51 protein-coding genes, 1 pseudogene and 1 riboswitch (2 of these 53 only partly in view) are annotated in these 55,570 nt (G+C 72.0%); of the genes and pseudogenes, 23 read left to right on the forward strand and 29 right to left on the reverse strand.

Translation table 11 applies throughout. The features are described from left to right. On the reverse strand, positions 1 to 152 hold the beginning of the coding sequence (locus ACIQ5Y_RS10885; RefSeq protein WP_403877916.1) for a DUF6716 putative glycosyltransferase. 1,537 nt of this gene lie to the left of the window's left edge; only the first 152 of its 1,689 coding nucleotides appear in the window; it begins with the start codon at positions 150 to 152; its stop codon lies beyond the left edge, outside the window. A gap of 176 nt (positions 153 to 328) precedes the next feature. On the opposite strand from ACIQ5Y_RS10885, the gene ACIQ5Y_RS10890 reads away from it, so the two are divergent. Beyond that, positions 329 to 1,309, forward strand: coding sequence for a glycosyltransferase family 2 protein (locus ACIQ5Y_RS10890; protein WP_403877919.1), 981 nt, complete (start codon positions 329 to 331; stop codon positions 1,307 to 1,309). Then, positions 1,309 to 2,664 carry a polysialyltransferase family glycosyltransferase gene (locus tag ACIQ5Y_RS10895; RefSeq protein ID WP_403877922.1) on the forward strand — a complete coding sequence of 452 codons (1,356 nt, stop codon included), beginning with the start codon at positions 1,309 to 1,311 and terminating at the stop codon, positions 2,662 to 2,664. Before ACIQ5Y_RS10890 ends, ACIQ5Y_RS10895 begins: the two co-directional genes overlap by 1 nt. Positions 2,665 to 2,670: 6 nt before the next feature. On the opposite strand, the gene leuE is transcribed toward ACIQ5Y_RS10895, so the two are convergent. The 4 genes and pseudogenes from leuE to ACIQ5Y_RS10915 all read right to left on the reverse strand — a co-directional run bounded on the left by leuE (position 2,671) and on the right by ACIQ5Y_RS10915 (position 6,318). Further along, the gene (gene leuE, locus ACIQ5Y_RS10900) at positions 2,671 to 3,321 is read right to left on the reverse strand and encodes a leucine efflux protein LeuE (protein WP_403877925.1); all 651 of its coding nucleotides are present in this window, start codon (positions 3,319 to 3,321) and stop codon (positions 2,671 to 2,673) included. Positions 3,322 to 3,366: 45 nt separating this feature from the next. Then, positions 3,367 to 4,950, reverse strand: a complete 1,584-nt coding sequence (locus tag ACIQ5Y_RS10905) for a methylmalonyl-CoA mutase (RefSeq protein WP_403877928.1) — start codon at positions 4,948 to 4,950, stop codon at positions 3,367 to 3,369. Positions 4,951 to 4,999: 49 nt separating this feature from the next. Beyond that, positions 5,000 to 5,795 (reverse strand): annotated as a pseudogene (locus ACIQ5Y_RS10910) (zinc ribbon domain-containing protein). 4 nt (positions 5,796 to 5,799) lie between these two features. Further along, entirely contained in the window at positions 5,800 to 6,318 is a 519-nt protein-coding gene (locus ACIQ5Y_RS10915; protein WP_403877931.1) for a hypothetical protein, read from the reverse strand. Here ACIQ5Y_RS10915 and ACIQ5Y_RS10920 point away from each other — a divergent pair. Further along, a complete protein-coding gene (locus ACIQ5Y_RS10920) occupies positions 6,317 to 6,937 on the forward strand; it encodes a peptidoglycan-binding protein (protein WP_403877934.1) in 621 nt (206 codons plus the stop codon). The genes ACIQ5Y_RS10915 and ACIQ5Y_RS10920 overlap by 2 nt on opposite strands. A gap of 284 nt (positions 6,938 to 7,221) precedes the next feature. Here the strand turns inward: ACIQ5Y_RS10920 and ACIQ5Y_RS10925 are convergent, their stop codons facing one another. After that, complete coding sequence (locus ACIQ5Y_RS10925) at positions 7,222 to 8,277, reverse strand: hypothetical protein (protein WP_403877936.1); 1,056 nt, start codon at positions 8,275 to 8,277, stop codon at positions 7,222 to 7,224. Then, on the reverse strand, positions 8,277 to 9,017 hold the full coding sequence (locus tag ACIQ5Y_RS10930) for an RNA polymerase sigma factor (protein ID WP_403878213.1): 741 nt from the start codon (positions 9,015 to 9,017) through the stop codon (positions 8,277 to 8,279). Before ACIQ5Y_RS10930 ends, ACIQ5Y_RS10925 begins: the two co-directional genes overlap by 1 nt. A 384-nt stretch (positions 9,018 to 9,401) precedes the next feature. Between ACIQ5Y_RS10930 and ACIQ5Y_RS10935 the strand changes: the two genes are divergently transcribed. The 9 genes from ACIQ5Y_RS10935 to ACIQ5Y_RS10975 all read left to right on the forward strand — a co-directional run bounded on the left by ACIQ5Y_RS10935 (position 9,402) and on the right by ACIQ5Y_RS10975 (position 16,634). Beyond that, a complete protein-coding gene (locus ACIQ5Y_RS10935; protein WP_403877939.1) occupies positions 9,402 to 10,007 on the forward strand; it encodes a 2-oxo-4-hydroxy-4-carboxy-5-ureidoimidazoline decarboxylase in 606 nt (201 codons plus the stop codon). 152 nt (positions 10,008 to 10,159) lie between these two features. Then, positions 10,160 to 10,540 carry a succinate dehydrogenase, cytochrome b556 subunit gene (sdhC, locus tag ACIQ5Y_RS10940; protein WP_376661267.1) on the forward strand — a complete coding sequence of 127 codons (381 nt, stop codon included), beginning with the start codon at positions 10,160 to 10,162 and terminating at the stop codon, positions 10,538 to 10,540. A gap of 5 nt (positions 10,541 to 10,545) precedes the next feature. Continuing rightward, positions 10,546 to 11,025: a succinate dehydrogenase hydrophobic membrane anchor subunit gene (locus tag ACIQ5Y_RS10945; protein WP_403877941.1), complete on the forward strand. Its 480-nt coding sequence runs from the start codon at positions 10,546 to 10,548 to the stop codon at positions 11,023 to 11,025. Between the two features lie 23 nt (positions 11,026 to 11,048). Beyond that, positions 11,049 to 12,803, forward strand: coding sequence for a succinate dehydrogenase flavoprotein subunit (gene sdhA / locus ACIQ5Y_RS10950; RefSeq protein ID WP_403877944.1), 1,755 nt, complete (start codon positions 11,049 to 11,051; stop codon positions 12,801 to 12,803). Next, positions 12,803 to 13,570 carry a succinate dehydrogenase iron-sulfur subunit gene (locus ACIQ5Y_RS10955; RefSeq protein WP_403877947.1) on the forward strand — a complete coding sequence of 256 codons (768 nt, stop codon included), beginning with the start codon at positions 12,803 to 12,805 and terminating at the stop codon, positions 13,568 to 13,570. Before sdhA ends, ACIQ5Y_RS10955 begins: the two co-directional genes overlap by 1 nt. Before the next feature lie 222 nt (positions 13,571 to 13,792). Further along, a complete protein-coding gene (locus tag ACIQ5Y_RS10960) occupies positions 13,793 to 14,914 on the forward strand; it encodes a serine hydrolase domain-containing protein (RefSeq protein ID WP_403877950.1) in 1,122 nt (373 codons plus the stop codon). 104 nt (positions 14,915 to 15,018) lie between these two features. Further along, positions 15,019 to 15,423: a hypothetical protein gene (locus tag ACIQ5Y_RS10965; protein ID WP_403877953.1), complete on the forward strand. Its 405-nt coding sequence runs from the start codon at positions 15,019 to 15,021 to the stop codon at positions 15,421 to 15,423. 3 nt (positions 15,424 to 15,426) lie between these two features. Further along, positions 15,427 to 15,864 (forward strand): thiol-disulfide oxidoreductase DCC family protein, encoded by a 438-nt coding sequence (locus ACIQ5Y_RS10970; RefSeq protein ID WP_403877956.1) that lies wholly within the window; start codon positions 15,427 to 15,429, stop codon positions 15,862 to 15,864. An 11-nt stretch (positions 15,865 to 15,875) separates the two neighbouring features. After that, complete coding sequence (locus ACIQ5Y_RS10975; protein ID WP_403877959.1) at positions 15,876 to 16,634, forward strand: TetR family transcriptional regulator; 759 nt, start codon at positions 15,876 to 15,878, stop codon at positions 16,632 to 16,634. 25 nt (positions 16,635 to 16,659) lie between these two features. Here the strand turns inward: ACIQ5Y_RS10975 and ACIQ5Y_RS10980 are convergent, their stop codons facing one another. The 3 genes from ACIQ5Y_RS10980 to ACIQ5Y_RS10990 all read right to left on the reverse strand — a co-directional run bounded on the left by ACIQ5Y_RS10980 (position 16,660) and on the right by ACIQ5Y_RS10990 (position 20,058). Next, entirely contained in the window at positions 16,660 to 18,216 is a 1,557-nt protein-coding gene (locus ACIQ5Y_RS10980) for an ABC transporter substrate-binding protein (RefSeq protein ID WP_403877962.1), read from the reverse strand. 139 nt (positions 18,217 to 18,355) lie between these two features. Beyond that, positions 18,356 to 19,789 (reverse strand): metallophosphoesterase, encoded by a 1,434-nt coding sequence (locus ACIQ5Y_RS10985; protein WP_403877965.1) that lies wholly within the window; start codon positions 19,787 to 19,789, stop codon positions 18,356 to 18,358. Then, positions 19,786 to 20,058 (reverse strand): SCO4848 family membrane protein, encoded by a 273-nt coding sequence (locus tag ACIQ5Y_RS10990; protein WP_403877968.1) that lies wholly within the window; start codon positions 20,056 to 20,058, stop codon positions 19,786 to 19,788. The genes ACIQ5Y_RS10985 and ACIQ5Y_RS10990 overlap by 4 nt, the downstream gene beginning before the upstream one ends. A gap of 121 nt (positions 20,059 to 20,179) precedes the next feature. On the opposite strand from ACIQ5Y_RS10990, the gene ACIQ5Y_RS10995 reads away from it, so the two are divergent. Beyond that, a complete protein-coding gene (locus ACIQ5Y_RS10995) occupies positions 20,180 to 21,421 on the forward strand; it encodes a D-alanyl-D-alanine carboxypeptidase family protein (RefSeq protein WP_403877971.1) in 1,242 nt (413 codons plus the stop codon). Here the strand turns inward: ACIQ5Y_RS10995 and ACIQ5Y_RS11000 are convergent. From ACIQ5Y_RS11000 to glyA, 4 genes are all read right to left on the reverse strand, one after another. Further along, positions 21,369 to 22,310, reverse strand: coding sequence for a YihY/virulence factor BrkB family protein (locus ACIQ5Y_RS11000; RefSeq protein WP_403877974.1), 942 nt, complete (start codon positions 22,308 to 22,310; stop codon positions 21,369 to 21,371). The two genes, ACIQ5Y_RS10995 and ACIQ5Y_RS11000, sit on opposite strands and share 53 nt — an antisense overlap. A gap of 181 nt (positions 22,311 to 22,491) precedes the next feature. After that, positions 22,492 to 23,085 (reverse strand): 2'-5' RNA ligase family protein, encoded by a 594-nt coding sequence (locus tag ACIQ5Y_RS11005; protein WP_403877977.1) that lies wholly within the window; start codon positions 23,083 to 23,085, stop codon positions 22,492 to 22,494. 94 nt (positions 23,086 to 23,179) lie between these two features. Further along, complete coding sequence (gene trpS, locus ACIQ5Y_RS11010; protein WP_403877980.1) at positions 23,180 to 24,193, reverse strand: tryptophan--tRNA ligase; 1,014 nt, start codon at positions 24,191 to 24,193, stop codon at positions 23,180 to 23,182. Positions 24,194 to 24,830: 637 nt separating this feature from the next. Next, positions 24,831 to 26,102 (reverse strand): serine hydroxymethyltransferase, encoded by a 1,272-nt coding sequence (glyA, locus tag ACIQ5Y_RS11015; protein ID WP_403877982.1) that lies wholly within the window; start codon positions 26,100 to 26,102, stop codon positions 24,831 to 24,833. Between the two features lie 35 nt (positions 26,103 to 26,137). After that, positions 26,138 to 26,228, reverse strand: a riboswitch (ZMP/ZTP riboswitch). Between the two features lie 109 nt (positions 26,229 to 26,337). Here glyA and rocD point away from each other — a divergent pair. Further along, a complete protein-coding gene (rocD, locus tag ACIQ5Y_RS11020; protein ID WP_403877985.1) occupies positions 26,338 to 27,543 on the forward strand; it encodes an ornithine--oxo-acid transaminase in 1,206 nt (401 codons plus the stop codon). A 6-nt stretch (positions 27,544 to 27,549) separates the two neighbouring features. Here the strand turns inward: rocD and ACIQ5Y_RS11025 are convergent, their stop codons facing one another. Both ACIQ5Y_RS11025 and ACIQ5Y_RS11030 read right to left on the reverse strand, forming a co-directional pair. Next, positions 27,550 to 28,740 carry a glutathionylspermidine synthase family protein gene (locus ACIQ5Y_RS11025; RefSeq protein WP_403877988.1) on the reverse strand — a complete coding sequence of 397 codons (1,191 nt, stop codon included), beginning with the start codon at positions 28,738 to 28,740 and terminating at the stop codon, positions 27,550 to 27,552. 31 nt (positions 28,741 to 28,771) lie between these two features. Further along, positions 28,772 to 29,086 (reverse strand): hypothetical protein, encoded by a 315-nt coding sequence (locus tag ACIQ5Y_RS11030; protein WP_403877991.1) that lies wholly within the window; start codon positions 29,084 to 29,086, stop codon positions 28,772 to 28,774. A 117-nt stretch (positions 29,087 to 29,203) separates the two neighbouring features. Here ACIQ5Y_RS11030 and ACIQ5Y_RS11035 point away from each other — a divergent pair, with 117 nt between their 5' ends. Then, the gene (locus tag ACIQ5Y_RS11035; protein ID WP_403878216.1) at positions 29,204 to 30,040 is read left to right on the forward strand and encodes a hypothetical protein; all 837 of its coding nucleotides are present in this window, start codon (positions 29,204 to 29,206) and stop codon (positions 30,038 to 30,040) included. A 379-nt stretch (positions 30,041 to 30,419) separates the two neighbouring features. Here ACIQ5Y_RS11035 and ACIQ5Y_RS11040 read toward each other — a convergent pair whose 3' ends face one another. Next, positions 30,420 to 31,829 carry a PLP-dependent aminotransferase family protein gene (locus ACIQ5Y_RS11040; protein WP_403877994.1) on the reverse strand — a complete coding sequence of 470 codons (1,410 nt, stop codon included), beginning with the start codon at positions 31,827 to 31,829 and terminating at the stop codon, positions 30,420 to 30,422. Positions 31,830 to 31,876: 47 nt separating this feature from the next. Between ACIQ5Y_RS11040 and ACIQ5Y_RS11045 the strand changes: the two genes are divergently transcribed. Next, positions 31,877 to 32,368 (forward strand): carboxymuconolactone decarboxylase family protein, encoded by a 492-nt coding sequence (locus ACIQ5Y_RS11045; protein WP_403877997.1) that lies wholly within the window; start codon positions 31,877 to 31,879, stop codon positions 32,366 to 32,368. A gap of 106 nt (positions 32,369 to 32,474) precedes the next feature. Here the strand turns inward: ACIQ5Y_RS11045 and ACIQ5Y_RS11050 are convergent, their stop codons facing one another. The 3 genes from ACIQ5Y_RS11050 to ACIQ5Y_RS11060 form a co-directional block, all read right to left on the reverse strand. Next, the gene (locus ACIQ5Y_RS11050) at positions 32,475 to 33,464 is read right to left on the reverse strand and encodes a malate dehydrogenase (RefSeq protein ID WP_403878000.1); all 990 of its coding nucleotides are present in this window, start codon (positions 33,462 to 33,464) and stop codon (positions 32,475 to 32,477) included. A 243-nt stretch (positions 33,465 to 33,707) separates the two neighbouring features. Next, the gene (locus tag ACIQ5Y_RS11055) at positions 33,708 to 34,139 is read right to left on the reverse strand and encodes a DUF3017 domain-containing protein (protein WP_403878002.1); all 432 of its coding nucleotides are present in this window, start codon (positions 34,137 to 34,139) and stop codon (positions 33,708 to 33,710) included. Further along, positions 34,129 to 34,989 (reverse strand): bifunctional methylenetetrahydrofolate dehydrogenase/methenyltetrahydrofolate cyclohydrolase, encoded by an 861-nt coding sequence (locus tag ACIQ5Y_RS11060; protein WP_403878004.1) that lies wholly within the window; start codon positions 34,987 to 34,989, stop codon positions 34,129 to 34,131. Before ACIQ5Y_RS11060 ends, ACIQ5Y_RS11055 begins: the two co-directional genes overlap by 11 nt. Before the next feature lie 256 nt (positions 34,990 to 35,245). Between ACIQ5Y_RS11060 and ACIQ5Y_RS11065 the strand changes: the two genes are divergently transcribed. After that, positions 35,246 to 35,881: a hypothetical protein gene (locus ACIQ5Y_RS11065; protein WP_403878007.1), complete on the forward strand. Its 636-nt coding sequence runs from the start codon at positions 35,246 to 35,248 to the stop codon at positions 35,879 to 35,881. 81 nt (positions 35,882 to 35,962) lie between these two features. On the opposite strand, the gene purH is transcribed toward ACIQ5Y_RS11065, so the two are convergent. Next, positions 35,963 to 37,558 (reverse strand): bifunctional phosphoribosylaminoimidazolecarboxamide formyltransferase/IMP cyclohydrolase, encoded by a 1,596-nt coding sequence (purH, locus tag ACIQ5Y_RS11070; protein ID WP_403878010.1) that lies wholly within the window; start codon positions 37,556 to 37,558, stop codon positions 35,963 to 35,965. Then, complete coding sequence (gene purN, locus ACIQ5Y_RS11075; RefSeq protein WP_403878013.1) at positions 37,555 to 38,178, reverse strand: phosphoribosylglycinamide formyltransferase; 624 nt, start codon at positions 38,176 to 38,178, stop codon at positions 37,555 to 37,557. The genes purH and purN overlap by 4 nt, the downstream gene beginning before the upstream one ends. Positions 38,179 to 38,400: 222 nt before the next feature. Between purN and ACIQ5Y_RS11080 the strand changes: the two genes are divergently transcribed. Beyond that, entirely contained in the window at positions 38,401 to 39,054 is a 654-nt protein-coding gene (locus ACIQ5Y_RS11080; protein WP_403878016.1) for a hypothetical protein, read from the forward strand. Between the two features lie 218 nt (positions 39,055 to 39,272). Here the strand turns inward: ACIQ5Y_RS11080 and ACIQ5Y_RS11085 are convergent, their stop codons facing one another. After that, complete coding sequence (locus tag ACIQ5Y_RS11085; protein WP_403878019.1) at positions 39,273 to 40,826, reverse strand: DUF6350 family protein; 1,554 nt, start codon at positions 40,824 to 40,826, stop codon at positions 39,273 to 39,275. A gap of 119 nt (positions 40,827 to 40,945) precedes the next feature. Here ACIQ5Y_RS11085 and ACIQ5Y_RS11090 point away from each other — a divergent pair, with 119 nt between their 5' ends. Next, a complete protein-coding gene (locus ACIQ5Y_RS11090; RefSeq protein ID WP_403878022.1) occupies positions 40,946 to 42,754 on the forward strand; it encodes a helix-turn-helix domain-containing protein in 1,809 nt (602 codons plus the stop codon). Between the two features lie 109 nt (positions 42,755 to 42,863). Here the strand turns inward: ACIQ5Y_RS11090 and sucD are convergent, their stop codons facing one another. The 5 genes from sucD to ACIQ5Y_RS11115 all read right to left on the reverse strand — a co-directional run bounded on the left by sucD (position 42,864) and on the right by ACIQ5Y_RS11115 (position 49,993). Next, positions 42,864 to 43,754, reverse strand: a complete 891-nt coding sequence (gene sucD / locus ACIQ5Y_RS11095) for a succinate--CoA ligase subunit alpha (protein ID WP_403878025.1) — start codon at positions 43,752 to 43,754, stop codon at positions 42,864 to 42,866. 23 nt (positions 43,755 to 43,777) lie between these two features. Beyond that, positions 43,778 to 44,959 carry an ADP-forming succinate--CoA ligase subunit beta gene (sucC, locus tag ACIQ5Y_RS11100; protein WP_403878028.1) on the reverse strand — a complete coding sequence of 394 codons (1,182 nt, stop codon included), beginning with the start codon at positions 44,957 to 44,959 and terminating at the stop codon, positions 43,778 to 43,780. Positions 44,960 to 45,238: 279 nt separating this feature from the next. Next, the gene (locus tag ACIQ5Y_RS11105; RefSeq protein WP_403878219.1) at positions 45,239 to 46,348 is read right to left on the reverse strand and encodes a VWA domain-containing protein; all 1,110 of its coding nucleotides are present in this window, start codon (positions 46,346 to 46,348) and stop codon (positions 45,239 to 45,241) included. A 256-nt stretch (positions 46,349 to 46,604) separates the two neighbouring features. Further along, positions 46,605 to 48,929, reverse strand: a complete 2,325-nt coding sequence (locus tag ACIQ5Y_RS11110) for a DUF5682 family protein (protein ID WP_403878222.1) — start codon at positions 48,927 to 48,929, stop codon at positions 46,605 to 46,607. After that, complete coding sequence (locus tag ACIQ5Y_RS11115; RefSeq protein WP_403878030.1) at positions 48,887 to 49,993, reverse strand: AAA family ATPase; 1,107 nt, start codon at positions 49,991 to 49,993, stop codon at positions 48,887 to 48,889. Before ACIQ5Y_RS11115 ends, ACIQ5Y_RS11110 begins: the two co-directional genes overlap by 43 nt. Before the next feature lie 134 nt (positions 49,994 to 50,127). Here ACIQ5Y_RS11115 and ACIQ5Y_RS11120 point away from each other — a divergent pair, with 134 nt between their 5' ends. Together ACIQ5Y_RS11120 and ACIQ5Y_RS11125 are read left to right on the forward strand one after the other, a co-directional pair. Then, positions 50,128 to 51,471: an SWIM zinc finger family protein gene (locus tag ACIQ5Y_RS11120; RefSeq protein ID WP_403878033.1), complete on the forward strand. Its 1,344-nt coding sequence runs from the start codon at positions 50,128 to 50,130 to the stop codon at positions 51,469 to 51,471. A 266-nt stretch (positions 51,472 to 51,737) separates the two neighbouring features. Then, complete coding sequence (locus tag ACIQ5Y_RS11125) at positions 51,738 to 53,324, forward strand: DUF5691 domain-containing protein (RefSeq protein WP_403878036.1); 1,587 nt, start codon at positions 51,738 to 51,740, stop codon at positions 53,322 to 53,324. A 222-nt stretch (positions 53,325 to 53,546) separates the two neighbouring features. On the opposite strand, the gene ACIQ5Y_RS11130 is transcribed toward ACIQ5Y_RS11125, so the two are convergent. Then, positions 53,547 to 53,948, reverse strand: a complete 402-nt coding sequence (locus ACIQ5Y_RS11130) for a cobalamin B12-binding domain-containing protein (RefSeq protein WP_403878039.1) — start codon at positions 53,946 to 53,948, stop codon at positions 53,547 to 53,549. 182 nt (positions 53,949 to 54,130) lie between these two features. Between ACIQ5Y_RS11130 and ACIQ5Y_RS11135 the strand changes: the two genes are divergently transcribed. Then, positions 54,131 to 54,913 carry an esterase/lipase family protein gene (locus ACIQ5Y_RS11135; RefSeq protein WP_403878042.1) on the forward strand — a complete coding sequence of 261 codons (783 nt, stop codon included), beginning with the start codon at positions 54,131 to 54,133 and terminating at the stop codon, positions 54,911 to 54,913. A gap of 221 nt (positions 54,914 to 55,134) precedes the next feature. Further along, a protein-coding gene (locus ACIQ5Y_RS11140) for a peptidoglycan DD-metalloendopeptidase family protein (RefSeq protein WP_403878045.1) crosses the window boundary here: on the forward strand, positions 55,135 to 55,570 show its start. The gene runs 1,103 nt beyond the window's last position; 436 of the gene's 1,539 nt are visible here — the first part of the coding sequence; it begins with the start codon at positions 55,135 to 55,137; its stop codon lies beyond the right edge, outside the window.

Here is a 55,570-nt window from a genome sequence, read left to right on the forward strand (position 1 = left end):
CCGAGCTGGCGCGCGGTGGGCGTGGCCCGGCCCCGCAGCAGGTATCCGGTGAGGTCGTGGTCGTCGGGTACGAGACGGCGGGCGGTGAGCGCACCCCATTTCCATCGCGTATCGGAATCGGCGAGTACGGCGACGCGTTTGCGGATCGACACGCCGCAGAAGCTATTCCGCGAATTGAGTGATCGGCCCAACGAACGCACAACAGCGGGTTAACAACGCGTCGACTGAATGCGAAACCGGACGGGTTAACACGCCTGCCGTGCGTCGTTCACATGGAATACGCATCCGGGCCATGATGAATGCCGGGCGCCGCCCTAATGTCTCGGAGGTGCCCAAGCTCTCTGTTGTCGTGCCGTTCTACAACGTGCAGACATACGCACCGGATGCCCTGAAAAGCCTCGCCTTGAACGCCCGGGACGATTTCGAGTTCGTCCTGGTCGACGACTGCTCCACGGACGGCACCCCCGATCTGCTGGAGCGGGCGGCGCGCGAGCTGCCGGGCGCGGTGCACCTCAGACACGAGCGGAACGGCGGCCTGGCCACCGCGCGCAACACCGGGCTGGACGCGGCCCGCGGCGAGTACCTCGCGTTCCTCGACGGGGACGACTGGCTGGCGCCCGGCCACCTGGCCCGGATGCTGACCGCCATCGAGGCTCTGAGCTGCGATTTCATCCGTACGGACCATGTGAAGTGCACCGGGAGGGCGCGCAGCGTGCAGCGGGTCCCCTACGGGCCGCAGGGGGTGGTCGCCGATCCGCGGACCGCGATCCTGCCCGTGGACCGCGCCACTTCGGTGGACTACCCGTACGCCTGGGCCGGCATGTACCACCGGCGGCTGCTGGACAGCGGCCTGCTGCGTTTCACCGACGGGCTGCGGACGGCGGAGGACCGGCCGTGGATCTGGCGGCTGCACCGGGAGGCGGAGTCGTTCGCCGCGGTGGGGCTGCCGGGGATCTTCTACCGGCGCGGAGTATCCACATCGCTGACGCAGATCGGCGACGAACGGCAGCTCGATTTCATCAAGGCATTCGACGAAGTCCTGTCGGACGTGCGGAAGGATCGGGAATCCGAGCTGTTGCTCCCGAAAGCCGTACGAACATATTGCGCGATTATCGCGCACCATTTCGGTTCCATCGGGAGGTTCGAACCGGCCGTGGCCAGAAAACTCCGCCTCATGAGCGCGGCCGCGCTCGGACGCATGCCCCAGGACGTACTGGACCGGGTCCTGGACTCGATGGACGTCGAACGCGCCACCGTCCTGCGCCGTGTCCGCGGCGGCCGCCGCACCCCGTCGGGGGCGACAGCCTGATGCCCACGCAGCTCTTCCTGGCCTCCACCCTCTACGGCACGGCCACGCTCGCCGCGGGCATCGACGCCGGCTCCTTCCCTCCCGCCGGCCGGCGGATCCTGCTGACCAGCAACCACGCCGTCGCCGCCGAGGTCACCCCCGGGGTCGCCGACATGCCGGGCTTCGCCGCCCTGCGTTCCCGCTTCGACGAGGTGCTCGACTGGAACGAGGTCATCGCACCGCAGCACCCGAGCACCTGGGCCCCGCGCCCGGAGGACGTCCCGTTGTGGGAGCGGCAGCTGCGCGCCCTGTGGGGGCTGGGCGAGGACCGCGTCGAGCTGATCGTGGAGTCCCTCCAGGTGCCGCCCGCGCAGACCCTGTGCCGGCTCTTCCCCGGCGCGGCCGTCGACGTCTACGCCGACGGGCTGATGAGTTACGGGCCCACGCGCTTCCGGCTCGACCCGCAGCTCGGGATGCGCGTGCGGCGGGTGCTCCACCTGGACCTCGTACCGGGGCTGGAGCCATTGCTGCTGACGGAGTTCGGGGCCCGGGCGGAGCTGGTGCCGACGGAGGCCTTCCACAAGGTCCTGACCGAACTGGCCGAGTCGACGGAATCGACGGCGTCCGCGCCCGCGTCGGCCGTGCCGCCCGGAGCCCCGCCCGCCCTGCTCCTGGGCCAGTACCTCTCCGCGCTCGACCTGATGAGCCCGGACGAGGAGGAGGAGCTGCACGTCTCGATGGTCCGGGGCGCGCACGCGCTGGGCCACACCGAGCTGGTCTTCAAACCGCATCCCAGCGCCCCGGCCGCCTACTCGCGCCGCGCCGAGGCGGAGGCCGAGCGGATCGGCGCCCGGATCACCGTGGTCGACACCCCGGTCCTGGCCGAGGCCCTCTACCAGCGGCTGCGTCCCGCTCTGGTCGTCGGCTGCTTCTCCACCGGGCTCCTGACCGCCGCCACGCTGTACGGGCTCCCGGTGGCCCGGACCGGCACGGACGCCGTACTGGCCCGCCTGACCCCGTACCCGAACAGCAACCGCGTCCCGCTCGTGCTGGTGGACGCCCTGCTGCCCGACCTCGCGGACGCCGGCGCGGTGCGCTCCTGGACCTTCCCCCCGCCCGAGCGGGTGCGGGAGGAGACGGCCGGGCTGCTCACGGCCGTCGGCTTCACGATGCAGCCGCAGATGCTGGCCGGGCGCCGGGCCGACGCCGAGGCCTACCTGGCCCGGCACCTGACCGCCCGCACGTGGCGCTACTTCACCCGCCGCCGGCTGACCGGCCTGGGCCTGCCGGGCGGCCTCCCCGCCCGGCTGTCGTTCCTGCCGCGGAGCCGGGCGGCGCGCCGCGTGGCCCGGCGGCTGAAGCGCGTGCTGGGCTGAGCGGCCTCAGCCGGTCGCCAGCTTGGCCGCGAAGCCGAGGAAGAGCACGCCCGCCGCCGAGGTGGCCCCGGCCGACAGCCGCTTGCGGCGGCGGAAGGCGTCCGAGAGCCGGGTGCCGCCGAGTATCAGCAGCGTCAGGTACAGGAAGCTGCCGGTCTGCAGCAGACCGCCCAGCAGCAGGAACGACAACGCCGGGTAGGCGTAGGACGGGTCGACGAACTGCACGAAGAAGGACATCAGGAAGAGGATGGCCTTCGGGTTGAGCATGCTGATCAGCAGCGCCCGCCGGTAGGGCCGCTCGTGCTCGCCCGCCTCGGCGGGCGCCTCCTCCACCACCTCGGCCCGCTCCGCGCGCGTGCGCCACAGCGCCCAGGCGCCGCGCATCATTCCCGCGGCCAGCCACGCCAGGTACCCGGCGCCGAGGAACTTCACCACGGTGAACGCGAGCGGGCTCGCCTTGAGCAGCGCTCCGGCGCCCAGCGCCGTCAGCAGCATCAGCACGGCGTCACCGGTGAACACCCCGGCGGCGGCCTTGTAGCCGGTGCGGACGCCGCGGCGGGCGGCCACGGACAGCACGTAGAGCGAGTTCGGGCCCGGCAACAGAATGATCAGTACCAGGCCGGCGAGATAGGTCGGAAGATCTGTCACACCCAGCATGTGCAGGAGTGTCCCACAAGGTTGCACCTGTCGGTCCACTGCGTTTCACCAAGTGGAATCGACCGGTTCGTACGTCCCCCAGACCTCCCGCAGCGCCCCGCACACCTCCCCGACCGTGGCCCGCGCCCGCAGCGCCTCCTTCATCGGGTAGAGCACGTTCTCCGTTCCGGCCGCCGCCTCCCGCAGGGCGGCGAGCGCCGCCTCCACCGCCGCCCCGTCCCGCTCGGCGCGCAACCGGGCGAGGGCCTCGCACTGCCGCGCCTCGATCGCCGGGTCCACCCGCAGCGGCTCGTACGGCTCCTCCCGCTCCAGCGCGAAGCGGTTGACCCCGACGACCACGCGCTCCCCGCGCTCGGTCTCCTGCGCGATGCGGTAGGCGTTCTTCTCGATCTCGGCCTTCTGGAAGCCGTTCTCGATCGCGGCCACCGCCCCGCCCTGGTCCTCGACCCGGCGCATCAGCGCGAGGGCCGCCGCCTCCAGTTCGTCCGTCATCCGTTCCACCGCGTACGACCCGGCGAACGGGTCCGCGGTGTGCGGCACGTCCGTCTCGTACGCGAGGACCTGCTGGGTGCGCAGCGCGAGACGGGCGGACTTCTCGGTCGGCAGCGCGATGGCCTCGTCGAAGGAGTTGGTGTGCAGCGACTGGGTGCCGCCGAGGACCGCGGCCAGCGCCTGCACGGCCACCCGTACGAGGTTCAGCTCGGGCTGCTGCGCCGTCAGCTGGACGCCCGCCGTCTGGGTGTGGAAGCGCAGCATGAGCGACTTCGGGTCCCGGGCCCCGAACTCCTCGCGCATGACGCGCGCCCAGATCCGCCGGGCCGCGCGGAACTTCGCGACCTCTTCCAGGAGGGTGGTGCGGGCGACGAAGAAGAAGGAGAGCCGGGGCGCGAACTCGTCGACCGCCATCCCGGCGGCCAGGGCCGTACGGACGTAGGCGATCCCGTCCGCGAGGGTGAAGGCCACTTCCTGCGCGGGCGAGGCCCCCGCTTCGGCCATGTGGTAGCCGGAGATGGAGATGGTGTTCCACCTGGGGATCTCGGCCCGGCAGTAGCGGAAGGTGTCGGCCGTCAGCCGCAGCGACGGCCCGGGCGGGAAGATGTAGGTCCCTCGGGCGATGTACTCCTTCAGGACGTCGTTCTGGACGGTCCCCGTCAGTTGCGCGCCCGAGATGCCCTGTTCCTCCGCCACCAGTTGGTAGAGCAGCAGGAGCAGGGCGGCGGGCGCGTTGATGGTCATGGAGGTGGAGACCCGGTCGAGCGGGATCCCGTCGAACAGGACCCGCATGTCGTCGACGGAGTCGACGGCGACGCCGACCTTGCCCACCTCGCCGTGCGCGAGCGGGGCGTCGGAGTCGTGTCCCATCTGCGTCGGCAGGTCGAAGGCGACGGACAGTCCGGTGCCGCCGCCCGCGATGAGCTGCCGGTACCGGGCGTTGGACTCGGCGGCCGTCCCGAACCCGGCGTACTGCCGCATCGTCCAGGGCCGGCCGGTGTACATGCTGGGGTAGACCCCGCGCGTGTAGGGGAACCCGCCGGGCTCCCCGAGCGCCTGCGCCGGGTCCCACCCCGTCAGGTCGCCGGGACCGTAGACGGGTTCGATGGGGATTCCGCTCTCGGTGTGCGCCGTCACGTCGTTCCTCCTTGAAGTGCTCTCCCGGCTACGGCCAAGAGATTCCTGCTTACCTTGCGGTAGCGGGCTTGACGCGGTTGACGCGCCTGACGACTGCCCTTCCGGCAGCCGGGGTGAGCGCGAGGCCCATCCGATACGGGTCCAGGACGTTCCGGGCCGCGTTGTGGTCGGCGTTGCCCGACCAGCCACAGGCCGGGTTCTTGCACACGAACACGGCCTGGGACTCTCGGCTGCCCTGTGTGGTGACACCACAGACCGAGCAGCGCCGGGAAGTGCCCGGGGCTGGAACCTTGAGCAGGGCACCACCGTTGCGGGCGACCTTGTACGCCAGCAGCTCGACCGTCCGACCCCAGGCCTCCCGGCTGATGGAGCGGTTCAGTCCGGACTTCTGCGCGACGTTCTTTCCCGGCCGACCCGTGGTCCCCTTCGCCGATCGGACCATATTCGTGATCCGTACCGCTTCCACCACGATCACGCCGTTCCCGGCCCTGCGGGATGTCCACGGACATTACCGACCGGAAGCGGGCCTTGAACTTCGGCTCGTCCGCTCGACCGTCCCAACAGTTCTTCCAGGCCTGGAAGCAGCTCTTCAACACCGCCTGCGCAGCCTGCGCCGGGAGTATGCCAAGCCAGTCGATCTCCCCACGCGCCTGGCGGATCGCGGCATCGGCGGCGGCGAGCGACCTGCGGTCCTCGGGGAGCATCTTCCACCAGTCGTGGAGTAGGTTCCACATCCCTCGGGCCGCATGCGCCTGGGCGTCAATGAGCCGCACGTGCGCGGGCGTCAAGGCCAGCCGGGCTCGGTGCCCGAACTGACGCTTTTCCCACATACGTTCGCTGCTCATGCGATCAACATGCCATTGCGCCCGTTACAGCTGGAATGGAACTCAAATACTCATACATGCCTATGAATCGCCTGCCGTAGTGACGCACTACGCAACACCAGAGGTAGAACCGTCGGCGCAGGGGCTGATAGAACACCTCCCGCGCATGTCCTCGAAAGGCTGCGGACGGCTCCTTGTCACAATGGCGCAACATCCCCCGGCCCAGTGCAACTCTCCACGCGCGCGAGGCATCACCTAGATACACGACGTAGAAATCGGGGGACCGCTTCATGCACCGCCAGAGAGTCATAATCCGCACGCTCGGGATCGCCACCGCCGTCGCGCTCGCCGCGACCGCCTGCGGACCGCAGAAGTCGGAGTCGGCCGGCTCCTCTTCTTCCGTTTCGTCCTCGCCCACGGCGGGTGCGACCCCTGAAGCCTCTCCTTCCACGGACAACAAGCCGGGCGAGGCCTCGCCGTCGGCTTCCGCTTCCACTTCCGCTTCGCCCTCGGCGTCCGCCACGCCCTCGGTGAAGGCCATCATGGCCAACGGCGACGAGAGCGAGCAGGTGCGCGAGCTCCAGGCGCGGCTGAAGCAGCTCAAGCTGATGTCGGTCGCACCGACCGGTTTCTACGGGTCGAAGACGACCGCCGCGGTCAAGTCCTTCCAGTCGAAGAACGCGCTGACCGCGAGCGGTTCGGTCGACGAGGAGACCTGGAAGAAGATCCAGACGCTGACGAAGAAGCCCACCGACGACGAGCTGCGCCCGCCGACCACCAACGAGGTCGACGCTCCGGACCCGCGCTGCATGACGGGGCGGGTGATGTGCATCAGCAAGGAGAGCCGCACCCTCGCCTGGATGATCGACGGGAAGATCATCTCCACCATGGACGTGCGCTTCGGCTCGGAGAACACTCCGACCCGTGAGGGCGAGTTCAAGGTGGACCGCAAGGAGAAGGACTGGGTGTCGACGCTCTACCACACGCCGATGCCGTACGCGATGTTCTTCAGCGGCGGCCAGGCGGTGCACTACTCGGCCGACTTCGCTGCCCGCGGCTACGCCGGCGCCTCGCACGGCTGTGTGAACGTCCGGGACAAGAACAAGCTGTCGGCGCTCTTCGCCCAGGTGCAGACCGGCGACAAGGTCGTCGTCTACTGGTGAGTTTCCGGGGCGTCCGGCCATTCGGGCGTCATGTGGATGCGGCCCGGCCGGGCGGATCCGGCCGGGCCGCTGTGCGTGCCGGGCCGAGACCGGTCGATCGATCGACCGGTCGGTCGTGGAGTAGAGGGCGCGGGCGGGGCCGGGGGAACGTGCCCCGCCCGCGCCGGTTGCGCAGAGCCCAGGGGTACGGGGGGAACCCCGGCTCATGCGCGGCCGATGACCAGTCGGCTCGTTATGTACTGCGTCGCCGCTTCGAAAAGTGTTACAGCGGGCCGGTACGAATTTCAGCCGGCGTTGCGGAAGCCGCCGCCGGGGCCGGCGGGGACCGGGGTCCGGGGCTGCGACGGGGCGTCCTGGCCGGGGGAGTCCCCGCGCCGGCCGCCCGCGGTGGCGCCGATCAGCAGCGAGTCGCAGTAGGCCGGGATGCGGGAAACCCCGCGGGCCAGCAGCGAGAGTCGCTCGCGGCGCTCGATGGTGAGGCGGTTCACCTTGTACTCCTTGCACAGGTCCGCGGCCTTGAGGAGGCGATCGTCCTGCCCCTGCCCGCTCCTGTCCTTGTCCCTGTCCTTGTCCCTGTCCTTGGCCCCGCCCTCGGCACCGGCGGAGTCCCGGCCTCCGGTCGCGCCGCCGATCTCGCTGCCCCGGGTGCCGCCGGTGTCGCGGGAGTCGCCTCCCCGGCCTCCCGCGGTGGAGCCACCCGACGAATTTCCGCCAATCGCGGAGCCGCCCCAGGAAGTGAGCCCGTCCGGTCCCGTGGGCTGCGCCCCGCTCGGGCTCTGATCCGGGACCGCTTCGTCGCCCCGGTGCGGGTTGGGCCGGACTTGCGGGGAGTGGGTCGGGGCGCCGGTGCCGACTCCCTTGGCCTGGTCCTCGTCGATGCTGACGGACACGGCCGGCCCCGGTCCCGCCACGTCGTACCCGTCCTGGCCCAGCAGTCCCGCGGCCGCCGCGGCGGCCAGCCCGCCGACGGTGACGCTCGCCAGGGCCGCCGCCAGGCCGAATCGCACGGTCCTGCCGCGCCGGACGCTCCGGGGGCCCGTGTGCCCGACGAGTTCGACGAGCGGCTCACCGGTTGCGGGTCGCGCCGCGGCGGACCCGATCGCGCCGGACGTGCCCGCGGCGCGCGCGGCCCGGAAGGCGGCCATCGCCGCGGCTTCGCCGGCGAGTGCGCCCGCGGGGGCCTGCGGCCGGGCGAGGGAGTCGAGTGCGGCCCGCAGCCGGGCGGCTTCGGCCCGGGCGCGGGGGTCGGCGGCCGGTCCCGAGGGCTCCAGCGGTTCACCGCGCAGCAGTTTCTCAGCCGCGGCTTCGTCGAGCCACCGCCTGTCGCGCTCGTCGGCCATCACATGTCCTTCTGCGTCCGCCAACGTGAATGCGTCACACCGGTTTGTTCCACGAGGCCCCCACCGCGACCGCGTTGCGCGGGAACGGCGTCGAGATCCCTCCTGCCCCCGCCGTCCCGTGGCCGGCCACCGGCATTATGGCCGACGGTGACGCCGAGGTCGGCGTCGGGCGGGCCCCCGCCCTCGCCGTCCTGTGCGCCGAGCAGTTCGGCGAGCTTCTTCAGCCCCCGGTGCGCGGCGGTGCGTACGGCACCCGGGCGCTTGCCCAGGGTCTCGGCGGCGCTCTTGGCGTCGAGTCCGACCACGACGCGCAGGACGACGGCCTCCGCCTGGTCCTGGGGGAGCTGGGCGATCAGGGCCATCGTCGAGCCGGTGGAGAGGGCCTCCATGGCGGCGGAGGCGGTGTCGCACTCGGCGGCCCAGCCGGTCAGCTCGGTCTCGTCGCCACCGATGGCGGGGCGGCGGCCTCGCATGCGGATGTGGTCGAGGGCCCGGTTGCGCGCGATGCGGGCGGCCCAGCCGCGGAAGCGGTCGGCGTCGCCGGTGAAGGAGTCGAGGTCGCGGGCGATCTGCAGCCAGGCCTCGGAGGTCACGTCCTCCGCGTCGCCGTCTCCGACGAGCGTGCGTACGTATCCGAGCAGGCGCGGGTGCACAGCGCGGTACACAGCACGGAACGCGTCCTCGTCGCCGTCCTGTGCCGCGAGCACCGCGGCGGTCAGCTCCGCGTCGTCCCCCAGCAAAGTCCCCAACCCGTTCAACGTCCTGTCCGTGTGGCGCAAATCAGCACGTTACGGCTTTCCGCACCCCTCGTCCATGTGTTGTACAACCTGCAACCATTCCTGCGCGGAGCGGGGTGTGACACAAAACGCACTCGGGGCGCTGACAGGAGTACGGGCTTGTCGCACGAGCCCGTGACGGATGGCGACCGGGGCCTCTCCTGTGGGGGGTGGCGGCCTCGGTCGTCCTCCACCTCTCCCCGGACATCCCCGCACGCGAGGCGTAGGGCCACCACGGACGCCACCCGGGCCCCTCGCGTCACTCTCCTCACCTCACGTCATCCTTTCGGCTCACTTCCGGGTGAAAACCTCGAATGGGTACGACACTCCCGGCCCCGCGTCGATAGCGTGGCGGTACACCCGCGTCGCGCCCCGAGGAGCCCCCCGCTGTCCAGCCACCTTCCGGCACAGGCCCGCGGCTGCTCCGACCCTTCCCACGGCTCCGGACTGGCGCGGTTCAACGGCCTCTCCCCCGACGCCGCCCGGGCCGTCCTGCTGCACTGCTGCGGAAGCCGGCGCTGGGCCCACCGGGTGGCCGCCCACCGCCCGTATCCCGACGTCGGCGCCCTGTTCGCCGCCGCGGACGAGGCCTCGTACGACCTCTCGCAGGCGGACCTGACGGAGGCGCTGGCCGTCGAATGCCCGGCGGAACTCGGACACGGGTCCCCGTACGCGGCCCTGCTGGCGCTCGACGCGGCCAACGCGGAGTACGAGCGCAAGTTCGGGCACGCCTTCGTGATCAGCCTCGACGAGCACCCTCCGGAGGAGCAGGCGAACCAGCTGCTGGCCGCCATCCGGCACCGGATGGCGCACGAGGTGGACGAGGAGCGCTCCATCTCCGCCGACGAGCTGCGCCGCCTCGCGCAGACCCGGCTGGCCGAACTGACACGCCGACTGACCTCACCGGATGGGGTGGCTGCGGCCGAATTCGGGCTATTTGCTCCTGTGGGATAGCCCGTCCGTGCCTGTTTGATCACACCGGCGGACCCCGGGCGAGGGAACCGACAAAGCGTCGCTACGATGTCCGGGGCCGGTGGACCGTACCCGGCCGGGCCCGACCGACAAAGAAGCCGGCTGGCCCCCGCCCCGCTTCCGGAGGGTTTTCCGTGCCGGCTGGAACGTTGTACCGCGGCCGGGAAGGAATGTGGTCCTGGGTGGCTCATCGAGTCACCGGCGTCCTCATTTTCTTCTTCCTGTTCGTACACGTCCTCGACACCGCTCTCGTCCGCGTCTCCCCCGAGGCGTACGACGATGTCGTGGCTACCTATAAGACTCCGATCGTCGCGCTGCTGGAGTACGGCCTCGTCGCCGCCATCCTGTTCCACGCGCTCAACGGTCTCCGTGTCATCGCAGTGGACTTCTGGTCCAAGGGCCCGCGCTACCAGAAGCAGATGCTCTGGACCGTGGTGAGCGTCTGGATCGTGCTGATGGCCGGGGCCGTGTACCCCGTCCTGAGCCACGCCTACCTCGAACTGTTCGGGAAGTGACACGCATGAGCTCTGACACTTCCTTCGAAAAGGTCGGTTCCGTGGAGGGCGTCTCCCTCTACGACGTCGACAACCCGGCCCCGTACATCGAGGCCCCGCGCAAGCGCACGGGCAAGACCCCGCGCTCGACCCGCGGCAACTTCGAGATGGCCGCGTGGCTCTTCATGCGCCTCTCGGGCATCGTCCTCGTCGTCCTCGTCATCGGCCACCTGCTGATCCAGCTGGTGCTCGACGGCGGCGTCTCCAAGATCGGCTTCGCCTTCGTGGCCGGCCGCTGGGCGTCCCCGTTCTGGCAGGTCTGGGACCTGCTGATGCTGTGGCTGGCGATGCTGCACGGCGCCAACGGTCTGCGTACCGTCATCAACGACTACGCGGAGCGCGCCAACACGCGGCTGTGGCTGAAGGGCCTGCTCTACACCGCCACGGTGTTCACCATCCTTCTGGGCACGCTGGTGATCTTCACCTTCGACCCGAACATCCGCTAGGCAACGGGGCTGAGGCGAAACAGATGAAGATCCACAAGTACGACACCGTCATCGTCGGCGCCGGTGGCGCGGGCATGCGCGCCGCCATCGAGGCGACGAAGCGCAGCCGCACCGCCGTGCTGACGAAGCTCTACCCCACCCGCTCCCACACGGGCGCCGCGCAGGGCGGCATGGCCGCCGCGCTGGCCAACGTGGAGGACGACAACTGGGAGTGGCACACCTTCGACACGGTCAAGGGCGGTGACTACCTGGTCGACCAGGACGCCGCCGAGATCCTGGCGAAGGAGGCCATCGACGCGGTCCTCGACCTGGAGAAGATGGGCCTGCCGTTCAACCGCACCCCGGACGGCACCATCGACCAGCGCCGCTTCGGCGGTCACTCCCGCAACCACGGCGAGGCGCCGGTCCGCCGGTCCTGCTACGCCGCGGACCGCACGGGCCACATGATCCTCCAGACGCTCTACCAGAACTGCGTCAAGGAGGGCGTGGAGTTCTTCAACGAGTTCTACGTCCTGGACCAGCTCCTGGTCGAGGAGGACGGCGTCAAGAAGTCGGCCGGTGTGGTCGCGTACGAGCTCGCCACCGGCGAGATCCACGTGTTCCAGGCGAAGGCCGTCATCTACGCCTCCGGCGGCACCGGCAAGTTCTTCAAGGTGACCTCCAACGCGCACACCCTGACGGGTGACGGCCAGGCGGCCTGCTACCGCCGCGGCCTGCCGCTGGAGGACATGGAGTTCTTCCAGTTCCACCCGACGGGCATCTGGCGCATGGGCATCCTGCTGACGGAGGGCGCCCGCGGTGAGGGCGGCATCCTCCGCAACAAGGACGGCGAGCGCTTCATGGAGAAGTACGCGCCGGTCATGAAGGACCTCGCGTCCCGTGACGTCGTCTCGCGCTCCATCTACACGGAGATCCGTGAGGGCCGCGGCTGCGGTCCCGCCGGCGACCACGTGTACCTGGACCTGACGCACCTCCCGCCGGAGCAGCTCGACGCGAAGCTCCCGGACATCACCGAGTTCGCGCGCACCTACCTGGGCATCGAGCCGTACACGGACCCGATCCCGATCCAGCCCACCGCGCACTACGCCATGGGCGGCATCCCGACCAACGTCGAGGGTGAGGTCCTGGCGGACAACACCACCGTCGTCCCGGGTCTGTACGCGGCCGGCGAGGTCGCGTGCGTGTCGGTGCACGGCGCGAACCGCCTGGGCACCAACTCGCTGCTGGACATCAACGTCTTCGGCAAGCGCTCGGGCATCGCGGCCGCGGCCTACGCCCACGCCAACGACTACGTCGAGCTGCCGGAGAACCCGGCGAAGGACGTCGTCGAGCTCGTCGAGCGCCTGCGCAACTCCACGGGCAGCGAGCGGGTCGCGGACCTGCGCCTGGAGCTCCAGGAGACGATGGACGCCTGCGTGATGGTGTTCCGTACGGAGCAGACCATCAAGACCGCGGTCGAGAAGATCGCGGAGCTGCGCGAGCGCTACAAGAACGTGTCCGTCCAGGACAAGGGCAAGCGCTTCAACACGGACCTGCTGGAGGCCATCGAGCTGGGCAACCTGCTCGACCTGGCCGAGGTCATGGCCGTGTCCGCCCTGGCGCGCAAGGAGTCCCGCGGCGGTCACTACCGCGAGGACTACCCGAACCGCGACGACGTCAACTTCATGCGCCACACCATGGCGTACCGCGAGGTCGGCGCCGACGGCAAGGACTCCGTCCGGCTGGACTACAAGCCCGTCGTCGTCACCCGCTACCAGCCGATGGAGCGTAAGTACTGATGGGCACCCCGACCCTGAGCAAGACGGACAAGATGGAGGCCGCGGCCGCGGCTTCGCCCTTCATCACGGTCACGTTCCGAATCCGCCGCTTCAACCCGGAGATCTCGGACGAGTCGACCTGGCAGGACTTCCAGATCGAGATCGACCCGAAGGAGCGCGTGCTCGACGGTCTCCACAAGATCAAGTGGGACCTCGACGGCACGCTGACCTTCCGTCGCTCGTGCGCGCACGGCATCTGCGGCTCCGACGCGATGCGGATCAACGGCAAGAACAGGCTCGCCTGCAAGACGCTGATCAAGGACATCAACCCGGAGAAGCCCATCACCGTCGAGGCCATCAAGGGCCTCACGGTGATGAAGGACCTCGTCGTCGACATGGAGCCCTTCTTCCAGGCGTACCGGGACGTCATGCCGTTCCTGGTCACCAAGGGCAACGAGCCGACGCGCGAGCGCCTGCAGTCCGCCGAGGACCGCGAGCGCTTCGACGACACCACCAAGTGCATCCTGTGCGCCGCGTGCACGTCCTCGTGCCCGGTGTTCTGGAACGACGGCCAGTACTTCGGCCCGGCGGCGATCGTCAACGCGCACCGCTTCATCTTCGACTCGCGTGACGAGGCCGGCGAGCAGCGGCTGGAGATCCTGAACGACAAGGACGGCGTGTGGCGCTGCCGCACGACCTTCAACTGCACCGACGCGTGCCCGCGTGGCATCGAGGTCACGAAGGCGATCCAGGAAGTGAAGCGCGCGCTGATCACGCGCCGCTTCTAGCCTTCTCTACGCACCTCTCGCACCGCTCGGCCCCTGGGGGCCTCCCGGGCTTCGAGGTGCTGCGCCGGACTCCGTCCGTCGGCCTCCCCCGAGGCCGGCGGACCGCCGAGGCCCGTACCCCTTCTCGGGGTACGGGCCTTACGCGTACTCGGGGGTGCCTCAGGGGCGGATGGGGGCCGTCACCCATGGGCAGTGGATCTTCCTCACGGCAGGCTTACAGCCATGACGAACCCGAAGTACGCCGCGAACTCCGCCACCCGCAAGGCCCGTTGGATCACCCTCGTCGCCGCCGGCGCGGCCGTCGCCTCGCTCGCCACGGGCGCCCTGCCGGCCTCGGCCGCCGAGCGGACCCCCGCCCCCGTGACGGCCGCCTTCCACGGGCCCCAGGCGCCCGACACCGCCGAGCTGGCCAAGCTGATGGCACCGGGGGACCTCGCGAGCGGGACCATGGTCCGGCTGGGCGGCTCGGGCGTGCGGTGGACCGGGGTCACCGGGCCGCTGTCGCAGGACCCGGCCGCGAACTTCCGCATCGGCAGCATCACCAAGCTGTTCACCTCGACGGTGGTGCTCCAGCTGATCGGCGAGGGCCGCTTCACGATCGACACCCCGGTGCAGGAGATCCTCCCCGGGACCCTCCCCGCCCACTGGGGGCCGATCACCGTGGGGCAGCTGATGAGCCACACCAGCGGCCTGGGGATGCCCTGCGTCGAGTTCGCGAAGGGCGACGCCCCGACCCCCGAGCAGGTGATCTCCCACTGGACCGACCCGAAGTGCGCCGCGCCCGAGTACCCCGTGCTCACGCAGCAGTACAACGGCGCCAACCACTTCCTCCTCGGCATGGTGATCGAGAAGGCCACCGGGCACTCCTACGCCGACGAGGTGCAGCGCCGGATCAGCCGCCCGCTCGGGCTGCGCCACACGTACTCCCCGAAGGCGGGCGACCGCTCCCTCCCCGGCCCGGTGCTGGCCGACCCGAGCGAGATCGAGCCCTGGGCCTGGTCCGAGGGCGGCATGATCTCCAACGCCCCCGATCTGGAGCGCTTCATGACCGCCCTGCTGCGCGGCCGGCTCCTGCGGCCCGCCGAGCAGCGGCAGTTGTTCGCGATGCCGGCGCTCTCGGAGGGCGTGAAGGACAAGGACCGGTTCAGCATGGGCGGTCTGATGCGCAGCGAGATCGGCGGGACGGTGGTGTGGGGCAAGACGGGCTCCATGGGCCGTTCCGTCAGCGGGGTGTTCGGCACCGAACACGCGGCGCGCACCGTCGTCTACTCCCTCGTACCGGTCACCGATGACCGCGACGCGCTGCGCGAGCGCATCGGCAAGCTGGTGGACGCGGCCCTCTGACCGGGGTACGGAGCAGGGGTCCGCCTCCGCCGCTTGAACTTGTTCAAAAAAGGTCCTACAGTCATGACCGTCAGCAGTTGAACACGTTCAAAGGGGCTGGGGCCGTGGACCTCAACGTCGTCGCATACGTCATCTACCTGAGCATCAGCATCGGTCTCACCGTCTGGGTGGCCCGCACGCTCAGCCGCAACGGCCGCGTCTTCATCGGTGACGTCCTCGCGGGCAACGAGAAGCTCGCCGATGCCGTCAACCAGCTGCTCGTGGTCGGTTTCTACCTCGTGAACATCGGGTTCGTGACCCTGTTCCTGCGCTCGGACGTCGGCATCGAGACGACCCGCGAGCTCTTCGAGGCGCTGTCGTTCAAGCTCGGCATCGTGCTGCTGGTCCTCGGGGTCATGCACCTCGGCAACGTGTACGTGCTCAACAAGATGCGCCGCCGCGGGATCATGGAGCGCCAGCAGACCCCGCCGCTCGCCCCCCAGGGGTGGACCGCGCCGGCCGGGGCCTGACCGGTGGCCGCGCCGGGGACCGTGGTACGCCACCTGACCGTGCTCTACGACGCCGACTGCCCGCTCTGCGTGCACATCCGGCACTGGCTGCTCGGACAGCGTTGGCTGGTACCGCTCCGGCTCATCCCCGCCGCGTCCGCCGAGGCGCGGCGGCGGTTCCCGAAACTCGACCACCCCTCCACGCTCCGCGAGATCACCGTCGTCGGGGACTCGGGCCAGGTGTGGACCGGGACGGACGCCTTCATCGTCTGCCTGTGGGCGCTGTCCGAGCACCGGCCCCGGGCCAACTGGCTGGCCACACCCGCTGGCCGGCCCTTCGCCCGGGCCGCCATGTACACGGCCTCGGCATGGCGTCAGGCGGTACGGACCGAAGGCGGTGCGGGCTCCGAAGCGGAGTCCGAGGGACCGGCCTGTGACGACCACTGCCCCGTCCCCCGATAGGCTCATCCACCGTGACTGATCAGAAGGCTCCCAAGAGCGAGCAGACCCGCACGCTCATCCTCGAAACCGCGCTCCGGCTCTTCCAGGAGCGCGGCTTCGACAAGACGACGATGCGGGGTATCGCGAAGGAGGCCGGTGTCTCGGTCGGCAACGCCTACTACTACTTCGAATCGAAGGAACACCTGGTCCAGGGGTTCTACGACCGGATCAGCGCCGCGCACCAGGCGGCGGTCCGGCCGATCCTGGACAGCGAGACGGATCTGCAGAAGCGGCTCGCGGGCGTACTGACGACCTGGATGGACATCGCGGCCCCGTACCACGAGTTCGCCTCGCAGTTCTTCAAGAACGCGGCCGACCCGGAGAGTCCGCTCAGCCCCTTCTCGCCGGAGTCCGAGCCCGCGCGGCAGGCCGCGATCGACATCCACCGCGAGGTGCTGGCGGGCGCGAAGACCAAGGTGCCGGCCGAACTGGCCGACGTACTGCCCGAGCTGATGTGGCTCTCGCAGATGGGCCTGGTCCTCTACTGGGTCTTCGACCGTTCGCCGGACAGCGAGAAGACCCGGCGGCTCGCCGAGCGCGGTGCGCAGTTGACCACGCGGGGCATCGTCCTGGCCCGGTTCCGGGTGCTGCGGCCGCTGGTGCGGGAGCTCCACGAGCTGTTCGCCGACTTCCTGCCCGGCATGGCCGAGACGGCGACGGCGAAGGCCAGGAGGAAGTCCTCGGCATCGGCCCCGGGTGCGGAGCCGGAGCCGGACCCGTCGGACGCCTGACGTCCGCGTCCGACGGGCGGCCGGCCTACAGCCAGTTCAGCTCCCACAGGCGCCAGACCCCCGTGCCGTCGGAGAGGTACTGGGCGCCGGCGACGGCGTCGCGGAACATCACGTAGTCCTTCTTCTGCCAGATCGGCACCATCGGGGCCTGCTGGGCGACGAGCTTCTGCAGCTCGCGGAAGTCGCCCGCGGCCCCGGCCCGCTCCGAGTAGGACTGCGTACGGGTGATCAGCTCGTCGACGTGCTTGTCGGCGAAGCCGCTGTTCATGGAGGAGTCGGCGCCGACGAGCGGGGCGAGGAAGTTGTCCGCGTCCGGGAAGTCGGCGATCCAGCCGATCGTGTAGGCGTCGAACTCCCCTGCCGCGTAGCCCTTCTGGAAGTCGGCCCACTTCTCGATGGGCTTGATCGTCAGCTGGAAGAGGCCGGTGGCCTCCAGCTGGCGCTTGAGCTCCTCGGCCTCGGGAACGTTCGCGCCCTTCACGTTGACCCCGAGGGTGAGCGAGACCGGCGTGGTGATCCCCGCGTCCTTCAGGATCTTCTTCGAGGCCGCGCCGTTGGGCGTCGGGTACAGGTCGAAGAACGGGGTGCTGTGGCTCGCGACGCCCGCCGGGACGAGGGAGTACAGCGGGGTGACGGTGCCCGAGTAGATCTCACTGGCCAGCTTCGGCCGGTCCAGGGCGGCGGCGACGGCCTGGCGGACGGCGGCCGGCGCGGCGGCCGAGCCGGGACGGACGTTGAAGACCACGGAGCGGGTCTCGGTGCCGCCGGAGGCCTCGTACCGGGTGTCCTTCAGGCCCGGGTTGAGACCGGCGAGCACGGCCGGCGGCATCTCGCGGTGGGCCACCTCGATCTCGTGGTCGTTCCAGGCCTTGTCGAGCTGCGCGGAGCCCTCGTAGTACCTGACGGTGACGGCGGACCGGGCGGGCTTGGCCTGGCCCACGTACGACTCGTTGGGCTGTAGTTCGGCGCTGGTGCCGGCCTTGTACTCGCCGAGCTTGTACGGGCCGGATCCGTCGATCTTCCCGTCCTCGCGCAGCGCCTTCGCCGGGTACTCGTCCTTGTCGACGATCGAGGCGGCGCCCGTCGCGATCTTGAAGGGGAAGGTGGCGTCGCTGGTGGCGAGGTTGAAGGTGACCGTGCGGCCCTCGGCCTTGACCGACTCCAGGGTGTTGAAGAGCGGGGCCGGGCCCTGGTCGGAGTTGATCGCCTTGATCCGGTCGAAGGAGTGCTTGACGTCCTCGGCGGTGATCTGGCGCCCGTTGGTGAACTTCACGTCGGAGCGCAGCACGCACTGGTAGGTCATGAGCTTCTGGCCTACGAACTGGCAGGAGGAGGCCGCGTCCGGCACGGGGGTTTCGGAGCCGGGCTTGATGGTCAGCAGCGACTGGTAGACGTTGCTGAACAGGGCCCAGGAGCCCGCGTCGTACGCCCCGGCGGGGTCGAGGGAGGAGACGACGTCACTCGTCCCGACCCGGATGGCGCCCCGGTCCTTGCCCTCCCAGGGCACCAGCTGCCAGGCCCCCACACCGGCCACGCCGAGAACCACCCCGGCAATGATGATCTTCGACCCGACAGACGGCATGCCGCTATCCCCACCCCTGTACCGGCGACAGCACCCCACTGTCCGATTACCGGATACCGGCCATCCCATCACGGAATTTCAGCCACCGGAAGGTCGGTGTGTGGCCGATCGGACGCGAGTCGCTGCCGGTTGGGGTGGGTCAGGCCTGGTATGAGGCGAGTTCGACGACTGTGATGTCGGACGGCGCACCCACCCGGACCGGCGGACCCCAGGCCCCTGCCCCGCGGGACACGTAGAGCTGGGTGTCCCCGTAGCGCTCCAGTCCGGCCACGGTGGGGTTCGCGAGCTCCGCCAGGTAGTTGCCGGGCCAGAGCTGACCGCCGTGGGTGTGGCCGGAGAGTTGGAGGTCGACGCCGTGCCGGACGGCGTCGTGGATGACCACGGGCTGGTGGGCCAGGAGCACGGCGGCTCGGGTCCGGTCGCGGTCGCCGAGGGCCGCCCGGAAGTCGGGCCCCTCGCCCTCGCTCTCGCCCGCGATGTCGTTCACGCCGGCGAGGTCGAAGTGCGGCAGGGCGCGGCGGGCGTTCTCCAGGGGGGTGAGGCCGAGTTCGCGGACGTGGTCGACCCACTGGCGGGCGCCGGAGAAGTACTCGTGGTTGCCCGTGACGAAGTACGAGCCGTGCCGCGCGGCCAGCCGGCGCAGCGGCTCGGCGGCGGGTCCGAGGTCGTGGACGTCGCCGTCGACGAGGTCGCCGACGATGGCGATCAGGTCGGGCTGGGTGCGGTTGACGGTGTCGACGATGCGCTGGGTGTGGGCGCGGCCCAGGATCGGGCCGAGGTGGACGTCGCTGACGACGGCGATCCGGAAACCGTGCGCCGCGCGGGGAAGTTTGGCGAGCGGTACCCGTACGCGCCGCACGCTCGGACCGCGCAGGACCCCGTACGCCCCGTTCGCGACCGTCCCGACGGCCACGGCGGCGGCCACGCCTCCGATCGCCCGCGCGACGAAGCGGCGGCGGGTCTGCGGGTCGCCCGCGGCGGGCCCGGCGGCGGCGGTACGGCCCTGCGGGTCCGGCGTGCTGCCGGCGGCCGGCACCGCGTCTCCCGCGGCGGGCCCGGCGGTGGCGATACGCCCCTGCCGACCCGGCGCGCTGCCGGCGGCCGGCACCGCGTCGCCCGCGGCGGGCCCGGCGGCGGCGGTACGGCCCTGCGGGCCCGGCGCGGGTGACTCTGCGGCGGCTTCATCCAGCCCCGCCGGCGACCCCGGCGCGGGGTCCGGGGCGGAGCCCCGTGCCTCCCCGGAGGACGGCCGCTGGGCCAGTCGGCGGAGCAACAACGCGCGGATCGGCTCCGCGACCAGCATCGTCAGGCTCAGGTACAGGAGCACCGCGAGCCACAGGAACCCCGGCCAGGCCACCGCCTGCTGGAGCCGGAAGGGGGCCCCGCCGCGGCCCGTGGTCAGGGCGGCCACAGAGAGGAGGGGCAGGGCGATGAGCAGGACCGTACCGACCCGCCGGGGCAGGCCGCCGGGGACGGTGGTGTCGCGCACCAGCCGGATCCAGAGCCAGCGGTGGACCAGTACCAGGAGGGCGAGGACCGCCGCCGCGATCAGCGCGAAGATCACGATCTTCATTCGGAGTGGTCCCCGTCCGTTCCCGTGCGTGATGCGCGCCGCAGTGCCAGGACCCCGCGCAACCCGATCACACCGACGGCCGTCCCCAGGAGAAAGGACGTCACCGCGAGCGTCAGGTGCACCCAGAAGTAGGCCGTGGGGTCACCTGCCGCGTCGAACGCCAGCCCACTGCCGTTCTTCCACAGGTTCCGGACGAAAGACACCCAGATGAACCAGCTCCACACGCCGAAGGAGAGCAGGAACCAGGAAGCGGTACGGCTGAGTTTCATGCCCTCAGTATCGGATTCTTCCCCAGGACGGACGCGCCGGGGTGGGCTGTCCCGGGGGAGGTTGCCGCGACTTGGCCGGTCCGTGACGACGATGAGCTCATCGGGATGTACTTTCACCTGCGTGTCCGCCAAGAAGACCGCGTTGTCGGTCATTGTCCCCGCGTTGCTCGTCCCCTCGATGCTGATGGCCCCCGCGTACGCCGCGCCGTCGCCGCCGGCCGACGGGAAGGGCGGGACCGGCAAGGCGCCGCAGGTCGCGGCGCCGCCCGCGTCGATGTCCACGGTCGGCGGGACGCTGCTCGGCCAGCCGGGGATCCAGGTCAACCTGCTGCCCGGGGCGCCCGCGCTGCCCGCGAACCTCACGGGCCGGTCCTGGATCGTGGCGGACGCCGAGTCCGGGGAGGTCCTCGCGGCGAACAACGCGCACTGGCGGCTCCCCCCGGCCTCCACGATGAAGATGCTCTTCGCGGACACCGTGCTGCCGAGCCTGCCCAAGGAACAGGTCCACAAGGTCACCTACGAGGACATGGACGGCGTCGGCCCGGGCAGCAGCATGGTCGGGGTGAAGGAGGAGCACGAGTACTCCGTCCACGACCTGTGGCTCGGGGTGTTCCTCAAGTCGGGCAACGACGCCGTGCACGTGCTTTCGGCCATGAACGGCGGCATCGACAAGACCGTCAAGGACATGCAGGCGCACGCCGAGGAGCTCCAGGCGCTGGACACCCACGTGGTGTCCCCGGACGGATACGACGCCCCGGAGCAGGTGTCGAGCGCGTACGACCTCACCCTGATCGCCCGCTCCGGGCTGCAGAAGCAGGATTTCCGGGAGTACTGCGGCACGGCCGAGGCCAAGTTCCCCGGCAAGCAGGAGCCCGGGAAGCCGCGCGAGTACTTCGAGATCCAGAACACCAACCGGCTGCTGACGGGCGCCGACGGGATCGCCCCGTACAAGGGGATCGCCGGGGTGAAGAACGGCAATACGTCGATGGCCGGGGCCACCTTCACCGGCGCCGCTCAGCAGGGTTCGCGGAAGCTGCTGGTCACGGTCATGAACCCGGACGGCCCGGCGCTCGAGGTGTACCGGCAGACCGCCGCGCTCTTCGACTGGGGTTTCGCGGCGGCCGGGAAGGTCAAGCCGGTGGGTGAGCTGGTCCCGCCGAAGAGCGCGGACACCTCCCCCCACGGCTCCCCCGCCCAGTCGCACGATCACGACCCGTCGGCGGCCGGCGGGAACCCCTCGGGCGGCGTCGGCACCGCGCTCGGCGTCGCGGGCGGGGTGATCGTCCTCCTGGCGGGCGGCGCCTACTTCGTCAACCGGCGCTGGCCGCGGGGTCGTCGCGGGAAGGGCGAGGAGCTGGTGTAGCGGCGGCGGCGCCGTCACCGTCGTCGCCGTCGTCGTCGCCGTCGTCGCGGGTGGCCGTCCAGGCGGAGCAGTACAGCAGCAGCTTCGCCGTGAAGTTGATCCAGAGCAGCAGGGCGATCGGCGTGCCGAAGGCGCCGTACATGCTCTTCGCGGCGACCCCCTGCATATAGCCGCTGAGCAGCAGTTTCAGCAGTTCGAAGCCGACCGCGCCGAGCAGGGCCGCCTGGATCAGGCGGCCGCGCGGCGGCTCGACCCCGGGCAGCAGGGTGAGGAGGTAGAGCAGCAGCAGGAACGCGGCCACGACGCCCACGCCGAACGCGGCGCCCCGCAGCAGTCCGCCGCCCGCGCCGTGCCGCGGGATGCCCAGCCACTCCGCGGTCGTGCCGACCGCGCTCGCCCCGAAGATCGAGGCCGCCGCGGAGGCCAGGCCCACGGCACCGAGGCCGAGGAGGACGAGCCCGTCCTTGCCCTTGCGGACGACGGGGTTGCCCTGGTCCTCGTCGTCCTTGTCCCACACCGCGCGCAGGCAGTCCCGCATCGCCCCCACCCAGCCGATGCCGGTGAGCAGGAGGATCAGGCCGGCGACGACACCGACCGTGGCGGCGTTCGCGACGAGCCCGTCGATGTCGAGCTGGTCCGAGATCCCGGGGACCTGTTCGGCGAGGTTCTTCTCCAGCCGGTCCAGCTGGTCCTGGCTGAGCAGCGCCGCGCCGATCGCGGCGGCCACGGTGATCAGCGGGAAGAGCGCGAGGAAGCTGATGAAGGTGATGGCGGCGGCGAGCCGGGTCCAGTGGACGCGGTCGAGTCGTTCGTACGAACGCCACGCGTGCGTCCGCATCAGACGGGCCGCAAGCGGCCCGATCACCGGGAGTTTCGTCAGCCAGTCCATGAAGTCACCGTAATTGAGCTGCCGGAAATAGCCGGGATTGCCGGTTTCGGGGACTACGGTCGTCGATTGTGACTTTTCGCCCGACGACTCATCCGTTCCACGCTCTGGTTCTACGGAAGCTGCGGTTCAGCGCCCGGCTCACCACCCGGCTCACCGTCCGGCTGGGCCGGCGGCCGCTCGGTCAGGAAGGACGTACGGTCGCCCGGGCCGCTTCGGCGGGCGCGCCCGCCTGCGCCGGGACTCCCGTCGGGCCCGTGCCGAAAGGGTATTCACGCAGCTTGCGCCAGACCCCGTCGGAGCCCTGTTCGTAGAGCGCGAAACCCTCGCAGAGCCACTCGGCCGCGTAGTCGGCGAGCGTGCTGAACGCGAGGTCCATCGCCTCCTCGGAGATCCCGTGGGCGACGGTGACGTGCGGGTGGTACGGGAAGGCCAGCTCGCGGTCGAGCGGCCCTTGCGGATTGCGGACCTCGCTCTGGAGGCGGGTGCAGCCCGCGCCGCCCTCCACGACCTGGACGAAGACGACCGGCGAGAGGGGCCGGAAGGTTCCGGTCCCGGCCAGCCGCATCCGGAAGCCCCGGAAGGCCTCCGCGACCTCGGCCAGGTGGGCCCGGATCGCGGGCAGCCGGTCGGCCTCCACCTCGGTGGGCGGCACGAGGGTGACATGCGTGGGAATGCCGTGCGCGGCGGCGTCCCCGAAGCCGGCGCGCAGCTCCTGGAGCTGGCTGCCGTACGGCTCCGGGACCGCGATCGAAACGCCGAGCGTTACGGTCCCCACGTATGTCTCCTCCGTCGTCCGAGTGCGTGCTGTCGCCCCAGTGTGGGGGCAGCACCCCCTGTACCGCCAGGGCCGTCTTCCGCGAGCGCTTGCGTCAGTGCTTGGCGGGCAGGAAACCGATCCGGTCGTAGGCCTGCGCGAGGGTCTCGGCGGCGACCGCACGGGCCTTCTCCGCGCCCTTGGCCAGGATGGAGTCCAGCGTCTCCGGGTCGTCCAGGTATTCCTGGGTGCGCTGCTTGAACGGAGTGACGAAGTCGACCATCACGCCGGCCAGGTCCGTCTTCAGCGCGCCGTAGCCCTTGCCCTCGTACTTCGCCTCCAGCTCGGGGATGGTCTCGCCCGTGAGGGTGGAGTAGATCGTGAGCAGGTTGCTGACACCGGGCTTCTTCTCGGTGTCGAACCGGATCTCGGTCTCGGTGTCGGTGACCGCGCTCTTGACCTTCTTCTCGGTGGCCTTGGGCTCGTCGAGGAGGTTGATCAGACCCTTGGGGGAGGACGCGGACTTCGACATCTTGATCGCCGGGTCCTGGAGGTCGTAGATCTTCGCGGTCTCCTTGACGATGTGCGCCGCAGGGAGGGTGAAGGTCTGGCCGAAGCGCTGGTTGAAGCGCTCCGCGAGGTCGCGGGTCAGCTCGACGTGCTGGCGCTGGTCCTCGCCGACGGGGACGGAGTGCGCCTGGTAGAGCAGGATGTCGGCGACCTGGAGGATCGGGTAGGTGAACAGGCCGACGCTGGCGCTGCCGACCCCGCCCTTGGCGGACTTGTCCTTGAACTGGGTCATCCGGCTGGCCTCGCCGAAGCCGGTGATGCAGTTCATGACCCAGGCGAGCTGCGCGTGCTCGGGCACGTGGCTCTGGACGAAGAGCGTGCAGCGCTCGGGGTCCAGGCCGGCGGCGAGGAGCTGCGCGGCGGAGAGGCGGGTGTTCGCGCGCAGGGCCGCCGGGTCCTGCGGCATGGTGATCGCGTGCAGGTCGACGACCATGTAGAAGGCGTCGTGCGTCTCCTGCAGGGCGACGTACTGGCGGATGGCTCCGAGGTAGTTCCCGAGGTGGAACGAACCGGAGGTGGGCTGGATGCCGGAGAGCGCGCGAGGACGATCAGAAGCCATGGCTTCATTCTCTCAGGTGCGGGGGCGGGCTCGGGCCCGCCGGTGTCCGGAACCCGCTGGAGAATGCGTGCGGCCGGACCGCGCCCCCTTGCGGCGGGGCGGGCCCGCTGCCCGTACCACCGGGTAGCGCGGTGGCCGAATCCCACCCCGGCCGAGCGACCGCTTTCCGCCACTCCGCTGCGCGGGGCCGGGGCGGGCGGGACCGGTCCGCTGCGCGGGGCGGGGCGTGCCGGGCGGGGCGGGGCCGGTCCACTGCGCGGGGCCGGGCCGAGCCGGGCCGAGCCACTGCGCGGGGCCGGTCCGCTGCACGGGGCCGGGCCGAGCCGAGCCGAGCCGCTGCGCGGGGCCGGGCCGAGCCGGGCCGAGCCGCTGCGCGGGGCTTCCCGGGGCTCCGCCCCCGAGCCCCCGCGCCTCAAAACGCCGGCGGGGCTGGTTTCGGCCGAGCGCCGCCCGTCCAGTACCGCCCGGCGGTTCCGGCCCCGCCGGGCACATCCAGCCCCTCCGGCGATTGAGGAACGGGGGTCCGGGGGCCGGCCCCCGGCAACGGCGCCGCACCCGACGGCTCGGGGCAACCAAAATCCAGCCCCGCCGGCGATTGAGGCGCGGGGCCCCGGGGCGGGGCCCCGCGGCAGGGCGGTCAGGACAGGGCGAGGCCCGGGGCCGGGAAGGCGGCCATCAGGGAGGTGACCTCCGCGCGGACGGCGGCCAACGCCGACTCGTCGGCCTTGGCCGCGGCGTCGACCGAGCGCGCGATCCAGTCCGCGACCACCGGCATGTGCTCGACCCCGAGGCCACGGGACGTCAGCGACGGGGTGCCGATGCGGATACCGGACGGGTCGAACGGCTTGCGCGTGTCGAAGGGGACGGTGTTGTAGTTGACCACGATCCCCGCCCGGTCCAGGGCCTTCGCCGCCACCTTCCCGGGGACCCCCCGCGAGGTGAGGTCCATCAGGATCAGGTGGTTGTCCGTGCCGCCCGAGACCAGGTCGAAGCCCCGCTCCAGCAGCGCCTCGGCCAGCGCCTTCGCGTTGGCGACGACCGCGTGGGCGTACGCCGTGAAGGACGGCTGCGCCGCCTCGTGGAGGGCGACCGCGATACCGGCCGTCGTCTGGTTGTGCGGGCCGCCCTGCAGGCCCGGGAAGACCGCCTTGTCGATGGCCTTCGCGTGCTCCTCCCTGCACATCAGCATCGCGCCGCGCGGACCCCGCAGGGTCTTGTGCGTGGTCGTGGAGATCACGTCGACGTGCCCCGCCGGGGACGGGTGCGCGCCGCCCGCGATCAGGCCCGCGATGTGCGCCACGTCGGCGACCAGGATGGAGCCCGCCTCCTCGGCGATCGACGCGAACGCCGCGAAGTCGATCGTGCGCGGGAGCGCGGTGCCGCCGCAGAAGAGGATCTTCGGCCGCTCGGCGAGGGCCAGCTCGCGCACCGCGTCGTAGTCGATGCGCCCGTCGTCCGCGCGCACGCCGTACTGCACGCCGCGGAACCACGAGCCCGTCGCCGAGACGCCCCAGCCGTGCGTCAGGTGCCCGCCCATCGGCAAGGCCATGCCCATCACCGTGTCGCCGGGCTTGGCGAAGGCCAGGTACACGGCCAGGTTCGCCGGGGAGCCGGAGTACGGCTGCACGTTCGCGTGGTCCACGCCGAACAGGCCCTTGGCGCGCTCGACGGCCAGCGCCTCGACGCGGTCGATGTTCTGCTGGCCCTCGTAGTAGCGGCGGCCCGGGTAGCCCTCGCTGTACTTGTTCTGCAGGACGGTGCCGGAGGCTTCGAGGACGGCCGCCGAGACGTAGTTCTCGCTCGGGATCAGGCGCAGCGTCTCGGCCTGCAGGGTCTCCTCCGCCGCGACGAAGGACGCCAGCTCGGGGTCGGTCGCGAGAAGGGCGGGATGACGGTGGTTCGCGCTCATGGCGGCTCCTCCGGGGTCGATTTCGTGTCTCGTCCCCGCGAGGCCCAGGCGAGCGGCCCTGATTGCGGTCGTGCGCGCACGACTCCCCCGGAGTTTGTTCTCCGTACGCCAGTCGCCGTGCGTACCGCCCACCTTAGCGGGCGCGCCACGAGAAAGGTTTCTCCGCCCGCTATACGAGCGAGGATGCAGAGTGACGCCACCCTCGTCACAGGCCTGACGGACGATCGGAGACCCCGTGTCGACAACTGCTGATGCCATCCGTTCCGCCGACGCGCACAGCGCGCACAACTACCATCCGCTGCCCGTGGTCGTCGCCTCCGCGGAAGGCGCGTGGATGACCGACGTGGAGGGCCGCCGCTACCTCGACATGCTCGCCGGCTATTCGGCGCTCAACTTCGGGCACGGCCACCGCCGGCTGCTCGACGCCGCCCACGCGCAGCTGGAGCGGGTCACGCTCACCTCGCGCGCCTTCCACCACGCCAGGTTCGCCGACTTCTGCACCGAGCTCGCCGCCCTGTGCGGCAAGGACATGGTGCTGCCCATGAACACGGGCGCGGAGGCCGTGGAGACGGCCGTGAAGACCGCGCGCAAGTGGGGCTACGAGGTCAAGGGCGTCCCGGACGGGCACGCCAAGATCGTGGTCGCGGCCGACAACTTCCACGGCCGGACCACCACCATCGTCTCCTTCTCGACGGACCACGACGCCCGCGACCACTTCGGCCCCTACACCCCCGGCTTCGAGATCGTCCCGTACGGGGACCTCACCGCCCTCGCGCACGCCGTCACCGAGAACACCGTCGCCGTGCTGCTGGAGCCGATCCAGGGCGAGGCGGGGGTGCTGGTGCCGCCCGCCGGGTACCTCCAGGGCGTACGGGACCTCACGCGCGAGCGGAACGTCCTGTTCATGGCGGACGAGATCCAGTCGGGCCTCGGCCGGACCGGGAAGACCTTCGCCTGCGAGCACGAGGGCGTCGTCCCGGACGTCTACATCCTGGGCAAGGCGCTCGGCGGTGGCGTGGTGCCGGTGTCGGCCGTGGTCGCCGACCGGGACGTGCTCGGCGTGTTCAGGCCCGGCGAGCACGGCTCCACCTTCGGCGGAAACCCGCTCGCCTGCGCCGTCGCCCTGGAAGTGATCGCGATGCTGCGCACCGGCGAGTACCAGCAGCGCGCCGCCGAGCTGGGCGACCACCTGCACCGGGAGCTGAACCTGATGGTCGGCGGGGGCGCGGTGACCGCCGTACGCGGGCGCGGACTGTGGGCGGGCGTCGACATCGACCCCTCGCGCGGGACGGGCCGGGACATCTCCGAGAAGCTGATGGAGCTGGGGGTGCTGGTGAAGGACACCCACGGGTCGACGATCCGCATCGCGCCGCCGCTGGTGATCGGCAAGGAGGACCTGGACTGGGGCCTGGACCAGCTCCGGTCGGTCCTCTCCGCGTAGCCGCCGCTACAGGATCACGTGGGGCAGGAAGCGGGCGTACTCGTCCGTGACCGGCCCCGCGGATTCGCGGATGCCGAGCCCCGCCGCCTCGTCCTCGACGACCCACGCGCCGAGCACCACCCGGTTGCCGTCGAAGTCCGGCAGCGGGGCCAGGCCCTGGAAGCAGTACCGCTCGTCCTCTTCCGGTACGAACGGCTCGCCACCCGCCTCGTGGAGGGTGACTCCGGCGCCCTCGCGGCCCAGCAGCGGCTTCGCGACGTAACCGGTGGTGTCGGCGAGTTCGCGCGGACCGTCGAGGTAGGCGGGCAGCAGGTTCGGGTGCTCCGGGAAGAGCTCCCAGAGGATCGCGAGCAGGGCCTTGTTGGAGAGCAACATCTTCCACAGCGGCTCGATCCAGCAGGTGGAGCCGCTGCCGCCGCCGAGGTCGTACGTACCGAGGACCTGCGGGCCGAACTCGTCCGTGGCCAGCCACTCCCACGGGTAGAGCTTGAAGCAGCCGCGGATGAAGCGGAGCTTGTCGTCCACGAACCGGCCGGTGAGGCTGTCCCAGCCGATCTGCTCGACGGACAGGGCGTGGGTGTCGATGCCCGCCTGCTCCGCGGTCTCCTGGAGGTAGGCGACCGTCATCAGGTCCTCGCCGAGCTCGTCGGTCTCGGAGTGCGCGAAGTGCAGCACTCCGGGCGGCAGCAGCTCGGCCTGCCGGCGCCAGGCGTCGACGAGGCGTTCGTGGAGGGAGTTCCACTGGTCGGCGTCGGGGAAGCGCTCTTCCATCCAGAACCACTGCGGGCTCGCCGCCTCCACGAGGGAGGTGGGGGTGTCGGCGTTGTACTCCAGCAGCTTGGCGGGGCTGCCGGAGCCGTCGTAGCGCAGGTCGAAGCGGCCGTAGAGGGAGGGCTGTTCGGCGCGGCGCCGCCAGGAGTCGGAGATGAGCGCGGCGAGCTTCGGGTCGGTGATGCCGAGGTCGGCGAAGCGGTCGTGGTCGACGATGTGGGCGGCCGCCGCCAGGCACATGGCGTGCAGCTCCTCGACGACGTTCTCCAGGGCCTCCACTTCGGGGAGGGAGAAGGAGTAGTACGCGCTCTCGTCCCAGTAGGGGCGCAGGGAGTCGTCGGGGTACCGGGTGAGGGGGTAGATCAGCCCCTGCTCCTCGACGGTCTTCTGCCAGTCGGGGCGGGGCTCGATGGTGTGCCGCTTCATGTGCCTGGTTCCGTGTTCCTCGGCCCGTTCCTCAGCCGCCGCTGGAACCGGAGCTGCTGTGTCCGCCGATGCCGCCGCGGGTGACGGCCGACTTGTCGAAGCTGCCGCCGGAGACGTAGGCCCGGCCGTTGCCGGCCTTGGCGGTGCCGCCGTAGTACCAGGAGCCGCGGCCGCCGCTCTTGCACTCCTTGCTGTTCAGGGTCTCCAGCGTGGAGCGGGACGCGCAGCGCTTGTCCGGCTCGTCGCTGCTGCCGCAGGCGACGAGGGTCGCCGCGAGCAGGCCCATACCGCCGAGGGCGACCGCGCCGGAGCGCATGCGGCGCCGGTTGGTGTTGCTGCTGTCCATGTCTGCTGCTCCCCCTGGGACCCTGCGTACTGCGGGACAGCGTAGAGCGGTGCCCCCGGGGGATGGAATCCGGCCGTCGCAGAAACCGTGACCTAGAGTCAGTTCGTGCTCATTGGGATGATTTGTGCGCTCGGTGCGGCGGTCTGCTTCGGTACGGCGTCCGTGCTGCAGGCGATGGCGGCGCGGGCCGCGGAGCCCGGGACGGGCTCCGGGGTGGACCCCGCGCTGCTGCTGCGGGCGGCCCGCCAGTGGCGGTACCTGGCCGGCCTCGGCCTGGACGCGGCCGGGTTCGCGCTCCAGATCATCGCGCTGCGCCACGTCCCCATCTACACGGTGGGGGCCGCGCTGGCGGCGAGCCTCGCCGTGACGGCCGTGGTCGCCTCGCGGCTGCTGAAGGTGCGGCTGTCGCGGACGGAGTGGGGCGCGGTGTGGGTGGTGTGCGCGGGGCTGCTGATGCTGGGGCTGGCCTCCGGGGAGGAGGGCTCCGGGGAGGGTTCGCTCGCCCTCAAGCTGGGGCTGCTGGGGGTGGCGGTGATGGTGCTGGCCGTGGGCGCGGCCGCCGGCGGGCTCCCGGACGGGCCGCGGGCCCTCGTCCTGGGCCTGGCCTCGGGAACGGGCTTCGGGGTGGTGGAGGTGTCGGTACGGCTCATCGACTCCTTCTCCCTGCGGGAGCTGCTCAACCCGGCGCTGTACGCCCTCCTGCTGGGCGGCGGCGCGGCGTTCCTCCTCCTCACCTCGGCGCTGGCGCGGGGCTCCGTGACGGCGGCGACGGCCGGGATGGTCCTGGGCGAGACGATCGGTCCGGCGGTGGTGGGCGTGGCCTGGCTGGGCGACCGCACCCGCGAGGGGCTGACGTGGCTCGCAATCGCCGGCTTCGCCGTGGCCCTGGCGGGATCCCTGGCCCTGGCCCGCTTCGGCGAACCCCCGGCCCCCACCGCTGCCGCCGCGGAGTGACCCGGCCGGGGGCGCGCGCCGCTGCCCCCGCCGCGCCGGGGGCGTGCCGCTGCGGGCCCCGCCGCCGGCCCGCTTCGGCGAAAGCCCCGCAACCACACCGCGGTTGTGTGGGGGCCGCTGCGCGGGGCCTTTCCCCCACCCCGCCCCTTCCCGAACCGGGGCTCCGCCCCGGACCCCGCTCCTCAAGCGCCGGAGGGGCTGAAATCTCCGCCCGGCGGGCTGGATTTGCGCAGCAAATCTCAGCCTCGCCGGGGGGCACCTCCCAGCGGTAGCTGGGGGAGTTCGAGGCGCGGGGTCCGGGGTGGAGCCCCGGCAGCGGCGCCGCGGCCGGACCGCGCAGCCGGACCCGCCAGGGGACACGACCAAACCCCGGCCAGGCCTACGGCAGAACGGCGGACAGCGCGGCCAGCGCAGAGGCCCACGCGCTGTCCGACGGGGTCCCGTAGCCGACGACCACCGCCGGGCGCGGCGGGAGGTCGGCCTCCGGGTGGCGGTGGCGGGACAGGCCGTCCAGGGCGAGGTCCTGCCAGGCCGCCGACTGGATCACCGAGCGTTCCGTCGTCCCCTCCGGGAGGTCCAGCACCGCGTGCAGCCCCGCCGCGATCCCCGACACCCCGACCCGGTCCCCCACCGCCGCCACCAGTTCGTCCCTCCGCCGCCGGTACCGCAGCCGCATCCCCCGCACGTGCCGGTCGTACGCCCCGGAGGTGATGAACTCCGCGAGCGTGAGCTGCTCCAGCGCGCTGGAGGTCCAGTCGGTCACGCCCTTCACGGCCAGGACCTCGTCCACCAGCCCGGGCGGGACCACCAGCCACCCGATCCGCAGCGCCGGCGCGAGGGACTTGCTGGCCGTGCCCAGGTACACGACCCGGTCCGGGTCCAGTCCCTGGAGCGCCCCCACCGGCTGGCGGTCGTAGCGGAACTCCCCGTCGTAGTCGTCCTCCAGGATCAGCCCGCCCGTGGTCCGGGCCCAGTCCACGGCGGCCGCCCGACGGGCCGGGGTCAACGCGACGCCGGTCGGGAACTGGTGCGCGGGAGTCAGCAGCACCGCGCCCACGCCGGGCCCGCCCGCGCCGAGTTCGCCCGTTCGGGCCCCCTCCGCGTCCACGCCCATCGGACGCGTCCGCAGGCCCGCCTTCACCAGCAGGTCCCGGTGGATGTCCAGCCCGTACCCCTCCACCGCCACCTCCCGCACCCGCCGCGCCCGCAGCACCTGCGCCAACAGCGTCAGCCCGTGCACGAACCCGGCGCACAGCACGATCCGTTCCGGGTCCGCGTACACCCCGCGCGCCCGCGCCAGGTAGCCGGCGAGGGCCTCCCTCAGTTCGATCCGGCCGCGTACCTCGACCGCGTACCCGAAGGCCTCGTTCGGCGCGTTGGTCAGCGCGCGCCGGGCCGCCGACAGCCAGGCCGCGCGCGGGAAGCCGCTCAGGTCCGGGGAGCCGGGCTGGAGGTCGTGCGAAGGCCCGCCGCGCGCGGGGCGCCGGGCCCGGCCGGCGGCGGGTGGGGTCCGGCGCGGCCGGGCCCGTTCGGCGACCCTGGTCCCGGAGCCCTGGCGGGCCGTCAGCCAACCCTCGGCGACGAGCTCGGCGTACGCCTCGGCGACCGTGTTCCGCGCGATGCCCAGGTCGACGGCGAGCGACCGCGAGGACGGCAGCCGCGTCCCGGCCGCCAGCCGCCCGCTGCGCGCGGCCTCGCGCAGCGCCTCGGTGAGCCCGGCCCGCAGTCCGCGCCCGGCGGAGAGGTCCAGATGCAGGTCGGCGCCGAAAGTGGCCCATGAATCCGTCATGGATATGGACCATATCGCTGGGCCGCCCTGCACCTAGTGTCGATCACATGACGGAGACACAGAACGCACACGAGCACACCCCCCGCATGCAGATGGCCAAGGTCGCCCCCGAGGTGTACAAGGCCGTCGTGGCCCTGGAGATCGCCTCCAAGAAGGGCCTCGACCCGGCCCTGGTCGAACTCGTGAAGATCCGGGCCTCGCAGATCAACCACTGCGCCTTCTGCCTCGACATGCACACGAAGGACGCCATCGCGGCAGGTGAGAGCGTCGAGCGCATCGTGCTGCTGGCCGCGTGGGAGGAGTCTCGGCACTTCTACACCGAGAAGGAGCTCGCCGCGATCGAGCTCACCGAGGCCGTCACCGTGCTGACCGACGGCTTCGTGCCCGACGAGGTCTACGAGAAGGCCGCCAAACACTTCGAGGAGCGCGAGCTGGCCCAGCTGATCGCCGTCATCGCGACGATCAACGTCTGGAACCGCATCGGCGTCACCACCCGCCTGACGCCCGGCCACTACAAGCCCGGCATGTACAACGTCTGATCCGGTGCCGCACGGGGGTTCGCACCGGGCCCGCCGTGAACGTACGGAACGCCCCGGCGGGCAAGCCCGCCGGGGCGTTCCGTTGAAGCCGTGAGGCGATCCGGGATCAGATCAGGCCGAGCTCGCGCACCGCGTCGCGCTCCTCGACGAGCTCCGCCACGGACGCGTCGATGCGCGCACGGGAGAACTCGTTGATGTCCAGGCCCTGGACGATCTCGTACTTGCCGTCCTTGGTGGTGACGGGGAAGGAGGAGATGATGCCCTCCGGGACGCCGTAGGAGCCGTCCGACGGGATGCCCATCGAGGTCCAGTCGCCCGCGGCGGTGCCGTTGACCCAGGTGTGCACGTGGTCGATGGCGGCGTTGGCGGCCGAGGCGGCCGAGGAGGCGCCACGGGCGTCGATGATCGCGGCGCCGCGCTTGGCGACGGTCGGGATGAAGGTGTCGGCGAGCCACGCCTGGTCGTTCACGACCTCGGCGGCGTTCTTGCCGGCGATCTCCGCGTGGAAGATGTCGGGGTACTGGGTCGCCGAGTGGTTGCCCCAGATGGTGAGGCGCTTGATGTCGGTGACGTCGGAGCCGGTCTTCTGGGCCAGCTGCGTGATCGCGCGGTTGTGGTCCAGGCGGGTCATCGCGGTGAAGCGCTCGGCCGGTACGTCCGGGGCGGCGGCCTGCGCGATGAGCGCGTTGGTGTTGGCCGGGTTGCCCACGACCAGGACCTTGATGTCGTCCGCGGCGTTCGCGTTGATCGCGGCGCCCTGCGGCTTGAAGATGCCGCCGTTGGCGGAGAGCAGGTCACCGCGCTCCATGCCCTTGGTGCGCGGGCGGGCGCCCACGAGCAGCGCGACGTTGGCGCCGGCGAAGCCCTGGTTCGGGTCGTCGAAGATGTCGATGCCCTTGAGGAGCGGGAAGGCGCAGTCGTCGAGCTCCATGGCGGTGCCCTCGGCGGCCTTCATGCCCTGGGGGATCTCCAGGAGGCGGAGCTTGACCGGCACGTCCGCGCCGAGCAGGTGGCCGGACGCGATGCGGAAGAGCAGTGCGTAGCCGATCTGGCCGGCGGCGCCGGTGACGGTGACATTCACGGGAGTGCGGGTCATGGCCTTCTCCGTTAGACAGCTGGCGGTTGGGGCGTCCCGCCCCATGTGCTGGAGGACGCCGCTCCCCAGTGAATCTTGATGTGAAGAGACATCCGCGGTCAGGCTATCCGACCTTGGAGCGGCTCGATCCCCCGGTCCCTGTGGTGCATGGCACACGGACCGGAGGGTTCGAAGGCGGGAGGGCGGTTTCCGCCCTGCATCTCGACCCTTTCGGGCTATTGCCGGGCCTCCCTTTCGGGGGTGTCAGCGCACGGTGAAGCGGACCGCGTCCTCCAGGAACGGCACCTCCAGCAACGGCTTGGGCTCTATGACCAGCGCGAGCAGGGTGATCGCCACGCCCAGCAGCCCGTAGGTGATCATGTCCGTGAAACGGGAGCGCACCGCGAGCATCCCCACCGAGGGCAGCAGCCGCCGCATGACCGAGGCCGCGATCAGGGCGATGCCGATCACCAGGGTGCCGATGCGCGGATGTCCCAGCGCCGTGGCCAGGAGGCCCACCGCGGTCGCGGTGAGCACGCTGAGCATCGGCCACTGCCGGGCGGGCGTGGACACGGCACCGGGCACGGCACGGCCACTGCCCTCCGGGCGGGCGGTGTCCGTGGTTACGGAAGGGAAGCGTCGGGAGCCCGGCGGCCGTGCCCCGGCCGCCTGCTCCGCGTCGGGTTCAGCCTGCACTGGTACTCCGTTCCGCCGCCTCGACGACGTTGACCAGCAGCTGGGCCCGGGTCATGGGGCCGACACCGCCCGGGTTCGGGGAGATCCAGGCCGCCACCTCGGCGACGCCCGGGTGCACGTCACCGACGATCTTCCCGTTCTCGTCGCGGCTGACGCCCACGTCGAGCACGGCCGCGCCCGGCTTCACGTCCTCCGGCTTGACCAGGTGCGGGACACCGGCCGCCGCGACGATGATGTCTGCCTGACGCAGCAGCCCGGACAGGTCGCGCGTGCCGGTGTGGCAGAGCGTCACGGTGGCGTTCTCTGACTTGCGGGTCAGCAGCAGGCCGATGGAGCGCCCGACGGTGATGCCGCGGCCGAGGACCACGACGTGGGCGCCGTTGATCTCGACGTCGTGGTGGCGCAGCAGCTCGACGATGCCGTACGGGGTGCAGGGCAGCGGCCCCGGCTCGTTCAGCACCAGCCGGCCGAGCGACATGGGGTGCAGGCCGTCGGCGTCCTTGAGCGGATCCATCAGCTCCAGGACCCGGTTGGTGTCGATGCCCTTGGGGAGCGGGAGTTGGACGATGTAGCCCGTGCACTCCGGGTTGTCGTTGAGCTCCCGTACGACCGCCTCGATGTCCTCCTGGGAGGCCGTCCCGGGCAGTTCGCGCTGGATGGAGGCGATGCCGACCTCGGCACAGTCCTTGTGCTTGCCGTTGACGTACCAGCGGCTGCCCGGATCGTCGCCGACCAGCAGGGTGCCGAGGCCGGGGGTGGTGCCCCGGGCCTTCAGGTCCGCCACGCGGGCGGTCAGTTCGGACTTGATCGCGGCCGCGGTGGCCTTGCCATCGAGAATCTGGGCGGTCATGCGCCCATCCTCCCGGATGGAGTGGCCCCGGTTCCAGTCGCGGTGCCGGGCGGGGCGTTCACCGCTGCGCGCCGTTCATTGCACTTGCACAACAAGTGACGGGGGTCATCGCAACCAACTGGACAAGTACTCGCGTGTCCCACGACGATGCAATGACAGATGTGCCGCGGGCAGTGCCGGGGGGCGGACCGCAAGAAGCAGATTTCCTCCCTGCGTTTGCCGTGCGTCCCCGCACTTCCACGGAGGAACACCCCATATGAGCTTCGGCGACCCGAACAACCCGTACGGTCAGCAGCCCCCGCAGGGACAGCCCGGCTACGGCTACCCGCAGCAGGCCCCGCAGGGCATCCCGCCGCAGGGCGGCTACGCCTACCCGCCGCAGCAGGCGCCCATGGGCTACCCGGCGGGCCCCGGCGGCTACTCGGGCGCCCCCGCGACGATGCCCGGCCTGATGATGACGGCGCGAGTCCTGCTGTTCATCGTCGCGGGCGTCCAGGTGCTCATCGGCGTCTTCGCGATGTTCGGTGCCGCCACGATCAACGATGCGTCGAACATGGCGAGCGACTCGGTCGGCTCGAACCCGTTCTCGACGGTCGCGAGCGCGTCGGCCGGTGTGGTCTTCATCCTCGCGCTGGTGTTCCTCGGCCTGTCGGCGCTGTCGATCACTCTGGGCGTGAAGTTCTCGCGCGGCGGGCAGGGCATCCGCATCACCACCATGGTGTACGGGATCCTGGGCGCGCTGGTCGGCGTGCTGGCCCTGATCGGTTCGGCGAGCGCCGACTCCACCGCAGCCCTGATCTGGGCGCTGCTGTGGATCGGTTTCGGCGGCACGATGGCCGCGGCCATGATCGCGCCGTCCGGAGCCGCCTGGTTCGGGCGTCCGCGCTACTGAGCCGCCGCAGGCACGTCTCACGCACACGGCGAAGGCCGCGACCCACACTGCGGGTCGCGGCCTTCGCCGTTGGGCCGTGTCTCAGTGGAAGAAGTGGCGCGTCCCGGTGAAGTACATCGTCACGCCGGCCTTCTTCGCGGCCTCAACGACCTGCTCGTCACGGACCGAACCACCCGGCTGGACCACGGCCTTGATGCCCGCGGCCGTCAGGATCTCCAGCCCGTCCGGGAACGGGAAGAAGGCGTCGGAGGCGGCGTAGGAGCCCTGCGCGCGCTCGGCGCCCGCCCGCTCGACGGCGAGCTTCGCCGAGTCGACGCGGTTGACCTGGCCCATGCCGACGCCGACCGAGGCGCCGTCCTTGGCGAGCAGGATCGCGTTGGACTTGACGGCCCGGCAGGCCTTCCACGCGAAGGCCAGCTCGGCGAGCTCGTCGGCGGAGAGGGCGTCGCCGGTGGCGAGGGTCCAGTTGGCCGGGTCGTCGCCCTCGGCCTGGAAGACGTCGGACTGCTGGAGCAGCACGCCGCCGGAGATCGGCTTCAGGTCGCCCGGCTGGTGCGGGGTGCCGTCCACCTTGAGCACGCGGATGTTCTTCTTCTTGGCCAGGATCTCGACCGCGCCGTCCTCGTAGGCGGGGGCGGCGATGACCTCGGTGAAGATCTCCGCGACCTGCTCGGCGAGCTCGACGGTCACCGGGCGGTTGACGGCGATGACGCCGCCGAAGGCCGACAGCGGGTCGCAGGCGTGCGCCTTGCGGTGGGCCGCGGCGACGTCCGTGGCGTCCACGGCGATGCCGCACGGGTTGGCGTGCTTGATGATCGCGACGCAGGGCTCTTCGTGGTCGTAGGCGGCCCGGCGGGCGGCCTCGGTGTCCACGTAGTTGTTGAAGGACATCTCCTTGCCGTGCAGCTGCTCGGCGTTGGCGAGGCCGCCCGGCAGGCCGTCCGTGTACAGGGCGGCCGCCTGGTGCGGGTTCTCGCCGTAGCGGAGGGTCGACTTGCGCTCCCAGGCGCCCGCGAGGAACTCGGGCAGGACGGCGCCCTCTTCCGGCGCGTACGCGTTCGTGAACCAAGAGGCCACGGCCACGTCGTAGGCGGCGGTGTGCTGGAAGGCCTCGGCCGCGAGCCGCTTGCGCGCGGTGAGGTCGAAGCCGCCGCCCTGGGCGGCCGCGATCACGTCGGCGTAGCGGGCCGGGCTGGTGACGACCGCGACCGACGGGTGGTTCTTGGCGGCGGCGCGGACCATCGACGGACCGCCGATGTCGATCTGCTCCACGCACTCGTCCGGGGTGGCACCCGACTGGACGGTGGCCAGGAAGGGGTAGAGGTTGACGACCACCAGGTCGAAGGGCTCCACGCCCAGCTCGGCGAGCTGGTTGCGGTGGTCCTCCAGGCGCAGGTCGGCGAGGATGCCGGCGTGCACGCGCGGGTGCAGGGTCTTGACGCGGCCGTCCAGGCACTCGGGGAAGCCGGTGAGCTCCTCGACCTTGGTGACGGGCACCCCGGCGGCGGCGATCTTCGAGGCGGTGGAGCCGGTGGAGACGAGCGCGACGCCCGCCTCGTGCAGGCCGCGGGCCAGGTCTTCCAGTCCCGTCTTGTCGTAGACGCTGATGAGCGCACGCCTGATCGGCCGCTGGTTCGTGGTCGGGTCGTTGCTCGCTGCGGTGTCTGCGGCGGTCACTGGATCGTTACCTTTCGTCCCTCAATGCGGTAGCCGTGCCGGGCCAGGCGCCCCACGACATCGACGAGCAGCTGGCGCTCGACTTCCTTGATGCGCTCATGGAGAGCGGCTTCGTCGTCCTCGTCCCGTACCTCGACCACACCTTGGGCGATGATCGGACCGGTGTCCACGCCGCTGTCCACGAAGTGGACCGTGCAGCCGGTGACCTTCGCTCCGTAGGCGAGCGCGTCCCGTACGCCGTGCGCGCCGGGGAAGGCGGGGAGGAGGGCGGGGTGGGTGTTGACGAACCGGCCGCCGAAGCGGTCGATGAACGCCTTGCCCACGATCTTCATGAACCCGGCCGACACGACGAGGTCCGGGGCGTACGCGTCGGTCGCCTCGGTGAGGGCGGTGTCCCACTCCTCGCGGCTCCCGTAGGCCTTGACCGGGCACACGAAGGTGGGGATCCCGGCCTTCTCGGCCCGCTCCAGGCCCGCGATGTTCTCTCGGTCGGCCCCCACGGCGACGACTTCGGCACCGAAGCCCTCGGGTCCGCCGGGGTGGGCGTCGATGGCGTCGAGCAGGGCCTGGAGGTTGGTGCCGGAACCGGAGACCAGCACGACCAGGCGGGAGGCGGCCATGGGAGGCCCTTTCTCGCGGAATTGCGGTGTTCGTCTTGTGCGGTCATACGAAACTTCGGGGTACCGATATACGGGGAACCATACGAAGCCACCGACCGCCTGCAACGATACCGGCACACCGGACGGCCCCCGAGGGACGGGGGGACGGCCGGGCGGTAGCGTCAGGCGTACACGCCTCGACGTCGCCCTGACGTCCTTGACACAGGGGAAGAAACGCACCCGATGCCGGACCGCCGCCAGCCCGACTCCTCCACCCCCTCCACTCCTTCCTCCCCCACCTCCCCCTCCACCGACGACAACCCGTTCGCGGCTCCGCCGGAGGGTCGGCCCGACCAGCCGTGGCAGCCGCGCGCCGGTGCCGGCGGCGGGTCGGGTCAGGGGTCCGGGGAGGACCCGGGGAACACGGACGGCCAGGGAGGACCGGCCCGCTGGGACCCGACGGACCCGATCCAACGGCGGGCGCGGTACGCGCTGCTGGCCGGCATGTGGGGCTTCTTCTTCGGGATCTTCGGCATCCCGTCGGTCGGCCTCCTGCTGGGCGCGCTGGCCATCTACTGGGGCGTCAGCGCCCTGCGGGGCCGCCCGGCCCCCACGCCCGACCCCGACCAGCCGCAGCCCCAGGCGCAGTCCCGGCCCCAGGCCGGCGGCCTGGCAGCCCTGGGCCCCGCGGCCCGCCCGCAGCGCACGGCGGCGGTGAGCGGCCTCGTCACGGCCTCACTGGCGATCCTGCTGGCGATGAGCTCGTACGCCCTTCAGCTGGCGTACAAGGACTTCTACGTCTGCCGCGACGACGCCCTCACCCAGTCCGCGGAACTCCAGTGCAACACCCTCCTCCCGAACAACATGGTGGGCGACATCCTGAAGGTCCGTCAGTAACCACCGTCAAACCCCGGCCCCGCCGGGCCAATCCAGCCCCGCCGGCGTTTGAGGCGCGGGGTCCGGGGGCGGAGCCCCCGGCAACGGCGCCGCACCGGCCACTCGCACGACACCGCCGACCCGATCCGGCCCGGCCGGGCAAATCCAGCCCCGCCGGCGTTTGAGGCGCGGGGTCCGGGGCAGCGCCCCGGCGGCGGCGCCGCAGACGAAGAACGGGCCTACGCAGACGGCTTGCGGCGGGCCAGCACCCGGGCCCCCACCACCGGCGGCACCAAGGGCTCCGACGGCGGTGGCGCGGCCTGCGGCACCGTCAGGTCCGGCCCCACGGCGGAGACGACCGTCAGCACCCGCGCCGGAGGCGGCGTGGGGGCCGGGGCCTCGACCGGAGCCGGCGGCGCCGAGATGTCCGGGATCAACCCCCCGGCGGCCTCCCTCAACGCCTCCCACCGAAGCTCCCGCACCCCGCTGTCGTGCCAGGCGTCAGCCGACCCCGGCGCGAGCGCGACCGGCCGGTTGCGCCAGGCGTGCACCGCCACCGCCACCACCACCCCCGGCAGGGTCCACGCGAAGGCCGCCACGCCCACCACCCACCACACCGGCCCGAACTCCGCGAGCTGCCGCGACCCCATCGGCCCCGCCGCGGCGGCCGCCAGCCCGGCCATGAGCAACCCGCACACCAGCGCACCCAGCGCCGCCGTGAGCGCGGTCTCCCCGCACGAGACCTCGCGCGCCCGGCGTACCGCGAACCAACCCACCGCCAGCCCCGCCACCACCGGCACCCCGAACGCCGCCCAGGTCAGCGGGGTCCCGGGCCCTTCGGGCGGAAGCGCGGCCAGCAGCGGGAAGCGCGGCAGCGAGGGCGAACCGGCGAAGCCGAGCGGGGTGGCGCTCGCGCCGGCGCCGAGGGCGAAGCCCGGCCCGAGCCCGTAGGCCGCCCCCCAGACCATCGCGTTCGGGATCAGCGCGAGCGCCAGCAGCAGCACCGCGAACCGCCCCGACCACACCCCGGTCAGCGCCAGGAACGACCCCTGCGCCTCGGCTCCGTGCCACGCGAGCGAGACGCCGACCAACAGTGCCCCGCCGCCCAGCAGCACCAGCGCCCCGCCCGCCCCGGCACGGAGCGCAAGCGCGTACCGGGGGCGCGCGACCGCCTTCCGTACGCCCCCGGGAAGCCAGGTCGGCAACGGTCCCTCCGGACGTCCCCGGGCGGCCCACACCCCGCCGGCCGCCGCGAGCACGGCGACCATCGGCACGTGCCAGGCCGCGCTGAGCGGATCGGCGGGCATCGGCCCCCCGGCGGCGTACACCGTGGCGAGGGCGCCGACCGCGAGGTAGCCGCAGAGCACGGCCGAGAAGACGGCTCCGGCGGGCAGCACCTCCTCGACGCCCTCGCCGCCCTCCTCACCACCCCCCTCGGACCCGCTGCCCAGTCGGGCGGCACGCCGCATCAGGAGCACGGGCAGCGCGACGAGCAGCAGCGGGGTCACCCCGACGGGCGCGGGCACGCCGGACAGGGTGTCGTACCGCACCAGCTCCGTACCGTGCGCGAGCAGCCACAGGCCCGCGGCGAGGTGGAGGGCACCGCCGGGGCCGCTGTCGGGGTAGGGGGAGCTGATCCACAGGACGATGACGAGCACGGCGAGGAAGCCGAGCCCGAGCCCGGCCGCCACGGCGCCGCCCATCACGCATGCGGCGGCGGCCGGCGAACGGCGCCGCCGGCCGGCTCGCGGGGCCGTCTGCAACGGGGTCCCGCGTTCGGTCACTTGGGTCACCCCGACATGGTGCCTTCGACACGCGCTATGAGTGCGTAACAGGCGAATGCCCGTGGTGTCGCTCAATATACGTTTATGTACTTTTTCGCCCAGAGCGGTCAGGTCGCGGGGAGTGTGGCATGACACAAAGCGTCGATACGACCTCCGCATCCGACGCGGAGCGGAGCCTCCCGTCCCCGAAGGAGCGCCGCAGACTGCGCGAAGCGGCGGAGCTGACGCACGATGAGGTCGCGGCGGCGGTGGGCGTCACTCCGACCACGGTCCGCTCCTGGGAAACGGGCCGCACGGCCCCGCGCGGCCGCAAACTGGAGGTGTACTCCCGCTTTCTGACCCGCCTCCAGTCCCTGGCCAAGGCCACTTCCGCGCGCGCGGACACCCCCGCGGAGCCGGAGCCGGAGGCGGCCGCGCCCGGCACTGATGCCGAGTCATCCGGCACCCCCGCAACGGCGGTGGGCGGGTCGCCCGGAGCCCCAGGAGCCTTCTCCGACGCCGGGCCCCACCCGGCACCGCCGGAGCGGCGACCGGCCCCCGGGCCGACGGAGAGCACCGCACCGCGGGCAGCCACCCCGGCTGCGCCGCGGGCGGACGGGGCCCCCGACGCGACGTCCGCGGTCGCGCCGCCGGCAACCGGCGCGCCGGGAGGGCCGGAGGCGTCCCGGGCCGCCGGCACCGCGAAGCCGAGGTCCGCGGCCGAGCCGCAGACGTCCGCCGCAGCGGCAGCGGCGAAGGCGCCCGGGCCCAGGCCCGCCGGAGCCTCCGAGCCGACCCCCGCAGACCCGCCGCGGGCTGCCGCCGCAGCGGCGCACGGGGCCGCCGGAAGCGCCGGGCCGACGCCCGCCGAGGCGCCCCGGGCGGCCGCCGAGCCCGACCACCCGCCCGCACCGGCCGAGGCACCGTCACCCGGCCTCGCCCAACCCGACCCTGCGACCCCGACCCCGACCCCGACCTCGACCTCGACCTCGACCCCAGCCTCGACCCCGGCACCGTCACCGGCCCCGGAACCGGCAGGGGCGGAGGCATCCGGGTCCGCCGGGGCGCCACCGACAGCCACCGCCGGGGCCGACCCGCAGACCGATCCGCAGGCAGACCCGGACCCCGTGGAGCAAACGCCGGCCCGGCTGCCCGTCGACGACTTCGACGCCCTCCACGCCCACGCCGCGCCCGCACTCACCCGGCAGGCCTACCTGCTCACCGGCCGCCGGGGCCTCGCCCTGGAGGCCGTCGACCGGGCCTTCCAGCTGGCCTGGGACCGCTGGCCAGAGGTGGCGACCGACCCGGACCCGGTGGGCTGGGTGCGCGCGGCCGCGCACGAGTACGCGCTCTCGCCCTGGCACCAGTTCCGCCGCGCCCACCGCCATCCCGACAAACCCCCCGCCGAGCCCGCCGACCGGATCCTCCTCGACGCCATGCTCGCGCTGCCCACCAACCACCGCCGTACCGTGCTGCTCTACGACGGCGTGGGACTCGACCTGCCCGACACCGCCGCCGAGACGGAGGCCAGCACCCCCACCGCCGGCAACCGGCTGCTCCACGCGCACGCCACGCTCGCCGCGCGGATCCCCCAACTGGCCGCGGCGGCTCCCGAGAAACAGTCCGCGCTGCTCCGCGAAAGGTTCACCGCGCTGAAGCCTGCCGTGGCGCTCGACCCGCGCCCGGCCGCCGCCGTACGGAACACCGCCGAGCGGCGCAACCGGCGGCGGACGCGCGCCGTGATCGGCCTGGCCGCGGTGATCGCCGTGGCCACCGCGTACACCACCGCGACCGCGCCCACCAAGTACGAGCCGCCGAACGCCCCCGGGGCGAACGTCTCCGGCGTGCCCCCGCACAGCGGCCCCCAGCGGCTCACGGAGGAGAGCAGGGCCCTCCACGACAAACTGCGTTCCGACCCGGCGGCAGGTCCGGCCAGGATCACCCCGAAGACCGAATGAGGGGCGAGACGAGCGCCGGATGAGCGCCGGATGACGGCCGCACGGAAAAGGGCGTGGCCCGCACCCCCGAGGGGTGCGGGCCACGCCCGTGTGTCCGTACGGCGACTGCCTAGTTGGCGCCGTTCAGGATCTCGCGCGCCAGCTTCGCGGTCTCGGTCGGCGTCTTGCCGACCTTCACGCCCGCGGCCTCCAGGGCTTCCTTCTTGGCCTGTGCGGTGCCAGAAGAACCGGAGACGATGGCGCCGGCGTGACCCATGGTCTTGCCCTCGGGGGCGGTGAAGCCCGCGACGTAGCCGACGACCGGCTTGGTGACGTTCTTCGCGATGAAGTCCGCCGCACGCTCCTCGGCGTCGCCGCCGATCTCGCCGATCATGACGATGAGCTCGGTCTCCGGGTCGGCCTCGAAGGCCTCCAGGGCGTCGATGTGCGTGGTGCCGATGACCGGGTCGCCACCGATGCCGACGGCGGAGGTGAAGCCGATGTCGCGCAGCTCGTACATCATCTGGTAGGTCAGCGTGCCGGACTTGGACACGAGACCGATCTTGCCGGGCTTGGTGATGTCGCCCGGGATGATGCCGGCGTTGGACTGGCCGGGGGTGATCAGACCCGGGCAGTTCGGGCCGATGATGCGGGTCTTGTTGCCCTTGGCGGTCGCGTACGCCCAGAAGGCGGCGGAGTCGTGCACCGCGATGCCCTCGGTGATGACGACGGCCAGCGGGATCTCGGCGTCGATCGCCTCGACGACGGCGGCCTTCGCGAAGGCCGGCGGGACGAAGAGGACGGAGACGTTGGCGCCCGTCTCCTTCATCGCCTCGGCGACGGAGCCGAAGACCGGGACCTCGGTGCCGTCGAAGTCGACGGTGGTGCCGGCCTTGCGCGGGTTCACACCGCCGACGATGTTGGTGCCGTCAGCCAGCATCAGCTTGGTGTGCTTCATGCCCGTGGCACCGGTCATGCCCTGGACGATGACCTTGCTGTCCTTGTTGAGGAAGATAGCCATGGTGAGTCTGTGACCTCGTCCCTTTACTTCGCAGCCGCAGCGAGCTCGGCGGCCTTGTCGGCCGCGCCGTCCATGGTGTCCACGCGCTGCACCAGCGGGTGGTTGGCGTCCGAGAGGATCTTGCGACCCAGCTCGGCGTTGTTGCCGTCGAGGCGGACGACGAGCGGCTTGGTGACCTCTTCGCCCTTGTCCTTGAGCAGCTGAAGGGCCTGAACGATGCCGTTCGCGACCTCGTCGCACGCGGTGATGCCACCGAAGACGTTGACGAAGACCGACTTGACGTCCGGGTCGCCGAGGATGATCTCGAGACCGTTGGCCATGACGGCGGCGGAGGCGCCACCGCCGATGTCCAGGAAGTTGGCGGGCTTGACGCCGCCGTGGTTCTCACCGGCGTACGCGACGACGTCGAGGGTGCTCATGACGAGACCCGCGCCGTTGCCGATGATGCCGACCTCGCCGTCGAGCTTGACGTAGTTGAGGTTCTTCGCCTTGGCGGCGGCCTCGAGCGGGTTCGCGGCCGCGTGGTCCACGAACTCCTCGTGGCCCGGCTGGCGGAACTCGGCGTTCTCGTCGAGCGAGACCTTGCCGTCGAGGGCGATGACGTCGCCGGAGGCGACCTTCGCGAGCGGGTTGACCTCGACGAGGAGCGCGTCCTCGGCGATGAAGGTCTGCCACAGGGTCACGAGGACCTCGGCGACCTTCTCGGCGACCTCGGCCGGGAACTGCGCCAGGGCGACGATCTCGCGGGCCTTCTCGATGGTCACGCCCTCGTTGGCGTTCACCGGGACCTTGGCGAGCTTCTCGGGGGTCTCCTCGGCGACCTGCTCGATGTCCATGCCACCCGCGACCGAGGCCATGGCCAGGAAGGTGCGGTTGGTGCGGTCCAGCAGGTACGAGACGTAGTACTCCTCGAGGATCTCGGGAGCGGTCTCGGCGATCATCACCTTGTGGACCGTGTGGCCCTTGATGTCCATGCCGAGGATGTCCGTCGCACGGGCGACGGCCTCGTCCGGGGTGGCGGCGAGCTTCACGCCACCGGCCTTGCCGCGGCCGCCGACCTTCACCTGCGCCTTGACGACCGACTTGCCGCCCAGCCGCTCGGTGGCCTCGCGAGCCGCCTCAGGCGTGTCGATGACTTCACCGGCCAGCACCGGTACACCGTGCTTGGCGAAGAGGTCCCTCGCCTGGTACTCGAACAGGTCCACGCGCGTCCGTCCCTTGTCTTCAAAGATTCGCAGTGATTCGCGGTTTGTCTGCTATCTGCGTGGGCGTGCCGCGGAGGGCAACGTGACGGCGCTGTCACTAGGAAGGCGCACACGGTGACCGTGGACGCGGCATGTCCGTCCCGCAGGTTATCCCCGTGGGACGTAGGTCCCTAAATCGCAGATCACACCTGAGCGGTGATTCCTCTCACAGATCGCCTCACGGTTGAACTGGAAGTTCGTGCGATCTACCGATTCACAGGGTGGCGCGCTCCGGACTCGTCATGGCATGGGGAGGGGCCTCTTCTCCAGCGCCGCGGCCATGACATCGGGGAACAGGTCGGGGGTGCAGGCGAAGGCCGGAGCCCCGAGCGCGGCGAGGGCGGCGGCGTGCTCGTGGTCGTAGGCCGGGGCGCCCTCGTCGGACAGCGCGAGGAGGGTGACGAACTCGACCCCCGCCGCCTTCATCGCGGCGACCCGCTTCAGCATCTCGTCGCGTATGCCTCCTTCGTAGAGATCACTGATCAGGACGACGACGGTGTCGGCGGGTCGGGTGATCTTCGACTGGCAGTAGGCCAGGGCCCGGTTGATGTCGGTGCCGCCGCCCAGCTGGGTGCCGAAGAGGACGTCCACGGGGTCGTCGAGCTGATCGGTCAGGTCCACCACCGCGGTGTCGAAGACGACCAGTCGCGTCGCGATCGACCGCATGGAGGCCAGGACCGCCCCGAAGACGGAGGCGTAGACGACGGAGGCCGCCATCGAACCCGACTGGTCGATGCAGAGGATCACCTCCTTCTTCACCGATTGCGCCGCCCGGCCGTAGCCGACGAGCCGCTCGGGGACCACGGTCCGGTACTCGGGCAGGTAGTTCTTCAGGTTCGCCCGGATGGTCCGGTCCCAGTCGATGTCGTGGTGCCGGGGCCGGCTGATGCGGGCGGACCGGTCGAGGGCTCCGGTGAGCGTGGCCCTCGTGCGCGCCGCGAGCTTCTTCTCCAACTGCTCGACCACCTTGCGGACCACGGCCCGCGCCGTCTCCTTCGTGGTCTCGGGCATCGCCTTGTTCAGCGAGAGCAGGGTGCCGACCAGATGCACATCCGGCTCCACGGCCTCCAGCATCTCCGGCTCCAGCAGCAGCGCGGACAGGCCGAGCCGCTCGATCGCGTCGCGCTGCATGACCTGGACCACCGAGCTGGGGAAGTACGCACGGATGTCCCCGAGCCAGCGGGCCACGTTCGGCGCGGACCCCCCGAGCCCGGCCGACCGCTCCCCGGCCCCCTTCCGCCCCGTCCCCGCCCCTCCCCCGTACAGCGCACCGAGCGCTGCGTCCATCGCCGCGTCCCGCCCGCCGAGCACACACCCGGTCCCGTCGCCCTCTCCCCCACCGAGCACCATCCGCCACCGCCGCAGCCGCTCGCCTCCGGCGGGGCGTTCGGTCTTCCCGGCGGCGCCGCGCCCCTCGCCGGCCGGCTGCGCGTCCTGCGCCCCCGCCTGGCTTCCCGTCCTGATCATGTGTCCGTCCCCCTGCACTCGTCGTGTCGGCCCGCCGCACCATCCGGCTGCGCCGGGCAAAATCCAGCCCCTCCGGCGTTTGAGGAGCGGGGTCCGGGCAGCACCCCGGCAACGGCGCCGCACCCGGCCGAACAGCCCCTCAAGCCGCCGCGCCACCGGCACCGGCACCGGCACCGGCCAGCAGCATCCGCACCACGGCCACCACCGCATCCGCCCGCTCCGCGTCCAGCTCGGGCGCGAAGCCCTCGGGACCCGCGCCGGAAGCGGTCACGCCCGGCCGCCCGCCGGGGCCCCGGCGGACCAGCTCGCCCAGCGTCCGCTTCACCCCCGGCTCGTACGCCCCGAACGTCCGCCGCAGCAAGGGCAGTACGTCGGTGAACGCGCGCTCCGGGACCCCAACCAGCCAGCTGTCGATCAGGCCCAGCAGCCGTTCGTCGTGGACGAGCAGCGTGCCGCCCCCCGAGCTCCCGCCCGCGAAGCCCTCGATCCAGCCCGCCGCGTCGGCCGGGTCGGCCGCCGGTGACAGGGCGAGCCCCATCAGCCGGGCCGTCTCCTCGGCCGGCAGCCGCCCGTCGTCGAGCAGCAGCCGGGCCGCCCGGCCGCGGATCACGCCGGGCACGGCCTCCCACGCGGCCAGCTTCCGCAGGACCTCGGACCAGCGCTCGCGCAGCCCCTCCTCCGCGTCCGCCAGCAGCCCGACCGCGCCGTGCACCCCGTCCACGTGGCCCCGCAGCTCCGCCGCCGCGTCCGCGTCCAGACCGGCCGCGCACGCCGACGGGAGGGCCACGCATATGCGTTCGGCGAGGCCGGCCGCCACCGTGGCGAGGGCCGCCGCATCGGTGCCCCGGACGTCCCCGTACCTCAGCGAACGGGCCAGCGCCGGCAGGGCCTTGGCGAGCCGTGCCACATCGGTGTCCAGCGCGGCCCGGTCCGCCAGGGCCCGCAGCACCGCCGGCAGCGCCTCGGACAGCCCGGCCAGCAGGCACTGCTCCGCGAGCGCCGTGACCTCCCCGAGCTCCTGCGCCGAGGCCGCTTCCGCCTCCGCCTTGGCGGTGGCGGCGGCCAGGACGGTGGTGCCCCATATGCCTGCCTCGGCGACCCGCACCGACAGCTCCGGCTCCCAGCGCAGCCGCCAGGTCTCCCGGAAGGTCCCGGTGCTGCTCCGCGAGGCGGCCGGTCTGCCCCATTCGATCCCGAGCAGCCGCAGCCGGTGCAGCAACAGCGACTTCGCGGTGTCGGTGTCCTTGCGGAGGTCCAGTTCCAGCTCGCGATCGGCCGCCTCGGCCTTGAGCCGCAGAGAGCGCTGCTGCCGGGTCAGGTCGCGCTGGAGCGGTACGACGGGAGCCCCGTCGGGGACCTCGCCGAGCACGTCGCCGACCACCAGCCGGTCCTCGACGAGCGCGAGCGGCACGTCGGAGCCGTCGCACATCACCGCCCGGACGGCCTCCAGCGTCTCCGTCAGCCCGGGCAGCGGCCTCCCCCGCATCGCGGCCAGCGTCTGCGCCAGCCGGACCGCCTCGATCACGTGCGCCGAGGAGACCTGCCGGTCCTCCTCCCGCAGCAGGCCCGCGACCTTGGTCAGCCACCGCTCCACGGGCCGGTCCCGGGCCGCGAAGAGGTGCGCGTACCAGCCGGGCGAGGTGATGCCCGCTCCGTACCCGCCGGCCCTGGCGAGCCTGCGGTGGGTCCAGGGCACCCACGTGGTCTCCACCTTGACCTTGGGCAGTCCCGCGAGCAGTGCCTTGTCCGCGGCGACGGTGGTCTTCGCCCGCAGTGCCGGGACGTGCCAGGCCCCGCACACCACCGCGTAAGCGTCGCCGAACTCCCGGCGGGCGGCCCGCATCCGCTGACGCATGTACGCCTCGCGCACGAGGTCCCGGCCGTGGTCTCCGTCGCCGTAGGCCTCCCGCAGGGCTCCCATGGCCTCGCCGAGCGCCTCGAACGCGCCCAGGGCGTCCGCCTCCTCGCCGCCCCGGTGCTCGACGACGTCCTCCCACCAGCGCTCGGGGTCGTCGTATCCGGCGGTCTCGGCCAGAACCGCGAGCGGGTCCACCCGTACGGACGGCTCCGGCTCCTCCCCTTCCTCCTCCCCGCGGGCGAGCGAGTGCGCGGCCGGCAGGTCCATGAACCGCACCGGTACGCCGGCCTCCTGCGCCCAGCGGATGGCGACCCACTCCGGGGAGAACTCGGCCAGCGGCCAGAACGCGGCCCGGCCGGGGTCGTCCGCGGCGTGCGCGAGCAGCGCCACGGGCGGCCTCATGCCCGGGTCGGCGGCGAGGGCGAGGAGTTCGTCCCCTTCGGGCGGGCCCTCGATCAGGACGGCCGCCGGCCGGGCCGCCTCCAGGGCGGCCCGCACCGCGCGGGCCGATCCCGGCCCGTGGTGCCGTACCCCCAGGAGCAGGGGGCCCTTCGGGCTCCGGCTCACACCGTCACCTCCCGGCAGGCGCGGTAGAAGTCCTTCCAGCCGTCGCGCTCGCGGACCACTGCCTCCAGGTACTCCTGCCAGACGACCTTGTCTGCTGCCGGGTCGCGGACGACGGCGCCCAGGATCCCGGCGGCCACGTCGGAGGGGCGCAGCACGCCGTCCCCGAAGTGGGCGGCGAGGGCCAGGCCGCCGGTGACGACGGAGATGGCCTCGGCGGTGGACAGGGTGCCGCTGGGGGACTTCACCTTGGTGCGGCCGTCGTCGGTGACTCCGTCGCGCAGCTCGCGGAAGACGGTGACGACGCGGCGGATCTCCTCGAGGCCTTCGGGCGCGGCCGGCAGGTCGAGGGCGCGGCCCATCTGGTCGACGCGGCGGGCGACGATGTCGACCTCGGCGTCGGCCGTGGCGGGCAGCGGCAGGACCACGGTGTTGAAGCGGCGGCGCAGCGCGCTGGAGAGCTCGTTGACCCCCCGGTCGCGGTCGTTGGCGGTGGCGATGAGGTTGAACCCGCGCACGGCCTGGACCTCTTCGCCCAGCTCCGGTATCGGGAGCGTCTTCTCGGACAGGACGGTGATGAGGGTGTCCTGGACGTCGGCCGGGATGCGGGTGAGCTCCTCGACGCGCGCGGTCATGCCCTCGGCCATGGCCCGCATGACGGGGCTGGGGACGAGCGCTTCGCGGCTGGGGCCGTGGGCCAGGAGGCGGGCGTAGTTCCAGCCGTACCGGATGGCCTCCTCGGGGGTGCCGGCGGTGCCCTGGACGAGGAGGGTGGAGTCCCCGCTGACGGCGGCCGCGAGGTGTTCGGACACCCAGGTCTTGGCGGTGCCGGGGACTCCGAGCAGGAGCAGGGCGCGGTCGGTCGCGAGGGTGGTGACGGCGACTTCGACGATCCGGCGCGGCCCCACGTACTTGGGCGTGATGACCGTGCCGTCTTCGAGCGTGCCACCCTGCAGGTAGGTGGCGACGGCCCACGGGGAGAGCTTCCAGCGGGCCGGGCGGGGCCGGTCGTCGACCGCCGCCAGGGCTTTCAGTTCGTGTGCGAAGGCGTCTTCTGCGTGCGGTCGCAGCGCCTCGGCCCCGCGGGTGTTCTCGTGCTCGGTCATGGTCCCCCTCCAATGCTCCGCAGCCGCTCCCGACTGCTGGATCCAAGGTGCACCACACCACTGACAACGCACCTTGTTCCAGCTGTTGTTGCAGGTCAGGGCGATTGTCAGTGGGGGTCTCTACGGTTGTTCACATGACTGAGCAGGGGGTCCGCTGGACGGCGGAACAGGTACTGGCTCTGGCTCCTGACGATGCCTCACGCAAGGCGGGAAGCAGACTCGGCGGGGCGGGGCCGTGGTCGCAGATCGGAGGTTCCGCTTCCGGTTCTGTGTGGGGGTTGTGCAAGGGCAGCGGCAGCAAGCCGTACCAGACGGTCGTGGACCTGACGGGGCCTGCGTACAAGTGCTCGTGCCCGAGCCGGAAGTTCCCGTGCAAGCACGCGCTGGGGCTGCTGCTGCTCTGGTCCGCGGAGGGGGCGGGCGAGCCCGGGGAGGCTCCGGAGTGGGCCGCCCAGTGGCTGGCCGACCGGGCGGCGAAGGCCGCGCGCACATCCGCCGGAACGGGGGGTCCGGTGGATGCGGAGGGGGCGCGGAAGCGGGCGGAGCGGCGGGCGGCCCGGATCGGCGCGGGCGTCACCGAGCTGGAGCAGCGGCTGGCGGATCTGCTGCGCGGCGGCCTCGCGGGCCAGGAGCAGGCCGGTTACGGGGCGTGGGAGGAGACGGCGGCCCGGATGGTGGACGCCCAGGCTCCCGGACTGGCGGGTCGGGTGCGGGAGTTGGGGACGATACCCAGTTGCGGGCCCGGCTGGCCCGCCCGGATGCTGGAGGAGGCGGCGCTGCTGCACCTGCTGGATCGGGCCTGGCTCGGGGTGGCTGGGCTGCCGGACCAATTGGCCGCGACGGTGCGCAGCCGGGTGGGACTGCCGGCCTCCGGGGAGGGGGAGGCCGTACGGGACCGCTGGCTGGTGCTGGCCCAGCACGACTCGGTGTCACCGGACGGCCGGCTCACCACCCGCCGGATATGGCTGCGCGGGACGGGGAGCGGGCGGCCCGCGCTGGTGCTGGACTTCGGACCGCCCGGGCGGCCACCGGGGCTGGCCCTGCCGGTGGGGCTGGTACTGGAGGCGGAGATCCGCTTCCGGCCCGGGTCCGCGGGGCTGCGGGGGGATCTCGGGGAGAGGTTCGCGGCGGCCGTGCCGTGCACGGAGGTTCCGGCCGGCGTGAGTACGGGGGCGGCACTGGAGGCGTACGGGGCGGCACTGCGGGACGACCCGTGGCTGGAGTCCTGGCCGGTGGTGCTCGGTCCGGTGGTCCCGATACCGGGAGAGCTGGGCTGGCAACTGGCGGATGCGGAGGGAACCTCCGCACTGCCGGTGCCCCTCACCGGGCCGGGCAGCCGCTCACGCGGGGGCCTGTGGCAGCTGGCCGCACTGTCGGGCGGGGGCCCGGTGACGGTGTTCGGCGAATGCGGCCATCGGGGTTTCACCCCGCTGACGGCCTGGCATCCGGGCTCGCCCGAGCCGGTCGCCCTGGCCTGAGACAGCAGGAAGACAACGGAAATCACTGGGGGCCTGGGGGGTTCTGTGTCCGCTTACGAGGACTACGGGAAGTACGCGGCGGCGCGGGGGCGCCGGCGCGAGGTGACGAGGAGCCGGGGGGCTTGCATGAACGACAACCACGCCAGCTGAGCGCGGTCGGCCGAGTCGGCCGGCCCGACGGGGGCAAGGGCCGCTCCGGTCCCGCGGAGGGGGCGGGACCGGAGCGCAGGACACGGAGCGGGAAGCAGGGAAGAGGGAGGGGCGCGATGGACAAGGTCGACGAGGGGTACGGGGAGTGGGAGGAGCTGGTCGGGGCCGCGCTGCTGGGCACCGACCGGCGCCGGGGCGGGGGCCCGGCCGGTTCGCCGGAGGCGCTGCTGGACGCGGCGGCCGTGCACGCCGTGCGCCGCCGGGCCGGTCTGTGCCCGGCCGAAGCGGGCCCGCGCCCGGAGCCGGCGCCGCGGGACCCGCGTCCGGCACCGCCGGAGGCGGCCCGGCGGCGGCTCGCGCAGTTGCTGGCGGGCCGTTCGGGGGCGGCGGGCGGCGGCGGGCGGCGGGGGGCCGCCCCGGATCTGACGGAGCTGCTGCCCCAGTGGCTGGCCGCCGCCCGGCGGCACGGCTACCGCTCACCGGCCGCGCTGCTCCCCGCACTTCTGGATGCGGCCCGGGCCCGTACGGACCTGCGGCCGCACGCCTTGGCGCTGGCCGGGGTGCGGGGGCTGTGGCTGGCCCGGCTGAATCCCGACTGGCGGTTCGCCCTGCGGGGCGGGACCGGTGGCGCCGGGGAGCTACCCGAGCCGTCGGACCCGGCCGGGGTGGAACGACTGTGGCAGGAGGGGCTGTTCGCGGAACGGGTGGCACTGCTGGGCGCGGTACGGGACGCCGACGCGGCGGCCGCACGCCGGCTGCTGTCGACGACCTGGAGCACCGAGCGGGCCGAGGACCGGCTGATGTTCCTCGACTCGTTGAGGGTGGGGCTCTCGGATGATGACGAGCCGTTCCTGGAGGCGGCGCTCGGAGACCGCAGCCGCAATGTCCGCGCGACGGCCGCCGAACTGCTGTCGGCGCTGCCGCACTCGGCACTGGCGGGGCGGATGGCGCAGCGCGCGCTGGCCTGCGTCGGCCCCGAGGGGGTGACCCCACCGGCCGAGTGCGACGCGGGCATGCTCCGCGACGGGGTGGTCAAGAGGCCGCCCGCCGGGCGCGGGGAGCGGGCGTGGTGGCTCGGTCAGCTGGTGGAGGCCGCGCCGCTGTCCTGCTGGCGGGAGCGGTTCGGGGGCCTCGGCCCGGCGGAGATAGTGGCGCTGCCGGTCTCCGAGGGCGAGGGCTGGAGGGAAGAACTGCACGCGGCGTGGTGCCGGGCGGCGGTGCGCCAGCGCGATGCGGAGTGGTCGCGGGCCCTGCTGGGCACGCCGTCCGCGCCGCCCGCCGCCGGCCCGGGCACGGCCTCGCTCGCGGAGCGGGCCAAGCTGCTGTCGGTCCTGCCGGACGGGGAGCGGGCGGCCTGGGTCGCGGAGTTCATACGCGCCCACGGTCTCTCGGAGGCGTTCCAGCTGCTCGGGGTGTGCGTGGTGCCGTGGGCGGGGACGCTGGGGCGGGCGGTCGTGGACGCGCTGGACACAGCGCGGGAAGCGGGCAGCTACCCGTGGAGCTTCAGCGGGGTGATGGGGCTCGCCGAGCGTTGCCTCGATCCTGCGGAGGCCCTGCGGCTGGAGGCGCTGACCGCCGCCGTGGCGGAGCCGGAGGACGCGGTGCCGGGGGCTGCCGCGTATTGGGCCGAGGCGTTCCAGCGGCTGGTGGCCACGCTGCGGCTGCGCGAGGCCATGCTGCTGGAACTGGCTCCGGTCGCCTAATCCCTCCCGGGTGTGGGGTGGGCGGGTGCGGGTCGCCGCTGCGCGGGGCTCCGCCCCGGACCCCGGTCCTCAAACGCCGGACGGGCTTGGAGTTGCCCCCGCCGCGGGCTGGATTGCCCGCAGGGCAACTCCAGCCCCGCCGGCGTTTGAGGCGCGGGGGTTCGGGGGCGGAGCCCCGACAGCGGCGCCGCAGAGTACGGGCGACGGTGGCCGGGCCGGAGGCTACTGGCGGACGTTCGCGCGGACCCAGTCGACGATGGCGGTCGTCGTCGCGCCCGGGGTGAAGATTTCGGCCACGCCCTTGTCCTTCAGCGGAGCGATGTCCGCCTCCGGGATGATGCCGCCGCCGAAGACCTTGATGTCCTCCGCGTCGCGTTCCTTGAGCAGTTCCAGGACGCGGGCGAACAGCGTGTTGTGGGCGCCGGAGAGGATCGAGAGGCCGATCGCGTCGGCGTCCTCCTGGATCGCGGTGTCCACGATCTGCTCGGGAGTCTGGTGCAGGCCCGTGTAGATGACCTCCATGCCCGCGTCCCGCAGCGCCCGCGCGATCACCTTGGCCCCGCGGTCGTGGCCGTCGAGACCCGGCTTGGCCACCACCACACGGATCGGACCGGTCACACCCATCGCACTGCCTCCCGAGTGAACGAACGTTAAGTACAGCATCGCGCACGCCACCGTTTCACGGTCAACCACGAGGGGGAAATCACACGTGGGACGGCATTGCGCCACCGCGCCGCCAGCCGCACGGCACGGTGGCGCTTCCGGCCGCGGTCCCACAGGCTCAGGGGAGGCCAGGGGAGGCCGCGATGGGGCTGTCCATACCCGTGTCGATACCCACGTCCGGTGCCGCGCTGCGGGCCGGCGCGCTCGAGGTGGTCGTGCTCGGCGGACACCTTCTCCTCTATCCCACCGGAGTCTGCCAGGAGAAGGCCGCCCCCGACCCGGCTTCGGTGCGGCCGCCCGTACTGCTCCTCCACGGCTTCACCGACAACCGCTCCGTCTTCGTCCTGCTGCGCCGCGCCCTGGGGGCCGGCGGGCTGCGGCACGTGGAGGCGTACAACTACTCGCCCTTCACCCGTGACCTGCGCGTCACGGCCCGCCACCTCGCCCGGCGCGTGGAGGAGCTGTGCGCGCGCACCGGGCAGGACCGGGTGGAGATCGTGGGGCACAGCCTGGGCGGACTGGTCGGCCGGTACTACGTCCAGCGCCTCGGCGGCGACGCCCGTGTCCGCACCCTCGTCACGCTCGGCACCCCGCACTCCGGCACGGCGGTCGCCCCCTTCATGGACGCGCACCCGCTGGTCCGGCAGATGCGGCCCGACTCCGAGGTGCTGGCCGAACTGGCCCTGCCGGCGCCCGGCTGCGCCACTCGATGCGTCGCGTTCTGGAGCGAGTTCGACGCGCTGATGGCCCCCGTCGGGGCGGCCAGGATCGAGCATCCCGATCTACGCGTGGAGAACGTGGAGGTCACCGGCATCGGGCACCTCGCGCTGCCGGCACACCCCACCGTGATCGCCGCGGTCCGGCGGGCCCTCGACGGCCCCGGCCCGAAGGTCGTCGCGAGCTCCGGAGCCGCGTCGGTCGCGTAGCCGCCGGGCAACCCGAAGTCGAACGAATTTCGAACTCAAGGCCAAGGCTGCGTCTTTCGGCGACCGAAAGGCGGCCGAATGCCCGGTTCCGGCGATGCGAAAACCCTCCGAAGATTGTCGATGCCAGTAACCGCCGGGTACAGTCACGCCACTGCTCTCCTCCGGTGAACTTCGGTCCACCGGCCACCCAGGCCCCCACCGCCGAGGCGAAAGAGAAGTTGGTGAACGACCGCCCATCGTCGGGCCAGTACCCGGATTTCGGGTACGACGGCCTCGGCACCACCACTTTCGCTGGTGACTCGACCTACGTCTCCTATGAAACGCAGGGGCAGGGGGTCAACTACGCGACGTACGGTTCCTATGAGACCGGCGCGTACGACACCACGGCGTGGACCTCGCAGGACGGATATCTGTCCACCATCCCCTCGCAGACCGCACCCGCGGACACGACAGGGCAGTGGGATGCGAGCGCCTGGACCACTCCGAGCACGGACTACTCCGGTTACCAGTCGGCGCCTTCCTTCGGCTACGACACCTCCGCCGAGCAGACCGGGCACTGGGCGATGCCGGGCTACGGCACCGAGACCGGCGCCTACGACGCCACCGCCTGGAACACGGCCGGCACGGACGTCACCGCCGGCATGGACGTAACGGGCC

Source organism: Streptomyces sp. NPDC096339, assembly GCF_044762985.1.
Lineage (GTDB): Bacteria > Actinomycetota > Actinomycetes > Streptomycetales > Streptomycetaceae > Streptomyces.

Bases quoted from the DNA above. Each gene is read 5' to 3' on its own strand.
- ACIQ5Y_RS10990 (WP_403877968.1), bottom strand. From the start codon at position 20,058: ATGAAACTCAGCCGTACCGCTTCCTGGTTCCTGCTCTCCTTCGGCGTG.
- ACIQ5Y_RS10985 (WP_403877965.1), bottom strand. From the start codon at position 19,789: ATGAAGATCGTGATCTTCGCGCTGATCGCGGCGGCGGTCCTCGCCCTC.
- ACIQ5Y_RS10925 (WP_403877936.1), bottom strand. From the start codon at position 8,277: ATGGCCGACGAGCGCGACAGGCGGTGGCTCGACGAAGCCGCGGCTGAG.
- ACIQ5Y_RS10980 (WP_403877962.1), bottom strand. From the start codon at position 18,216: ATGCCGTCTGTCGGGTCGAAGATCATCATTGCCGGGGTGGTTCTCGGC.
- ACIQ5Y_RS11120 (WP_403878033.1), top strand. From the start codon at position 50,128: ATGACTGAGCAGGGGGTCCGCTGGACGGCGGAACAGGTACTGGCTCTG.
- ACIQ5Y_RS10895 (WP_403877922.1), top strand. From the start codon at position 1,309: ATGCCCACGCAGCTCTTCCTGGCCTCCACCCTCTACGGCACGGCCACG.
- ACIQ5Y_RS10955 (WP_403877947.1), top strand. From the start codon at position 12,803: ATGGGCACCCCGACCCTGAGCAAGACGGACAAGATGGAGGCCGCGGCC.
- sucD (WP_403878025.1), bottom strand. From the start codon at position 43,754: ATGGCTATCTTCCTCAACAAGGACAGCAAGGTCATCGTCCAGGGCATG.
- trpS (WP_403877980.1), bottom strand. From the start codon at position 24,193: ATGGCTTCTGATCGTCCTCGCGCGCTCTCCGGCATCCAGCCCACCTCC.
- ACIQ5Y_RS10920 (WP_403877934.1), top strand. From the start codon at position 6,317: ATGGCCAACGGCGACGAGAGCGAGCAGGTGCGCGAGCTCCAGGCGCGG.
- ACIQ5Y_RS11115 (WP_403878030.1), bottom strand. From the start codon at position 49,993: ATGACCGAGCACGAGAACACCCGCGGGGCCGAGGCGCTGCGACCGCAC.
- ACIQ5Y_RS11025 (WP_403877988.1), bottom strand. From the start codon at position 28,740: ATGAAGCGGCACACCATCGAGCCCCGCCCCGACTGGCAGAAGACCGTC.
- purN (WP_403878013.1), bottom strand. From the start codon at position 38,178: ATGGCCGCCTCCCGCCTGGTCGTGCTGGTCTCCGGTTCCGGCACCAAC.
- ACIQ5Y_RS11065 (WP_403878007.1), top strand. From the start codon at position 35,246: ATGAGCTTCGGCGACCCGAACAACCCGTACGGTCAGCAGCCCCCGCAG.
- ACIQ5Y_RS11050 (WP_403878000.1), bottom strand. From the start codon at position 33,464: ATGACCCGCACTCCCGTGAATGTCACCGTCACCGGCGCCGCCGGCCAG.
- ACIQ5Y_RS11045 (WP_403877997.1), top strand. From the start codon at position 31,877: ATGACGGAGACACAGAACGCACACGAGCACACCCCCCGCATGCAGATG.
- glyA (WP_403877982.1), bottom strand. From the start codon at position 26,102: ATGAGCGCGAACCACCGTCATCCCGCCCTTCTCGCGACCGACCCCGAG.
- ACIQ5Y_RS11040 (WP_403877994.1), bottom strand. From the start codon at position 31,829: ATGACGGATTCATGGGCCACTTTCGGCGCCGACCTGCATCTGGACCTC.
- ACIQ5Y_RS10960 (WP_403877950.1), top strand. From the start codon at position 13,793: ATGACGAACCCGAAGTACGCCGCGAACTCCGCCACCCGCAAGGCCCGT.
- ACIQ5Y_RS11000 (WP_403877974.1), bottom strand. From the start codon at position 22,310: ATGGACTGGCTGACGAAACTCCCGGTGATCGGGCCGCTTGCGGCCCGT.
- ACIQ5Y_RS10915 (WP_403877931.1), bottom strand. From the start codon at position 6,318: ATGATGGCCTTCACCGAGGGCGTGGCGGACGCCGAGGGCGAAGCGGAA.
- ACIQ5Y_RS11105 (WP_403878219.1), bottom strand. From the start codon at position 46,348: ATGGTGCTCGGTGGGGGAGAGGGCGACGGGACCGGGTGTGTGCTCGGC.
- ACIQ5Y_RS11090 (WP_403878022.1), top strand. From the start codon at position 40,946: ATGACACAAAGCGTCGATACGACCTCCGCATCCGACGCGGAGCGGAGC.
- ACIQ5Y_RS11135 (WP_403878042.1), top strand. From the start codon at position 54,131: ATGGGGCTGTCCATACCCGTGTCGATACCCACGTCCGGTGCCGCGCTG.
- ACIQ5Y_RS11130 (WP_403878039.1), bottom strand. From the start codon at position 53,948: ATGGGTGTGACCGGTCCGATCCGTGTGGTGGTGGCCAAGCCGGGTCTC.
- ACIQ5Y_RS11035 (WP_403878216.1), top strand. From the start codon at position 29,204: ATGATTTGTGCGCTCGGTGCGGCGGTCTGCTTCGGTACGGCGTCCGTG.
- leuE (WP_403877925.1), bottom strand. From the start codon at position 3,321: ATGCTGGGTGTGACAGATCTTCCGACCTATCTCGCCGGCCTGGTACTG.
- ACIQ5Y_RS11060 (WP_403878004.1), bottom strand. From the start codon at position 34,989: ATGACCGCCCAGATTCTCGATGGCAAGGCCACCGCGGCCGCGATCAAG.
- ACIQ5Y_RS11080 (WP_403878016.1), top strand. From the start codon at position 38,401: ATGCCGGACCGCCGCCAGCCCGACTCCTCCACCCCCTCCACTCCTTCC.
- sdhA (WP_403877944.1), top strand. From the start codon at position 11,049: ATGAAGATCCACAAGTACGACACCGTCATCGTCGGCGCCGGTGGCGCG.
- ACIQ5Y_RS11030 (WP_403877991.1), bottom strand. From the start codon at position 29,086: ATGGACAGCAGCAACACCAACCGGCGCCGCATGCGCTCCGGCGCGGTC.
- ACIQ5Y_RS11125 (WP_403878036.1), top strand. From the start codon at position 51,738: ATGGACAAGGTCGACGAGGGGTACGGGGAGTGGGAGGAGCTGGTCGGG.
- ACIQ5Y_RS10945 (WP_403877941.1), top strand. From the start codon at position 10,546: ATGAGCTCTGACACTTCCTTCGAAAAGGTCGGTTCCGTGGAGGGCGTC.